This window comes from Candidatus Abawacabacteria bacterium, from assembly GCA_016207805.1.
In the GTDB taxonomy this organism is placed as follows: Bacteria; Patescibacteriota; Gracilibacteria; order RBG-16-42-10; family RBG-16-42-10; genus JACQZO01.
Genome location: JACQZO010000022.1, coordinates 1 through 57671, shown reverse-complemented (window position 1 = coordinate 57671; position 57671 = coordinate 1). Strand labels below are relative to the sequence as shown.

The window sequence follows — 57671 nt, the reverse complement described above, 5'->3', positions numbered from 1 at the left end:
ATGCTCGACAAAAGTCATGAAGAGGTAATGACCGATGTGTCTCTTTTGTATGAGATGAAAAAGTTATCAAATGGGCAAATTCTTATTCCTATTACTAAGGGTTCCAACCTAAAACCTATTCTCTACGATCCAGACACCAAAAGTACACACTCATTTTCTGGCTTAAATTGGGACACATCGACGAGCACGAATCAACATGAAGTAATTACCTTTGCTGATAAAAGTTTTGGGGTATTCATTAGTGCCAAAGGAAGTGTTGCTCCCAAGTCTCAGCCTCTAATTGTATGGTTACACGGAGGCCCATTCCGCCAGGCGGCGAAAGAGTTTCATTCATATCCTAGCTATGCTACTTATGATTGGATGTTGGCAGAGGCCGTCGCCAATGGCGCACTGGTGCTAAAAGTAGATTATCCAGGCAGCTATGGTTATGGCAATGATTATGCTTATTCTCTTCTTGGCAAAGATGGCACTGTTGATTCCCTAAGTGTCATGAATGCTGTTCGAGAACTACAAAAATCTAAACAGTTGACCGGTCCTGTTTACGCAGTAGGAAATAGTTATGGTGGCTATCTCGCTGCCAAATTGATTACCGATTATCCTGATGAAATCAAGCAAGCTATCGCTATCAATGGTGTCTACGAATGGCGAACATTATTAAATTATTTACACACTTCAATCTTCAACATTCATTTCGATGGCTTATATGATCCAGAGGAAACAACTCCCTACGATGCCTCATCAATTAGCCAAAGACTCGATCGTCTCACAGAAAAAAACAAAATTACTGTGGTCGTAGGAACACAAGATAAAACAATTAATCCCGATCAAGCCTACACATTTGTCGAGTTACTTAAGCTAAAAAAGAAGAATGTTGAGCAGCTGCTTTTGCTAGGTGAAGATCACATTTTGCGCAAAAAAGAGTCAAATGAAATACTTTGCCAGCAAATCTTTAAAGAGCTGAAATTGAAAATATCTTCAGAGACATGTTCTCTATAAAGCCTACCTATTAGAGGTAATTCAATTCGTTCAACTCATCTGCAAACTACCCTAAAAATAGATTTGCCGGCTCCAGACGCATTGGGTTCTTGATTGGTTAATTCTTCTCACCATAGTTAGTCAATAGTAAAGTGGTGAGTGCTTTGGCAAGCTTTCATAATTTTTCCTGTATAGTAGTCCCTGCCTGCAGACTATCCATATTTTATTAATTTTCTCCCATGCAAGCGTTGCTCAAACAATACTTTGGCTATGATCAATTTCGCCCCCTACAAGAGGAAATTATTAATCATGTCCTGCAGAAACATGATTGTTTTGTTTTGATGCCAACTGGAGGCGGAAAGTCTCTCTGCTATCAGCTACCTGCATTACAGTTCCCTGGCATTACCTTGGTAATTTCACCTTTGATCGCGCTTATGAAAGATCAGGTGGACACATTAAAGGCTTGTGGCGTCAGTGCCGAATTTATTAATTCCACGCTATCTCCGCAGGAAGTGAGTAGAATTTGTGCCTTAGCTAGAAGTAAAGAATTGAAGATCTTATATGTAGCTCCCGAAAGATTTGCCCTGAGAGACTTTCAAACTTTTTTACAAACCTTACCGATTAGCTTAATTGCTGTTGATGAAGCTCATTGTATCTCAGAATGGGGACACAATTTTCGCCCAGATTATCGAAACCTTAGTATCCTAAAGCAACTTTTCCCAACTGCCCCTCTGATTGCCCTAACAGCCACCGCTACACACAAGGTTCGTGAGGATATTCTCAGTCAATTGCAATTACAAAATGCTCGAGTGTTTATTTCTAGCTTTAATCGTGAAAACTTGCGCGTAAGCATTGTCGAAAAGAAACACGCTCTGCCAAAACTGCTTAATTTACTCCCCCAATATCGCGATGAATCAGTGATTATTTATTGTTTTTCTCGCAAAGAAACTGAGGCATTGGCTGAAGCTCTGGTCTTGAATAAATTCAAAGCACGTGCTTATCATGCTGGCTTGGAGAACAATGAAAGAAGTCGCGTGCAAGAAATGTTTATCAAAGATGAAATAAATATTATTGTCGCTACCATTGCCTTTGGTATGGGCATAGACAAACCAAATGTACGTCTGGTGGTGCATTTCACTTATCCCAAAACATTAGAGGGCTATTACCAAGAAATTGGCCGTGCTGGACGAGATGGTTTACCAAGTGAATGCATTATGTTCTATACCTATGCTGACACGCGTAAACATCAGTTCTTTATTAATCAAATAGAGGACACTCAGCTCAGGACACAAGCGTTACAAAAACTTAATGCGGTAATTAATTATGCTACTCATAGAGCTTGTCGTAAAAGATATTTACTGAAGTATTTTGGTGAAGATTTGGCACTGAATAATTGTGGTAGCTGTGATATCTGTATTCCCAGCAAAGAGGCAGTCACATCAGCAAAACCACTGCAAACTCCTGTTAAAAGTGGCGAGTTAAATTATAATCGGATCTTATTTGAGCAACTAAAAAAGTTACGCAGAGAATTTGCCAATGAAGCGAAAGTGCCTGCCTTCGTCATCTTTGGCGATACATCTCTCCAAGAAATGGCATATTACTTTCCTCGTGATGCTAATACTTTTTCTCAGATTACCGGAGTAGGAGCAAAGAAATTAGCACTTTTTGGCAAAGCGTTTCTCACACTTATTAATCAATTTATTGAAGAGCACACTATTTCCGCTATTCCTGCCTTACAGCAAAAGTCCAGCACTAGAATAACTAAAACCGCAAAGTCTTCTTTAGCCTTCTGTAATAAAACTCGCGAATTACTGCTGAGAAAATTGCCGATTGAGCAAATAGCAAAGAATCTTAATCTAGCCCCCACAACCATTATTGGTCATATTGAAAAGATGTTTGATGCCGGAGAAAAGTTGGAGGTAGATTACCTAAAGCCCCCAGCTGTAAGATATGAAGCAATGAAAGCTGCTTTTCAAAAATGTGGCACGGAAAAATTGAAACCAGTCTTTGAGTATTTGCAGGGTAAATACTCCTATGATGAGCTGCGCCTAGTTAAAACATTGCTAAAAAACTAATACACCAGATTGAGATAACAATTTTCACAATACACTGTCTCCGGCCTATCAGGAGCATACGTAGTCTGTATAGATATCTGACAATTAGCACAATCTCTTTGCCAGAATCGCGCTGGGTTACATAGACGTAATCTTTCCAAGTGGCGAATATCGGGATGTTTGGTCGGTGCTGGCAAACCTTTCTTCTGATAAAACTCTATTTCTTGCTTAATCATGTTAAATATCTTTGCTCCAGGCTCTTTTCCACTTTCATTTAAAGGGAAGTATTCAGTAGCCAATGTTTCTTCATAATGAAATGGCGAAATTTCTGGTGGAAAAAAATCACCCCACTCGCCAGTAGCTTGCATATGCTCAATAATCTTGGGCACAAGAGCCTCATACTCTTCCTTACTGTATTGTTTATTCAAAATGCAGTATTCAGCATTGCGCATATTGCTACAGCCAAAGCAATTTTTAGAGCTGAACATATAGGTGCTGTAGAGTAGATTGGAGCTCCCCACCAAACACAAGTACCCAAAGACAGTGTTATAGACATTGGAACCCGAACCCATACATTCATAAAGAAGCGTAGCGTTTTCTCCAGAATAAGCGCAATTATAACTATCTTTTAAATACGGAAACCCATTAAAAATATTTTTGCAATCTTCACACCCCAAAGCCATAATAAAACAGTTGTGACAATTCTTGGATTGCAAAATATAATCTCCCGTACAATTTTCTGTCTGATTATTATGATTAGCTTTTTTAGGGTATTTAAGACTTTCTGCACGCCATAGTTGCAGCATTGCTTCCTGGCCGGCCAAAGTATTCAGTTCATAGTTAGCAAGTAGCTTTTGATATTCTTCTTTCGTGTATTGCTTATTAAGAATGCAATAACGTTTATGTTTTAAGTTGAAACACAGAACACAATCTTGCAAATCATTGCAATCTTCTATGAAGAAACAGTCAGCACAGTTTTTGCTATTAAGGGCAAAATTAGTATTGTAACAGCTTTCACAATGAACACACTGATAACAGAGCTCACAGCGGAAGACAAAAAGACAATCGCAACAATTTTTTGATTCTTGAGCATTGTAACAATAATAACTATCTTCTAAGTGATTGCCGGCGGCACAAAGATAGCAATTTTTATTGCCAACATTGTAGTTAGTATAAAGAGAATTGACTGAGTCCACAGTAATAGTATGCGCATGTGGCACCTTTTGAATTAACTCAGAAAATTGACTAAAGAAAGATCGAGAAAAATCAAAATCTTGACCATAGTCTTTAGCATCCCAATCATCTTTCCACCACCAATCTTTATGATACACATTCACTTTGGCATCAGCGCTAAACATAGAAATTATATCCTGGCCACTACGATTGCATTTCCTTTCATAGAAATGCCGATCATTACGCCAGACAAATTTTCTCTGCAAGCTACAATCAGAACAAAAACTGGGTGTAGAAATTAAATACTTCTTACCTTGAAATACGGGCGAAACTTTTTCATAAAAACTGCTATCGTCCTCGGTTAGCTCAAAATTTTTCGCACACTGCTTACAGGTCTTAGTCATAGCAATGCATCAGTTCTGATCTCCAATATACTGAAAGCATATATCCCTGCAAGAGTAAGATGCATAATAGACGAACTCAGCGCTCAATGCTAATTTGCTTTTAGCATTTTAACGCCATGGCAGATCAACCAAGCAACTCATTAGCTAATATTTGTAGAACGCTTGATCAAGAATTTTCTATTGATCAAATCTTTGATGATTGGTCATTCTCTTTTGATGAGCAGTTTAGAGCTCAAGCAGTAAAGAAGTTTTTGGTAGAAAAAGGCAATACAGGATTATTTTTACAGTTTAGCAATGTAGTGAGTCATATTTATACTGCATTTGCTCCGAGCAAATATGTTCTTCAAGAAATCAAACAGCGCGGCAGCAAAAATGCTTTATTGGTCTTGAAACATCCTTTTGATTGGAATGGCTCAGCTAATGGCCAAGGTTTCATTAGGTTTGGTGCAGATGATTACAAACTGATGAAAGAGATGGAATTATCGCTCTACTCTCTCCACACTCCCTGGGATAAAAATAGAAATGATACCTTTGTCTCCACAGCATATGGATTTGCCAGAGCCATTGGCTTCCAGGCTCAAGAAGAATTCGGTGAAGATCCTGCTAATCCTAAATTAATACTGGGATTAATTGGCAATTTGCCAGTAAAAAACTTTGAGGAGTTGAAAAGTTTACTTAAAAGTAAGCTTAATTATGAAGTAAAGTTCATTAAGAAACATGATCGGGCTAATCGTATTGCTCTGATTACAGGAGGCGGCTTTATCCCATCATTAATTCAGCAAGCAAAAGATGCTAATTGTGATGTTTATGTCACTGGCATTATCACACCCAATGCCTCTGAATGGAGCCAGACCCGTTACCCAGCCACTAGAGCAAAGATCGATGCTATTGATATTAATATAATTGGCGCATCACACTATCTGACCGAAAAGTTTGCCCCTCAACTTTCCTTAGAGTTTTTTAAAAAGTTGGGCTATTCGGCAAACTTCATTGAGGATGAAACTGCAAAAAAGCAACTGGAGTAGCAATACAAATTATTCTATCTAAGCTTTTAATAAAGTATCCTATTGCTTTTCTAAAGTTAAAGAGCACACATCAAAGATTCAGGCTAAATATCATTCTCTAGCTGAACTCATTGAACAACTCTTCCTGCTTAAATGAAGATTAAAGCTAAGAATAAAAGCCAAACATTGACAGTGTGAATAAGTGGATTATAGTAACAATCCTTGATTAAAACTTTATGAAAACATCGTCAAACCGCATAGAGGAATTAGGGCAATATCTTGCCAGCATTGAGCCAAGAGAAATAACAGGTAGCTTGGGACCAGACGCTCGACCATTTAGACAAGATATTGCTACATTGGTTGCCGGTCTATTAGGAGATGTCAAGCATGGAAACGATGTGTTTGAAGTAGTAATGGAGGGCTTACTTGCTGAAGCAAGAGCGCTTTTGGTAATAGCTAGAAGCGTCGCTCCCGATCTATTTGCTCAACTAAATGAAGCTTGCCGAGAAACAACACAATTGAAAGTTCGGGTCATGTTGAGAGTATGTGGCCTCACAGGTAGCGAGTTACCTTCGCATGTCACACAATATTTAGTTGATACTAAACACATTACAGCCACAAGCAGCGATACAGAAAAGCTTGCTGCATTTATTGCTCAATTAACCGAAGCTCTGCTTAAATTGGCGGTGTTAGAATTAAGCGCAAGTAAAGGATTCCGTGACCAAATCAGAGCGACACTAAGCGAAGCAAAGCCACGATAGCTAGGAATAGGAATATTTCTACTCAGCATGCTAGGATATAGACAGTAATAGCAGTGTAGTTAATTGAACAGAATGCATGGCTAAACTTTTTGTCGAAAAATCTATCAGCATCACAGCTTCAGCAAAAACGGTATGGCAAGTTTTAACTGATCCGGAAATTACTCATGAATGGATTAAAGAGTTTTCTGAATCTTTTACTCGATTAGAATCTGATTGGCAATTAGGAAGCTTGGTACTATGGAAGGACAAGGATAATAAAAATCATGTAGAAGGCAAAGTCACTGTACTTGAGCTTTATAAAAGATTGCGCTTTAGCGTCATGCCTGCTGACGAAGTTTCTAATTGGGAAATAAAAGAAGATGATGGCATCACCTATATACTTACAGAAGAAAACGGTCAGACATTATTAGCCATTACTCAAGGTGATTTTGGTTTAATGCCTGAACATGAGAAGTATTATCATATGACAAATACTATCTGGGAGCGTGTCCTACCTAAAGTAAAAGTATTAGCTGAGTGGATGGAAAAATTGATCAAAAAAGGATTCAAAGATATTCGCGTCTGTCCTATTCCGGCTGCTTTAGATTTCGGAGAACATACCCACGAAGAGCACACCGTGCATGTAATATTGGACTGTGAATTAACTATAGCTGACTCAGGGACCAGCAAGACATATGGTTCCGGAGACTATGTCGAGTTTCCTGCTGGCACCACCCATGCCGTCAAAAGCGGCCCTACTGCAGGCAGTATGATTGTGGGAATCAAGGCTTAAAAATCCACTACCCCCACCACCTACTCCTTCCCATTTATAATTCATAATTCGCAATTCGTAATTTATAATTTCTATGCCCACCCAGCCTTTACCCGACAAACTTGCACCTATTCATACAGCACTTTTAGTAATAGACATTCAAAATGACTTTTGCTCTCCTGAAGGTTTATTAGCTAAACGAGGTAGAGATTTATCACGTATTGAACCGATGATTGACAGGCTAATTCCTTTTATCGAAATAGCCAAACAAAACAATATTCTCACCCTCTACACTCAACAAGTATATGATTGGGAAAAGCTCAATGAGCGCCAAAGAGAGCAATATACTTTAGATGGTAGATTTGTGAATTGTGATATCGCTACTGATGGACCGAAGTTTTTTCGCATCAATCCTCCAAGAGAACAAGTATTTATTAAATACAATCTCAATGCTTTTTCCAATCCTAACTTGCTAGAGACATTGGAAACTAATCATATCAAGACATTAATTATTACTGGTGTAGACTCCGAATTCTGTATTGAAACAGCTGTAAGAAATGCATTTGATTTAGGTTTCAAAGTAGTGGTGCCCAAAGATCTTATCGCTAACAATGCTCGCAAAGTACATCGGGAAGAAAGGCTTTTAGAGTTAGTAGAAACCTGGTATGGCGCCGTCACCACCAGCGAAGAAATAACCCTGCTTTGGCAGTAATTATGACACTATGGAAATAATTTATTTACCCCGCACTGTTTTTGGCGAAGTTTTCTATGAACCACAGAGTAGAGATGCGATAGCTTTCACACCTGAAGATGAAGTAATGGTAATGACCATGGCACCAGAATTTGATCCTATGCGCCAAAAAGATCCTAGAAGATTTGAATTAACCTGCAGAGAGACTTTTCGCGAACTCATTGATGCCATACAGACAGCCCACAGAGCAAAGAGACTGATTCGAGATGCGCTCAATCGGTCACTTGAAAGGTAATATCCAATTGTTCCCATCTGAGGAATTATAGTAGGATCCATTTAGAAAAAGCATCGATGGCACAAACGCGTATTTGCCAAATTTCGGGACAAAGCTTCATTATATCCGCTGAAGAAGAAGCTTTTTGTCGAGAACAAAGCATTCCCTTACCACTGATTTCTCCCGAAGAACGACTACGGGCTGTCACCAGTTTTGACAATGCCATTTACCTTTATAATGGCGAATGTGCTTTTTCTCACGAGAAAGTTTTGACTAGTATCCCACCCGAGAGACATGTGGTTTACACTCCGGATATATTTGCCAGTGATCAGTGGGACGCTATGAATTATGGCAGAGAATATGATTTTTCTCGACCATTCTTTAGCCAATTTGGCGAATTACTCCAAGCTGTTCCCCTGCCTAGTCGCTATGTGATCACCTCAACTATTGAAAATAGTGATTATGTAAACGGTGTTACTGGAGCCAAAAACTGTTACCTAGTTTTCAATTGCACCAATGGCGAAGACATCATGTTTAGCCGAGTGATCAATCAATGTAAAAATATGCTCGATAGCTTCAATGTCCAAAATAGTGAACTTTGTTATGGTTGTATCAATGTCAGTAACAGCTATGAACTTTTTTGGGCAGAAAATTGTACGAATTGCAGCAATTCATACTTCCTATTCAATTGTCAGAATCTCAAGAATTGTTATGGCTGTACTAATCTTAAAGATAAAGAATATTACTTTGAAAATGAACAGTGCCTACCTGAAGAATATCAAGCAAAAGTCCAGGCAAAAAATCTGGGCAGCTATCAAGCATGGTTAGCAGCATACCAAGGCTTCGCAGAAAAGAAAAAGAGCACTACCAGAAAGTATTATCAGGGGCAAAATAGTGAAGATAGTAGTGGGAATTATATCAAAAACTCTCGACGTATTAACCAGGGATTTTTTGTCCTTGATTCTGAAGATGTCTTTTTAGGAATCCGTGTAGTAAAGGGCAATAAAATCTTTAGTTCCGCTTTTGCCGTCAACAATACCCAACAAATATATACGTGCCACGCCGCCGCCAACAACGCCTTCAATATGCGCTGGTGCATTGCCTGTCCCAATCAAACGAGAGATTTGGAATATTGTATTCATTGCGGCTTTGGCACCAAAGACAGTTTTGGCTGCGTAGGGTTAAGACAAAAAGAGTATTGTATTTTGAACAAGCAATATGCCAAAGAAGAATATTTTGCTCTCCGTAAACGCATTCATGAACATATGACCAGTACTGGTGAATACGGCATGCCATTTCCAGGCCATTTGTCACCGCAATACTATAATGAATCCTATGCTATGGAGTTTTTACCTTTAACGAAAGCTGAGGCATTGCGCCGAGGCTATGCCTGGAAAGAAAAAGATACGGAAGAGCATGGCGCTATTTCCACGCTACCAGACCATATTGATGAAACTAACAATGACATATTGCAACAAGTCCTTTTATGTAGCCAAAGCGGCAAAAAGTACCGCTTAGTGAAAGCTGAGTTGGATTTTTATCGCCGCTACCATATCCCTATACCCCGAATTGCTCCCTTGGTAAGAATCGAGAATTTATCCAGATATCTTCAGATCAAATCTAGTGTCCCAAGACAATGTGCCAAATGTTCCATTAGTATCAACTCGGTTTACCAAACAGAGCCTATTCTCTGTGAATCTTGTTATCAGCAATCCTTACTATAACACCGCATCATCCATATCAGGCCACCCCATTGCCAGGGGCGATTTATCAATGCGGTCATAGAGCTCTTAAAGCGTTTTGGTCGGAACAAACTATCTACTCACCCTTGATTGCAATAGTTTTAATGTTATGAGGAAGATAAACAACAGTAACCCTGCTCCCCACTTGAGGAGGATTTTTTTGCGAGAATAGACCATTAATTTCTGTTTGAAATTGAGGTCTGTCCGGAGATTGTACGGCTACTTGCACTCTTAATACGCTGTACATATCTTTAATTTTCATGCCAGTATCATAGATAGCCAAAATATTTGCCTGAGCTTCTACACCACCTTTAGCCAAAATATCAGCAGCACTTTTAGGAGCAGCTTTCATAAGCCACCGAAACACGACAAACAAGATTAGCCAAACAAAACCGATACCACCTACTACCGCGTAAACAAAACTGCCCAAGACACTAGTAAGATAAGGAATCAAATACTTGATTACACCGAGAATTACTAATACAAACAGTACTAACGGCACCAATAATCTTAGCGGTTTGATGTTTTGATTCATAAATACTGACTTAAAGAAATCTGATTGAGTCTAGAATTTGGCTTTCCAAAATATTCAGATCAGCTCTGTTTTCAGCATAAGCAAAAGTAAAGATATATACATGGCCATTCTTTTCGGCAAACAGAGTGTACATTGGAAAAGCAACATCCTGAATCACCTCAAGAGCACTCACACTACCATTACTACCTGACAATGCTCGTTCACCGATCACGCTCATACTTTCAATACTCTCAAGCACACCGCGCACTGAAGTAGCTGAAGAGACGCTATTAAAACTTTCTTTGAATTCAGCAAAAGAAGCATAATAAGAAGCAACGAAATCAGGACCGCAGGTATAGCACTCCATTTGATGAGGCTCTAGATTGTTGGCTCTTTGAATAGACTGAGGACTGATAAATTCGATCATAATAGCTGTGGTTTCATATGGACTCCGTGATACCTGCCAACCTTGAGGATAATTGAGAGCAATAGCCAAATCAGTATTTTGATATTGCAACATAGTAGTCCCCACAGACTGAGCAAATAACTTCCATACAATGTAAGCAGTTTCAGCACGATACATTTCACGATTGATGCCATAGTTGCGGCTTTCACGAATATACAGAGGTTGAGCACTAAAAATAGTATCTTGAGCATATTGAATATAAGGCGCCCACCAATCACTTATAGCCACGTCGCTATAACGAATACTTGTTACCTGAGGCAAAATAGCGTTGGCACTATTGATCAAAATCTTCAGAGCCTCAATTTGCGTCACCTTTTGATTGGGTCGAAACTTACCATCAGGATAACCACTAATAATGCGCAAGCTTAAAGCAGTTTTAGCATAACGATGACACCAGTGAGTAGCTGTAATGTCAGGAAATGAAGCAGAAGAGTCCGTATTCAATCTAGCATTCGACGCCAACAAAGCTATTTTTACTAGTTCACAACGAGTAAGACCCAGTTCAGGATGAAATTTGCCATCTTCGGCACCAGTCATAATTCCTTGATCGCTAACAAAATTGTAGGCAGCAATATCAGGATCGGTAGCTGGAACGTCATTAAAACTAGCAGCTTCAAGCGATTGAGCAAAAGTATTACTCAAAAAGATTATTCCCAATAAAAGTGGGCCAAGGGAATTTTTCATAGCAAAGATTTTGAAATACCACGAATCATTTAACTCTTGCCGACAGGAATTGTAAATAAATGCAGAATACTTTTTGATCGGTTAGAATACAGTTACTAAAAAAACTTATGCATTTACAAGTACATGATGGTGGCAAAATGGCCAGCTTCGATGGTCTAGTGTTGGAAGTATCAGGATTAAGTGGCAGTGCCACCAGTAAACGCTTAGCGATTGAAGCCATTGATAGTGTCACAGTAGCTGAGGCTGGCAGTGAGCTTATGTTTGTCGTTAAAAGCCGCAAAGGTGGTTTTGGATTAATGATCTCAATAGATAAAAAGCTGGTATGGGAAGATCTAGCTAAAGCTGTGAATAGTGCTATTGCTTTACTAGCACAAAAGCAAGGAATCTAGCCAATATTCGCATGTTTGTTCAGAAGTTACTAAACATGCTCGCCCCCCCTGTTTGGTGATATGCTCGCAAGCGGAAACAGAATTATCGACAAGCCATGTTTGATCAATAGAAACCCCTATTTTTTTCGCTAATTTGGCAAACAATTCGCCATCATTATCACTTTTCATTTTGCCATGATCGGCAGAATTAAGAATGTGATCAAAATAAGCGTTTAATTGTAACTTCGGCACAGTGAATCGTGTAAAGCAATCCATATTATCCGTTAACAACACAGTATGAAATCGCTCACGTAACAGTGCTACTTGAGCAAGCGCTTTTGGTGACACACTCATATTTTCGCAGTCGCGTACAAACATTTCCCACAAATCATCATAAGCAACACCCGTTGTATCAGCGATAAAGCGATTCACTTGCTCTGAGGAATATTGGCCTCGCATCCAATTTCTAATCAAATCTCTATTAGCAGAAAAAAGTAAACTTTGAATTTGGGCCATGACCTCAGGAGAAACACTACGCCAAAAGCGATCAAAACAAAGAGTGCCATCAAAATCAACCAAAAGCAGCGACCGCATATTGAGAATTACTGAAAATAGTAAAGTCCCGAAAGGCAATTTAGTCCACTCACCGAATGAAGTCAGAAGCCAGGAGGCAGAGGGCAGAAGGCAGAAGTGTTAAAAGTTCATTAAGTTGTCATGGAACTTAACTTTTTGGGGCTTCCTGAAAATAAAAGTGTCACTATTATTAAGTACAGTTAACTTGAAGCATTATGAAGCACAACTTTCTAAAAAAGCGTAGCTTCGCCTTGGCGGTGGAAATTATTTACTTTTATCAGAAACTATTGCAGCAAAAAGAGTATGTAATTGCTAAACAACTGTTACGCAGTGGTACAAGTGTTGGTGCCAATATTAGCGAATCGCATTCAGCTCAAAGCAAAAGAGACTTTCTCAATAAACTAGAAATAGCATTAAAAGAAGCACGTAAGACCGAGTACTGGTTACAATTATTAGACGAAACGAACTTAACTAAGATTGATTGCAAACAAATAATAGAAAGTACTGAACAAATGATCAAATTATTAGTCACAAGCGTAAATACTGTAAAAACCAAACTCATTACCTAGCTCCTTTCCCCTCACTTCTGCCCTCTGCCATCTGACTTCTGCCTTCACTCAAAATCCTGGAAAATAGTCTGTCTTGATTTGTCGCTTCTTTGCTCCTAACGATTTAAACAGTTTTCGGTAGGCATCGACCATTCCTCCAGGACCAGAAATATATATCAGCCTTTCTTTAAAATCCGGAACCAGCTCATCTAGCATTCGTTTATTGATGTGACCTACTTTGCCAGGCCAGGCCGAACTAGGTACCTCTGATAATATACAGTGTGTCTTTATTCCTAATGCCTTTTCTGCTTGGCTAAAAATATCTTGGTACACAAAATCAGCTTCATTACTGCAAGCATACAACAAGACAACATCACGCTTCTGGTCGTTATCCAATAAGTACTTAATCATGCTGCGAAATGGAGTGATTCCAATACCACCAGCAATAAATAGCAATTTCTTATTGCGGTCAGCCGGCATAGTAAATTCACCAGCGAGCTGAGAAACGATAATGGTCTCTCCAGCTGACATATTTTGTAAATCTTTTTTGAAACTACTTCCTTCAGGATTTACTTTTATACCCAAATGAATCTCTGCTTCAGTAGGTGCGGAAGCTAAAGTAAAGTATCTTCTATTACCTCGGCCATCAGCATGTGCTGGGGAAATAGTCCACTCCATATATTGACCTGGTTGATACATAATCTTCTCTTCAGGGACAAAAACTAGATCATAAATACTAGGTGCCAATTGCGTTTTATTCTTGAAATAAAGCAGTACTCGCTGCTTAGGACTGACTAGATAAGAAAATATGTTACCTAGCACCAACGCCCATTCTGGGGTGATATAAAATGATCCGATATGAAATTGGGAAGCAAAAAGCAGACCAACAATAACTGCATAGATTATTTGTAGCCGTCTAGTTGGTGGTGTAGTCAGAGGCTCAGTAAGCATAATCGTTCCAAAGAAAATAATAGGCCACGATGCTAGTATTTGTATGGCCAAATCAGCTAAGGGCATACCAGCAACCAAGCCCACCATAGTTAAACTAACAAAACTGACTACAAAAAAAGTGGCAAACATAGCAAAGCGCCTCACTTTTCGCACAACGAGCAAACCAAGAATTGTGACAAAAGGTAACAAAACAGCACTGCCCACCCACCAGACTGCTGAGCTACTACCAATTAAACCAATTACCACCAAACCAAGGGCAGCGGGATTAAATATATGCTTATTTTTTATCACTAAAAGATATTTCGCCGCCATTGCTACTGTGCCAGCTAATGCTACTGAGAATAGATCAAAGTAATTAGTTGATGGGGCTAAAATAAAAAAGAGAATTAACAAAGTAATCGCTCCTGATTCAAAGTTTCTAGGTACTTTAAATAACCATGAGAAAAGGTAATTACTTCCCCCAACAAAAATCGTCAGCGCGAATAAAGAAAGCAACATTTCTCCCGGCGAGTAAGGTAGGCTGAGCCAATCAAGCTGGAGAAAATAGCCTAAGAAGCTCAAAAGGAAAGCAATGCCAGTGAGCAGGGTAAGACTATAAAGTACTACGCGGTACATGGTGATGCTATTGAGCAATCTGTCGACAAATATCATAAAGTATTAATTTTGAATAAAAACCTCTGCTCCAAACTGAGTTGATTTTTTTATCGTATGATCAGCATACATAATTAGATAGTCAAATTGATACGATTCTACCAGTTTTTCTGGAGGAACAAAAAACAAACAGGTAGCCAAAGCATCGGCGATAATAGTTTTATCCGCGATTACCCAAGTAGCTAAAATATGCTCTGGCGAAGCTAAAGTATGAGGATTAATAATATGATGCCAATTACCCCAAGTCCTTCTATTCCCTGCTGAGCCACATATGCTCTGGTTGAGAATTGGCACTACACCAATAGCCTGAGTTGAGTTTTGGGGATGTTCCAAACCAATGGACAAAGAAACACCATTCATATTCCGATAATAAATATCGCCACCAGCATCAATAAAAAAACTTGCTATACCTGCCTCTTCAATAACTTTCGCCACAATATCCACTAAATATCCTTTACCAGCAGCACCGAAATCTAACTGTACTGGCACTGTGATAGTTACTTCAGGAAACTGATAATCAATAACATCCTGCCAAAGACGCACTGGATACATTTGAGTAGGCTGTAAAGAATAATCTTGATCATAGCCAGCGCTAACCAAAGCTTCACCAATCAGAGGAGTAAAAGCTCCATCAGTGTGCTGATATAGGGCCTGATACAAATCAAAAAGCACTTTAGCGTCCTCACCTAATACAAATCTACCACTTCTCTGGGCCATTTTACCTATGAGAGATTCTGATTTAAAACGTGAATAAGTATCTTCAAACAAGCGCACGCGTCGCTTCACCTTCTGCAAAAGCTGCTCCTCAGTAATTGATTTGAGCGACTGATAACATTCTATTTGCCATCGTGTCCCCAAGGCCGTAAAAGTCCACATAGTAGACACTTATGATCTCGCCTGAGCTTTAATTTTAGCTACAGCATCATTGAAACCTTTGGGCGTAAGAGAAGAGCCTGAAACTCTACCCAAATTCAGTTCATCAATACTTTTACCAATCACTAATTGTTTATAGCCAGAAACAAATTCTCCTTGGAAACGCTGAGACATAGGTAACACTGCTGCAGGAATTACTTCAGCATCAGTTACCACTCCCTTTTGTACAGTAAGTTTCACAGCAATACTTTCTGGCCCCCCAGGAGAAATATAAGTGCCTTGTACTGAATATGTACCATCTTTATAAGTACTAGAAGTGTTTTGAGCTGTAGGTGTTACTATGGCGGTAGGCGTAGTCATCACTGTCGGCACTGGAGTAGTACTAATTGGGGTAGATGTCACACTGGGAACTACAGTCGCTTGAGGCAAAGTAGTATCAGTAGCACAAGCGGTCAAATTGAGAGCAAGAGAAGCAAAAGCAGCGACAGAAAAAGCTTTTTGCACAGGATGCTTTGATTTCATAGAACAAAATTAAATACGCTCTGAAATTATAGCCAGTTTCAATTTTTTAGCCAGTTCGCTCCCAATGCATCCTGACTGAAGCGCAGCGGAATGGAAGGACCGTGCAGTATATTGTTTTACATGTCATCAATGCTCAAGCAAAGACAATGGCTCATTTTGTGCCCCAGACAACATTATTTATTGAGACCAGAAACGGCAGGGTCCCTCCACAAGGTCGGGATGAAAAGGTAAAAAATCTTCTTCTTCGGGGTCTTCACCCCATTTGTAATTCGTAATTTGTAATTATCTTCTTCCCTTAAGCAACTTCAACAATTCTTTCAATTGATTATCCACTCTCGCCATGTGCGCTAAACGGGCAGTATCAAAACTACTGAGTAACTTTTTTATCTCTTGCTCTGCAGCAATATTCACTTGGAAATCTAGCTCTGAACGTAAACGATCTTTGGCCTCTTGCCTATTCTGCGCCATCATGATGACTGGACCACAATATGCTGCCTGGAAAGACAAAAACAGATTCAACAAAATGAATGGATATGGATCCCAATGTTGTATCCACCCAATTAAATTAAGCACTATCCAAATACAAAATATTGAACTCTGAAAGATAATAAATCGCCAACTACCAACAAATTGAGCTAAATTCTCAGCCAACTTTTGACCAAAGGAAACATGTTCATCCTCCAGTTGTTTCATTACTTCCGGCACAGCATTGAGATCTGCTCTTACCCGAGCATAATTATGGAGCTTTTTCTTTTTTTTCTTACTCATACAAACTTTATTTTTGTCTTTTTACTGACTTCCTATAATTTTACCGCATATAGATAAGGAATAGCAAGTACTGGCTAGACACAAATTCAGCAAAGTATGTTCGCAAAAATCGGATTAGTAAGAAACTATCAAAGATCTATGCTATCAGTGACGAATTTAAAGCTGAGTAATAAATTAATAGACTTGAGCTAAATAGCAATTTTCACAATATACTTGTAGCGCCTGATTGTCCGTATAAACAGTCTTTACCACTTGGCCACATTGGGCACATTCTCTTGTTAACAAATGTTTCTCTCCTCGCAGGTCCAATCGAGCTAAATGCCGCACAGTAGGATGTTTTCTTGGTAGCGGAAAATTATTCTGACGATAAAAAGCTAGTTCTTGTTTGGTGATTCGGAATAATTGACCTGAGCTTTCACAACGGATCGCGGTCTGGAGAATAGTATCATCGACAGCAGTGATTTCATCTGGCAACTCTTGGGCAGAAATTTCCTTAGTAGCAGCAGCTTCGGGTGCTTGATAATGGGACCAGACGAAATCCACCTTTTTGGCTTCAGCTTCAGTCAGTGGATAATAATCTGCCGCCAAACTTTCATTGTAGCCCACAGGAGCAAACTTCGGTGGGAAAAACTCGCCCCATTCTCCCTCCTTAATCATATGTTCGATAATCTTGGCCACCAACAACTCGTATTGTTCTTTAGTATATTGCTTATTCAAAATACAATACTGCTTACCCTTTAGCCCAATACAGCCAAAACAATCCTTAGTACCATTGGCACAACTGTCGCAATATAAAAGATTACTTACATTGGGCCAGGTATCGAGACAGAAAAGTATATTGTAGGCATTCACTCCTGTCGTGCACACTTCATAATTTAAAATCGTCTGATCACAACCAAAATTTACATCCATACAATTCTGAGCATCTTGGACAAAGCGAGTGTAGCTCACATGATCTAAATTTGAGCCATTGAAAACACTAGTACAATCTTTAGCATTGTGAACATTGTCACCAGTGACATTTTCCACTTGCTTAAGATGAGCAAACAAATGAGGTGCACCTCGAACAACGCTGGCAAAATCCGCTTGCATCTTTTGCAGGGCAGCATAAGAACCAAATTGCCACTTTGCTTTTTCTTGAGCAAAGTCTTCTTTTGAATATTGCTTATTAAAAATACAATAAGATTTATTACGTAAATTCACCGAAAAAAGACAATTGTCACAGTTTTGACAATCAAAAAGAAAACGTGAGTCACGACAATGCACGATGTTTTGAGAAAAGGCACAATTGTAGCAATCGGTAGCATCTACACACTGATAACATAATTCACTATTCACTGTCATAAAACAGTCCACACAATTCTTCGACTTCATCAAGCGGTAGCCATAATAACAATCTTCATCACTAGCGCCTGAAAAGATTAAATAGCAGTTTTTTGACGAAACTAATTGATTACTATAATTACAATTTTCACAAGAACTATCGACATAAAGATTCATTCTCGGTACGGCCTTTTGTAACTCAGCGAATTGTTCAAAAAAAGGTCGCGTGAAATCAAATTCTTTGCCAAATTGTAAGGCGTCCCAGCCATTTCCCCACCATTCATCGTGATCATAGACTTGATAAACTTTATCCGGTGAATAAATAGAAAGCATGACTTTCCCTGATAAAGAGCTCTTGCGTAAGTAAAGCACCCGATCATTACGAAAAGAAAACCGTCGCCTTTCTCGACAAGGAGGACAGAGATTAGGATCAGGAATAGGGTACAGCTTACCGGCAATAGTAGGTGCAATTTGCTGCAAAAATGCTCTATCGACTGCAGTAATCTCGAAATCTTTTTGACAATGCAGACAATTCTTTACCATACAATGCTGTTAAGAAATATATCGCATGGCACCTACTTTCAATGAATTAACTTTTCATAGTCTTCTTTGCTAACAATCTTCTTTTGCTGCGGATGAGCAAAGTAGGTGGCCACTTCTTGGCCATTGTCCAGAGTAATTGTCTGGGGCAAAAAGCTGGTATCCATTATCTGCATCCGGGCCCGATAACGCAGAGCAGGACTAATTCTTGGCAAGGGAATGGCATGCTTAGTATAGAACTGCAGCTCTTGAGTGATATAACGAAAACTTTTGCCGGAAACAGTACATATTTGCACTGCAGCAGGGTCAACAGTAATAGATTGACCGATATGAACATATTCAGCTGCAAAAACCGCATTATCTTTATTGTCGAATAAATCAGAAGCGATAGTATCTTCATAAGGGAACGGACTCATCTCCAGCGGGAAAAATTGATCATATTCGCCCCGTTCTTTCATTTTTTCTTTTAATTCAGTCACCCTTTTTTCATATTCCTCTTTAGGATAAGGCTTATTAAAAATATGATACTGCTTATTTCTGAGTCCAATACAACCAAAACAATTTTGACAATTAAGACAGAGATAACAATATTCCATATAAGAGCTATGCCAGACAAAAGCACAATTACGCACCTCATACACAGCTATACCAGTAGCGACACATTGGAAACACTTTTCCACCCTATCATTACACATATAAGCGCCAGCAATATCATGTCCCTTGGCACATTGAAATACATTATAAATATCTTTTAGATCAAAACTCTCAAAGGCATTCAGGGCATTCGCAGTATTTTTGAGGTAATTGCCTTCAACATTGTCACAATTATCTAAAAATGCTGGTGGTATCACACTCGTGGGGATCACTTCACTAATAAACTTCTTTTTCAATTCCACAATAGTCTGATAATCAGACCATTTTATCTCTTTTACAAAAGCTTCATATTCTTCCTTAGTCACCTGCTTATTATAAATACAATACTCCTTGTTTCTTAGCCCAGAACACATGAAAGCGTGCTTTACATTGCGACAATTGAAGAGAAAAGCTGAGTCTGAGACGTTGTGACAATTAAAAGAATAACGAGCGTTATAACAATTAAACATATAGACACAATCATACAAAAGCTCACTATCCATCACCCAATAGACATCAACACAGTCACGTGAATTATAAATCCGCGCTGAATAATACACGTCCTGACAATTCAGCGCATCGAATACTAAATAACAGTTCTTCAAGCCTTCTGAATCCTGACAATATTCTGCATTCTCCTGCATGCTAGAAAGCAAACCAACTACTGGAGCGATCTGCTGCAGTTTACGAAACTGAGCAAAGAATGATTTGTTGAGATCAATAGCTAAGCTAGGTGACTCCCAATCATCGGCATACCACTCTTCATGACTATATACCGGACAAATCGCTTTTTCATGATACACAGAAATAATACTCTTACCTGATTTAGTAGATACTCTGTTATATAATTTCTTATTAGGATACCAGGCCATAATTGCCCTGAGCTGTGCTAGAGGATCAATTTTACTGAGATCTACTCCAAACTTTTGAGAAAGCTCATTTAGCAGCATGCAATACAGTTATGATTGCCCGCAATTTAGCAAAATTTATTGCGACTGGCTATCTAAGCACTTTCTCTTTAAAATTATTGTGAACTTCACTCAGGCTATGGCTAATTTCCCGGTAGAATTATCACCGCATTTACTAGAAAAAGCTCAAGCTTTACATATCTTTAGCCAGGACATTGGCGAACAATTTATTCGAGGCAGCGGTAAAGGAGGACAGAAAATTAACAAAACATCTAGTTGTGTTTTACTAAAACATATCCCTACTAGCATTGAAGTGCGTTGTCAAAAGCACCGAGAGCAATCCAAAAATCGGCTCTCCGCCTATAAACTATTAATTTTGAAAGTTGAGCAACAAAAAAAGGGCTCAGCTTCAGCATTGGCTCAGAAAATATTCAAATTAAGAAAGCAAAAACAAAAACGCTCCAAAAGAGCCAAAGAAAAGATGTTACATCTCAAAAAAGCGCATGGTGAAGTAAAGTCTTTACGCCAAAGTATTAAGCTAATTTAGATCCATTAGGTAGCATTGGTTGAGGTTCAGCCAGTACCACAGCACAGCTTTCCAAGATAAAGCCGGTAGTCAAAACTATTGCGTTCAGATATTTTGCTTCAAAGCTCTAGCCAAACGCTCCTCATAGAGACTAATTTGGAAGGGCAATTGCGAATGTAGTGGTTGAGGAAGAGATGCCAAGGTAAACCAACCCATAGCATCAAACTTATGCGGCTCGCCAATTTGTACCATTCCCGGTTCTACTCTGACTAAAAAATCTAAAGCTACCCAATGAGTTTCCTGACCATTGTCCAAAACTCGATGAACATCTCGATAGCCTAGGAATTCATATTCCAAAACATCGGTCATATATTCTTCTTGAATTTCCAGCTTCAGTCTTTCTTCCACGGTATTAAAAAGTTCCAGAGCCCCACCGCCCACATCCCAAGTACCTTGCTCATCCCGAGCATTTTGACTGCGCTTCATAAAGAGCAAATTGCCATTGCCATCATGACAAAAGTAAACCAAACAAACCCCAATACAATCGATACCTTTTCTCAACATAGGAGAACATTAAGCTAAGGCCAATGTAATATTTTCAAGATAATAAGACAAATAGTAAAAAGCAGCCGCCCCTTTCCAATCCCTCCCTTCTTTACAAATTGACATGAGTTGTAATTAGTCATATATTACCGTTCTTTGGTGTGCAATTTAATTTGGGCGTATGCTGCGTTAAACATAATTAATAAATTAAGATTATCTTTATGGATAGAATGCATAGATCAGCAGAAACCATTTCACCATCACTACGCTCCTTATTGTTACCAGCTATAATGGCTGCTGTAGGAGCATGTAATCCTGATGTGAACCAGCCCAATTGTGTTGAATTTGATGCAAATACAGTACGAGGAACTACCAATGCTATCGAGGTTGTTGTAACAACAGATCAGCCCGGAACAGCAACTGTTGTCAAGCTTACTCCTCTGCGTAGAGTAAGTGGGGGCTTTCAAGAACTGGCTCGTCCCTCAACAACTACCATAACTAGTGATGGAAATGGACGCGCAATTCATCGAATTACTATTGCTAGCGTTACTAGTGCAGTGACTGATATCGCTGTTAATGCATGTGTCTCAGCTCAAGGAGGACGCTATCAACATGATTGTCCAGAATGGATATTGTTAAGAGTACAATAAAAACTTAATTGTTAATTATGTATACCAGAGGGATCTTAGAGAGATATGCTGACAGTCTTCCGGATGAAGATCAAAAACGCTTTCGTGCAGCCATAGCACTGATTCTGTTTGAAGGAGAAGGAGACCAGGCAACATGTGGCGGAGCAGCTGTAACTCAAATGCTTCAGCTACCTGCACTACACCACCTAGTAGACGACTTTCAGAGCAGATGGTTTCTCTTTTTACGGCAAGAAGATTTGCAGGGTTTAGGAGCTACTGTGAGATTACAAGGTGATGAACCAGAGACACAAGGACAGTAATTAAGTAAAGATTCTATCTTATCCTGTTCTCTAGTAAGCACTTATCCTGGAACACGCTTAGTTCTTTGCTATTTATAATATCCAAGATCACTTCTTCTCCCAACTGCACTTTTCCATGTTATTCAACACGATGGCTAAAGGAAGCCAGAATTGAATAGAGATTGTAATCTCTACTCCCGTCTCCACCATTTGTAATTCGTAATTCGTAATCCGTAATTTTCGAGCGCTTCTCTCATTTCATAGCTCTAGCGGCAATCCGATCTGTTTCCCTTTCTTTAATTGATCGCCTCTTATCGTGCAACTTCTTTCCCCTAGCCAAGGCTATTTCTACTTTAATCAAATTATTTTTCAAATAGACCGATAAAGGAATACAGGTAAGTTTGTCAGTAAAGATTTTGCTTTGCAGATAATCGATTTCCTTTTTCTTCAGCAAGAGTTCACGGGAACGATCAGCTATAGCATTGCTGTGATATGCTGGCTTGTAGTGACTGATATGAGCATTCAAAAGCATAGGCCTACCTGATTGGAAGAAAATATAAGCGCCATTAAGCTGTATATTCTGGGCACGAACAGACTTCACTTCTGGGCCCGAAAGTTTAATACCAGCCTGAAAAGTTTCTAAAATTTCATACTCAAATCGAGCCTTTTTATTTACTGCTAATGACATAGAAGTTAGCTTTGGAACAAAAGGAGTGTAACAAAACGAGAGCTAAGAGCGAAGAGCTGAGAGCTAAGAGAGTTGAGCCCCATCTTAGCTCTTAGCATTTAGCTCTTAGCTCTTTATATTACCTGTACTACCGTTCCCACTTCTGCCCAATCATAGACAGTCTTTGATTCTGTATAGCCTAAACGAACACAACCATGACTTACTCTTCTACCAAGATGTGATTCACCTTCATAGAGACGGCCTGATCTCAATTTCCAATATGGCAATTTGTGAATACCGTAACCACGGAAACCATATCGTTCATGACGAAGCCCCATCCAATTATCCATGTACATATTATAAGCAGACGAATATCGCACATCATTTTTATGATCTACATAGTATGTACCAGCTGGTGTATCCATACCGGGCTTACCAGTGGAAACGATAAATACATTAATATCATCACCACCTACTTTTTGATGCATCTTTTGACTAGAGCGATCAATTAAGATTTGTTTTTTTGTCGCCACCTTGAACTGTTCCGTCAAAGTAGCATCATCATCTACAATAACACTTACCAATAATGGATTTCCGGGTAAAAACATCACACCCTCGATCACGGGTGCCACCGCAAAAAGATATTTACCTGGTTGAGTTGGTGCTTTGATAGTGAAAGTAAAAGCAGCTGATGCTTGAGCATCGACCACCTTTGCCTCAAGAGAGCGAATGCGATTGGGTGTAACCCAATTCTCATTATTCAGCATGGGATAAAACATGCTTATTTCTTGATCTCTAGGACGGACAGTAGCCAAACGTAGCGGAGCGCCACCAGTACCATCAGTATACCAAGGAACTGTACCAGTATTAGTCACACCTAACTGAAAGGTATATTCAGCGTCATGACCTATATAAAGCTCAAAGTCCGTATGAGAAAATTGGAATCCATACACTGGTTCCACAGGCCCTTCTACTACTATCGAAGACTCTGCCTGACCAATTGGTATTGCAGTGATTGAGGTTAAAACAACCATCATCAGAGAAAGCCACTTTTTCATAGAACTTTTTTATGTTAGTTTTTAATTAGCACTTCATATCATTGTACAATATTTTAAAGAATTGGCAAATATGCCAGAATTACCTGAAGTAGAGACAGTGGTGCAAACCCTGCGCCCAAAATTGATTGATCAACAATTAACAGCTATCCAAGCACTAAACTCGGCCACCGTAGTATATAAAAACCCTTTTGAGCCTTTCATCATAAAAAATATTGTGCGCAGAGGTAAATACATCATCTTAATGGGTGACGATCATTTTTTAACTATTCATTTAAGAATGACTGGTAGGCTATTAGAAAAAGCCACCAATAAAAAGTTTATTCGAGCTATCTTGGCATTTACCAATAGCTCATTACACTTTGAGGATATGCGCAAATTTGGTCGGATAGTATTCGCCACAGGGATAGAGCTTGAAGCCTTGCCTGGTATCAGAAACTTAGGCCCCGAACCATGGCAGGAGCAATTAGATAAAAGTTTCTATCAACAACTGCAACGAAGTAACGCAACGATAAAAAGCTTTTTATTAAATCAAAAAAACATTGCCGGTATTGGCAATATCTATGCCGACGAAATCTGTTTCCATGCCTACATAAACCCGCTAACAGTGAGCAAAAGCATCACAGCTTCTATAGCCAAAAGATTACTGAACTCCATCCGGTACATCTTAAATAAAGCGATCACATTACGCGGCACAACCTTTGCTCACTTTATCGATGCCGATGGCAAAAAAGGCAACAATTTTGAATATCTCCAAGCATACGGTAGAAAAGGAAAAAGCTGTTTTCGTTGTAATACACCATTAACAACAATAAAAATTCACAATAGAACGACTGTCTATTGTCCAGCGTGTCAGAAAATCCCAGGGAATAAAAAAGAAGTTTGTACAGCCGCTGATTCCTTATATATTCTACACCTACATACTTTTCTAAAAAGATGTAGGAAAATTTTGCGCAGAATTTTTGGAGATCATCCGCCATAACAAAACTCCATGGGCACTATATGCCACGGTAGAAACACTGTCAAGACTAATATCCGCGCTCACCTTCATTATCAAGAAAGGTTTAGCTATGTTTAGTTTTAATACCTAGAAAAAGTCACTAAAAACGCAACTTCTCTACTACGGCCGAAATAATCGGCACTACTTTTTCCACTTCCTCCCAAGTAGTCTGTCTTCCCAAGGTAAGACGCACACTTCCCTGCCTTTGCTGTTCATCAAGACCTAATGCAATTAGCACATGACTAGAGGACATACTCGCTTGAGTACAAGTAGATGCAGCTGATACGCAGACACCAGCCTGATCTAAATAAAACACTAAAGCCTCTGACTCAATTCCGGTAAAACTAATATTGATATTATTGGCTAACCGACTAGTCCGATCCCCATTGAGCCTAGCACCAGAAATTTTGAGCAATTCATTAAGTAACCAATCTCTTAGGTCAGTTATCCTTTGTACTTCTTCATCAATAGTAGCAACGGCCATTTCGCAGGCCTTACCAAAGCCAACTATCCCAGGGACGTTTTCCGTGCCCGCTCTTAGCCCGTATTCTTGTTTTCCACCCCATACCAATGGCTGAAGCTGAATACCTTTACGGACATACAAGGCACCAACACCTTTCGGACCATATACTTTCACACTATTGAGACTTAAAAGATCAATAGACAAAGTCTTCACATTGATTGGCACATACCCCAAAGCCTGGCAAGCATCGCTATGCACATAAGCCCCCGTTTTTTTTGCCCAAGTCACAATCTCTGCTAATGGCTGAATAGTTCCTATTTCGCTATTAGCTAACATAACAGAATAAAGAGCTGCCGGGCTGGTTACCATTTTTTCCAGAGCCGACAAATCTATCAAACCACTTTTTAGTATGGGAATATACGACAATTGCCAACCTTCACTTACCAGTGCCCGACAAGATCGCAGTAGTGAATCATGTTCTATCGCTGATACCACCAAATGTTTAGTCTCTTTTTCTTTTGTCCTAGCTGTACCCAATACCGCCAAATTATTTGCCTCGGTACCACCTGAAGTAAATACAATTTCCTCAGCACTAGCGCCTATAGCTGCTGCTACTTGAGAACGTGCTCGCTCCACGGCTTCACGAACTGTTTTTCCTGCGCTATACAAACTAGAGGGGTTGGCAAAGTAGTGAGAAAAGTAGGGCAGCATCACCTCTAGAACTTGCGGATCTACTGGAGTGGCACTTGCGTAATCTAAATACACCATAGACTTCTCGATCAAACAGCCACTAGGGCAACAATGCCTGGTACCTGCTCTTTTAAAGTTTGTTCCACACCTGAATAAAGGGTCACTTGCGAGCTAGGACAAGAGGCACAAGCTCCTACCAAATGTACCGTCACCACACCATTCTTTTCATCCACCCCCAGTAATTCAATATTCCCACCATCGGAAATAAGGTAAGGACGCACAGTATCCAGTACTTTTTCTACTTGTTCAGTAATAGTAAGCTTGCTTTTTTTAGCCAATTTTTTCTGTGACTTAGCTTTTTTAGGAGCTGCAGTCTTTTTTGCCGAAGTTTTCTTTGCCTTTTTTTTCGCTACAGCCATACAATAAATTAACGCTTATATTGTAGATGTAAGCAGGACAAATGCCAAACTTATTGATATAGCTTGGCCTGATATGCTGATCCCAAGCCTTTAGTAAGCAATGCTATGACATGTTCTTTCAAGTCCTGGTGACATATCCGTAGACTATTTTGTTCTACAGCAGCTATTTCGCTTTTGTATCTACCAATCATTTTACGCCATTCAGTACCGGCTATTTTTGCCGCCTCTTCCATGGCAATTTGTAAATCTTGCGGTAAATGCGAAAACAAGATCAGGCTTAGCTCTGTCGCATAATTAACTTTATTGATACCGACAGCGACCGCTTGAGCGAAGATGTCCAAAGACAAGCCACTACCACCATGTAATACTAAAGGAGTTCTGTATTGGTGCAGTGCATCCGCTATCATCTGAATGCGGGCAAAACCAATATGTGGCGTTTCTTTGTATAAACCATGGCCATTACCAACGGCAATTGCTAAAGCGTCTGGTTGAACCGTCTCTACTGCCAACACCGCTTTTTCCACAGTTGTATATAAACTTTCTACCGTTACGTCTTCAGCTGGTAAATCTTTGGCAAAACCAATAGCGCCTTGTTCCATTTCCAAACTAGCCTGGTATGACCGCATTTTTTCCTTCATTAGCAAACAACGACGATAGTTTTCTTCGTCGTTGAAACGTGATAAATCAAGCAATGCTGAACGAAAGCCGGCTTGTAATGCCCGCTCAATAAGTGCTTCATCTTTTTGGACATGATCCAAATGAAGTCCTACTGGAACGGTATAACCATACAGCTTTTGATACTGCTCTAGTATTAGCTGGACTTGAGGAACAATCTCTTCCGGTGACCAGGCGCAGTATTCTTGTTCACTTTCAGCAATCTCTAAAATAATTGGTGACTGGACAGCAAAGGCAGCGTCCAAACAGGCCGCCATAATTATTGGATGACGAATATTACATGCCAGTACAGCAAACTTTTGGTTGTAAGCAGGGGTCAGGATTTCTTTAAGATTTAAAAACATAGAAGAAAATTACAAGCATCAAGTCTTGTGATGAACTATAGTCAAACCCATACAGATTACAAATCAAATTTCCAACATCCACTCTCTATTCTCGATTTTAGATTTTAGCTTCTAGCTTCTAGATTTTAGCTTTTCTTCTGTTAAGATATCGCTAACGCTAAATCTTATTTATGATTCACATGCGCTGGCATCATATCCGTAAGCAGTGGCATTGGATCCTGGCGACTGTTGTTCTCACCATTGTCTTGGTAACCTTCACTTTCCAAGGCCAGTTCTTTTTTTCTGTGGCTCAAAAGTTTCAAGATAGTTTTCTGCTCACTGCAGACAAAACTAGCCAGACCATCTTCATTGTTAAAATTGATGACAAGAGTTTAGAAAAATTAGGTGTATTTCCTTGGCCCCGAAGTTACCATGCCAGCTTGATCAAACTATTAGATCAGGCAAAACCAAAAGTTATCGGTTATGATGTTGCATTTTTTGAAAAGTCGTCCCATCTCGATCACGATCTGGCCCTAAGTCAAAGCCTAAAAGACATTTCCACTCCTATTGTCTTACCAGAAGAATTGCACCAAATCAGCAATAATAGTGCTTTATCCCACAGCGCACCTCTGCCAGAGCTACTCGGTCCCAATGTCACTACTGGCTTTATTAATGTTTTTCCTGATCAAGATTTAATTATTCGTCATTTTTCGCCTCAGCTTTCGCTTAACAACATCCCCGTCCCCAGCTTTGCTGATGCAGTAGCACAACACAGTGATATGGCAAAAAAACCTGAGATACCGACCGCCACTGCTTATTTACCAATCACCAACATGGCACAATATCCAGCTGTGTCTTTTGTTGATGTATTGGAAGGAAAAGTCCCGGTTGAAATATTTCGTGACAAAATTGTTTTGATCGGTAGCACTGCTGCCACTTTGCATGATGAAGTGCTTTTGCCTTATCAAGCCAATACCACACCTGGAGTCTATCTTCATGCCCTTTACATAGATGCCATACTGGCCAATAAGTCATTTAATGAAATCCCCCCATTAATCACCTTAACCCTCATCTTTTGCCTAGTCTTAATTATCTTTGCTGCCAAATTATTCTTACCTGCTAGCCTAGATTGGCCAATCAATATCAGTTTATTGGTAATAATCACTTTGTTACCCTTCTTGTTAGTACAGCAGTATTGGTTAGCACCACTCTTTTACCTTTATTTTACTTGGCTCATAGCTACCATAGCCAGTTCTATTTTGAAAACATTGCTGATCGAAAAAGAACGTGAGCAATTGAAGAAACACTTTGAATTATATGTAAATAAATCTGTCGTGCATGAATTGATCAAAAATCCTAGTCGCGCTGTCTTGGGCGGTGATAAGCGTGAAATGACCGTACTTTTTTCTGATATTCGTAGCTTTACTTCTATTTCAGAACAGATGTCCCCCCAAGAGGTAGTACAATTTTTGAATGAATACCTGGACATGATGACTGAAATAGTATTAGCCCAAGATGGTGTCCTGGATAAATATATTGGCGACGCTATTATGGCCTTTTGGGGAGCACCTCTACCTCAAGCAGATCATGCGGTTCGAGGAGTACGCACTGCTTGGCAAATGCAGAAAATGATGAAAGAAAGAGGTGAGAGTATTTTGAGAAATTGGCCCAAGCTGGGCAAGTTGAAGATCGGCATTGGCCTTAATAGTGGTCCGATGGCTGTAGGCAATATGGGCTCGCGCTTGCGTTTTGACTACACGGTAATTGGTGACAATGTAAACACTGCTTCACGAATTGAGGGACTAACAAAGTACTGGCGAGCTGATATTTTGTTTCCTGAATCTACCAAATTATTAGTAGAACACGAGTTTTTGTGTCGGGAACTTGATCTTGTGAAAGTAAAAGGCCGCAATGAACCATTGAGATTATTTGATGTCCTAGAAGAGAGCACTAAAGCTGATGCATCACTAAAAGCAGCATTGCGTCTTTTCGAAGAAGGATTACACTGCTACCGTGATGGTCAATTTGACAATGCCATGCTAAAATTTCGTTCTTGGCAAGCAGAAAGACCTGAAGATGCTGTAGTAGAAGTCTTCATTGAGCGCTGTCAGGATTTTCTGGCTCATCCTCAAAAAGCAAAAGGTTTCTCAGGAGTAATTGTCATGGAAAGTAAGTAACCTCTTCATATTTATGTCACGGTTTCGTATTTGGTTCCTCATACTTATTGTGCTGTTAATTGCTGTTGGCACAGGAATATATATTTCTAGGCCCCCCAGCAATCGATCTATACCGCCTGCGCCCACTGCTACTCCTATTCAAAACCAACCCACTCCTGTCAGCAGCGATGTAAAGGCATTATTGTTGGTAGAAAAAGGCAAAGCGGAACTACTTAGCGCCAGTAATAAAGCGCTAGTCTCTGATGAACATGAGGTAATAGTGGGTGATCAAATTACTACTCAAGAAAATTCCGTCGGTATGCTCATCTTTCCTGACAATGATGTACTTCGCTTGGCCGCCAATACCAAAATTACTATCGTAGCAATGGCTTCTTCAGCCACTGAAAGCAAAGTTTTTATTGAGCAATCAACTGGCAGCAGTTGGTCACGAGTAACTCCTTTTTTGGATCGTAAACGGCAATATCAAATAGAAACCCCTACCTTGGTTGCTACCGTCAGGGGAACTACTTTCAATGTGTCAGTGGAAACAGCTCAACAGTCTTGGGTAGGCGTCAATGAATCACAAGTAGATGTGATGAGAAAAAATGATCAAACTTGGGTACAAGTAAATTCTGGCCACTTTGCCTCAGTAAAGACTGACACTATGCAACCCATGCGCAGCGAAAAAATGGACGAACAAAAAACTTCCAGTGCTTGGTTCAAAGATAATATCCTCAAAGATCAGGCTATGAGCCAAATGATCGGGAATGATGCGAATAGACCAATGCCCAAATACTTTTTACGAGATAATAAAAACCGCTTTTTCAATAAAACAGCCTTAGATGTAGTAAACAGTACCAAGCCTATTTTCCAAAATGACAGCATTGACTTTAGTCCCCTAGCGGCCCTAAAGGGCATCCTAAATGAACTGATTGAGCAAAAACATGCTACCGCTGAAGAAGCAGCTGCTATATTACAAGATGTGAAACTCAATGAATATATTCAGCAAATAAAAACCCTAGCTGAACTAAAGGCGTTTATCAAAAATCATATTGAGCAATTACGCAATCGAGAGCCTACTTCTTCCCCTACCCCTAGCCAAACACCTAGCACAGTAACAAGCTCTCCATCCCCCACAGCAACTACAACCACTGCGCCAACATCTCAAGACAAAACCCCATCCCCAACACCCAGTCCAACCAGTTCAACCTCACCAAGTCCTTCACCCACAAGACTAAACAACAATTTCCGCCCCACCTACTACTATTATTCTCCCACCACTCAACCAATCAGATAACACCCATTCGTAATTCGTAATACGTAATTTGTAATTTCCATAGGTTTTGCTACCCTGCGCCTGTAACTTGAAAGTATTTATGCAATATACCGAACTACGAAAAGGCACCAAAATTATTATCGACAATGAACCTTGGATAGTCGCTGATTATGAATTCATGCGTATGCAGCAAAGAAAGGCGACGGTAAAATGTATTCTTAAAAATCTCATTACCGGACGCACGCTTCACAAGACATTCCAACCATCTGACAATCTCGAAGAAGCAAACATGGAAAATCGTCGCACCCAATTTTTATATCGAGAAGGCGATACATTTTCTTTTATGGATCAAGAAAATTTCGAACAGTTTGAAATGAACAAAGAACAATTGGGAGATAATATCTATTATCTCTTAGAAGGGCATGATGTAGATGTGATGTATTTCAAAGGCAGACCAGTAATCCTGCAAGTACCAGCAAAAGTGACTTTACGCGTTACCGAAACTCCCCCCGGTGTTCGAGGAGACACAGCTACTGGTGGTAGTAAAAAAGCAAAGCTAGAAACTGGCCTCAATATTAGTGTGCCCCTTTATATCGAAGAAGGCGAGCTCATCAAAGTAAATACGGAAACTGGCGAATTCGTAGAACGTGTCAAAGAGAGCAAATAAAGCAAGCCATTCTTTTTGATGGTAGTGGTAAACTTTGTTATAAAGTTTATGTATTTACCCATGCTCATGAATGTCTATCGCTCTTGGCCCAAGATCGTATCAGCATTTTTAATTGGCATTGTAGCTGTAAATTTTACACCGTTTGCTCAAGCTAATTATCAAGATGTTACTAATAATGATTGGTTTTATCCTTACACTCAACAATTAGTTGGTGCTGGCATTATCGCCACTAATCCAAACTTTTTTCCTCATCGCTACATCACTAGAGCAGAGTTGGCCAAGATGGCTACTAAGGCGGCTGAATATCAGCATGTTCTCAATATAGCACCAGCAAACAATACTTTTTGCGATGTTGCTATCTCTCACTGGGCAAATATTTTCATTCAAACTCTTTTTGCTCGTGGCGCTGTCCAAGGTCACACTGCCAGCTGCCAGCAAGGAAAAGTGTTTTATCCGGAGAATTATGTCACTAGAGCCGAGGCACTAAAAATATTGCTAGGTGTCTATCGCATTTCCGTTTCAGGCAATGGTTCAGCTTTTAGTGATATACCGACAAACAGCTGGTATGCACCTTATGTTAGCACTGCAGCTAGCATGAATTTAATTAATAGCAGTGGCAATTTTCGACCACATGACAACTTGACCCGAGCAGAAATGAGCAAAATTATTGTCAGGCTTTCTGAATATATCACTGCACATCCAGACGTAACCAATCCCCCAAGTTCCTCATCAAGCCCTACCAGCACGGCAACATCCAGCCCGACACCCACGATAGTAGTACCATCGGTACCTAGCTCCACCACTACTTCAGCCCGATACAATATTGGTACACCTACAGTACAAGATCTCTGGGTAGACAGTCGTAATGGCAATAATGAAAATGATGGCTCTCGTAATCAGCCAAAAGCAACTATTGCTGGCGCCTGGCGCGAGATACCTGAAGGGAGAGCATTAAGTATTACTGGGTATCGCATCAATGTACTCTCCGATGACAACAATACTGATGCAATTTGGCTAGAAAATCGGATTGGCACTGGCCAATTCCCTATTATTATTCAATCCGCTACCAGTGAAAAACGCCTTGTCCCACCGTTAAATATTTTCAATAGCAAGTATGTGTATGTACTTGGTATCAAAACAGTCGGCAATGGTGGCGATTTATTTCACTGTGAAAAATGTGATTATCTATTATTAAGGGACTCAATCATCGAAGGCAGAAACCGTGGTCCCCAAGAAGCGGTTAAGATCAATCAATCTCAACATGTTTATTTAGAGAACAACGACATTTCTGGTGCTCATGATAATGCAATAGACCTAGTGGCTGTGCAATATGGCCACATCTCTGGCAATAAAGTACATGATGCTGAAGATTGGTGTGCTTATACCAAAGGTGGTTCGGCTTATTTCGTAGTAGAAGGAAATGAATTCTACGATTGTGGCACCGGAGGCTTTACGGCTGGCCAAGGTACTGGAATTGAGTATATGACACCGCCTTGGGTGCATTATGAGGCGTATGATATTAAAGTTTACAACAATGTTATTCATGACACTGAAGGTGCTGGTTTAGGAGTCAATGGTGGCTTCAATATTTTGCTGGCCTACAACACACTCTATCGTGTCGGCTCTCGCAGTCATGGTATCGAGGTAGTATTTGGCGGCCACACTTGTGATGGAGAAACAGCTGGTTGCAATAGAACTTTGGCGGCTGGTGGTTGGGGAAGTCTCTCTGAAGAAGTATTTATTGGCAATAAAAATGTCTATATTTACAATAATATTTTGTATAACCCTGCAGGTTATCAAAGCCAATGGCAGCACTTTGCTATTTATGAACCGCGAAATAATCCTACTAGTAGCCAAGGTCCTCGTACTGCGGTCACTGATGACAATTTACAAATCAAAGGCAATATTATTTGGAATGGACCAAGTGATTTATCCTTAGGGCTAGAAGCTTGCCAAAATAATCACCCCACTTGTAGCGAAACCCAGATCAAGAATGACAATAGTATCAACACTGTACAACCGCAATTTACCAATGCAAGCGGTTTAAATTTCACTCTATCAGCTAGCAGTAATGTTAAAACCACCAGAACGTTTTCTATCCCTAGCTTTACTTGGACCAGTATACCAGCCAATAACATTCCTCAAGGTACTCTAAGCAATGCTGTGACCAAGAGAAAAGATGGTAGCACTCGGGGTGGCAACGATCATGCTGGAGCTTACTAAAAAACACGACATTTCTCGTCAAAAAGCTCTATAGAAAAGGATAAATCAAGATTCGATTGCAGTGAAAAATCGTTTCCCTGTTTCGTCGAGAGAAAGTCATTGCGATTTTTAATCAGCATCAGTATACACAGTAAGAGAGAATACTTTTCGCATGATTTTTGCTCTTTATACTGACGGTGGTGCCCGAGGCAATCCAGGACCAGCTGCCTGGGGATTTGTGATTTATCAAAATCGAAACCTGATAGCACAAGGCAGTGGTTATCTAGGTCACACTACCAATAATGTGGCTGAATATACTGCTTGTGTTGAGGGCCTGCGCCATATCAAAAACACCTGGGGATTAGGTCACACCATTCATTGCTACGCTGATAGTCAATTACTCATTGAGCAATTAAATGGCCGCTACAAAGTGAAAGCCGCTCATCTAAAACCGTTAATAGAAACAATTCATGCCCTGACCTTTGAGCAAACAGTAACTTTTGATCATATCCGCCGAGAAAAAAATACCGAAGCCGACAAATTAGTAAATATCACATTAGACAAACAACCACCTACTCCTTAATCCTTCCCCCTCATTCGTAATTTGTAATCCGTAATTTGTAATTCCATGGGCCACACTGTCTTCTACCGTAAATATCGACCAGATAATTTTGCCCATTTAATTGGTCAAGAAGCTGTGGCTGAAACAGTATTGCAAGCCTTAAAAGAAAAAAGTGTCAGTCATGCATATTTACTTTGTGGCCCTCGAGGCACCGGGAAAACTACCATCGCTAGGTTGTTGGCCAAAGGAGTAAACTGCACCAATCTCAATGCCAATGGTGAGGCCTGTACCACATGCGCCAATTGCCTAGCCATTAAAGATGGCTCTTTTCCTGACATTATTGAAATTGATGCTGCTTCCAATCGCAGCATTGACGATATTAGAGAACTCAAAGACAAAGTTCATTTTATGCCCCTGCAAGGGATCAAAAAGGTTTACATTATTGATGAAGTGCATATGCTTACCAAAGAAGCATTTAATGCCCTGCTAAAGACTTTGGAAGAACCACCAGCTCATGTCCATTTTATTTTGGCCACTACAGAAAGACACAAAGTACCCGCCACTATTGTCTCTCGCACCCAAAATTTCACCCTCAAGCCACTAAGTGAAGATAAAATTATTGAATTGCTGAAAAGAGTGATTGCAGCAGAACATATTGAGGCTGAAGATCAGGCCTTAAAAATGATTGCTCAAGCTAGTGAAGGCGGCCTCAGAGATGCTCTTACTCTTTTAGAGCAATGTGTTTTAGCTAAAAAAGTTTCCACTCAGCACGTTATCAATCAACTAGGTTTTGTTCATACCGAAGTAATAGAAAAATTTGTCGCTTTATGGCAGACCGCTGATGCTACTACCAAACTAGCCTACCTGCGCGAACTTTATGAACAAGGTATCTTAGTCGATCAATTCGTTAAACAAGCTCTGCTTTATATTAGAGACGCTATGCATCAAGACATTAACAATCAAGCTGCAAGAGCTTGGTACATTAAAGCCTTGGAAGCTTTGTTAGATTGTGAAAAGAAGTTGAATATTTCTCCTTTACCAATATTAGCACTAGAACTGGCATATTTGAGCCTAGAGGGAATTACGAATTACGAATCCGGTGGTGAGCTAGTCGAATCCATACGAATTACGAATGAGGAGACGACCGACAAAGAAAGTGTGACAGGTGTTCAAGCTCCTCAAGCCATAAATACTCACCCAACTCAGAATTCAGAATTCAGAATTCAGAATTCTGTAAGCTTGGTTGTAGACAGTACCCTCCAATCAAAATGGCAATTCGCCACCAAAAGTTTATCCCCTACCTTACGTTTAGCCCTGCGCAATAGTGACATTGTCAAAGAAAATGGCCGCTTTGTAATTTATATCAATTCTAATTTTGAACTGGCCAAAGTGAATACCAATGCCGGTATTCAAATTGTGCGAGAATTGATCGCTACCAATATTGGTGAAAGTCTTGACGTGGAATTGAAAGTGAAGGAAGATCAACCCCAGGCAGCTGAAATCCTTACCAAAGTACAAGCCATTTTTGGTGGACAAACAACTACTGCCTAGTATTTGTAGCATCTATGAGTGAATTTTTGCCCCCTCAAAGTCATGAAGCTGAGCAATGCGTACTTGGCTCACTATTAATCGATAAAGAAGCTTTTATTCAAGTTTCTGATTTTATTGGCGTGGATGATTTCTATGAAGAGCGCCATGGTGAGATTTATCGTGCGATCTTGGACCTTTTCCAACGCTATCAACCAATCGATGTCTTGACTGTATCGAATATTTTAGAAGAAAAGAATCAATTGGAAGGCATCGGTGGTAGTGACTATCTGATTGAGCTAACCCAAGTAGTACCTACGGCTAGTCATGTCTATCACTATGCTCAAATAGTTAAGCAAAAATCCACCTTAAGAAAGTTAATCATTGCTGGCCAGCAAATCTCTGCCTTGGGCTACGACGAAAAAACCGACACCAGAGAAGTATTAGAGCAAGCAGAAAAGACTCTTTTTGGTGTATCGCAAACTTTTGTAAAAAGTAAATTTGTCCATATCAAAGATGTTCTGGATCAATCTTATGAACGTATTGCTGAGCTCCATGCTCAAAAAGAAGAGCACGGTATCGCTTTTCGAGGTATTCGCACCGGCTTTCATGATTTAGACAAAATGCTCTCAGGTCTGCAATCATCAGATCTCGTGATCTTGGCCGCTCGTCCCGCTATGGGAAAAACTTCTTTTGCTTTGAATATAGCGGAAAATGTTGCTCGTCATGGCAAAAAGAGTGTCGGTATATTCTCACTAGAAATGTCTAAAGATCAATTAGTTGAGCGCATGTTCTGTTCTATTATGGCCTTGGATTCTTGGAAATTACGTACCGGCCAATTGACTGATCAAGATTTGCAAAATATTGGTGTGGTGATGCAAGAGCTCAACAATATTAATATTTTTATCGATGACGCTCCTGACTGTAGTGTTATCGACTTACGTACTAAAGCACGTCGTTTACAACAGGAATTTGGTCTAGATTTACTAATCATTGATTACTTACAGTTGATGAATGGTAGCAGTGTAGCTATGAATAATAATCAAGTACAAAAGATCTCAGAGATTTCCCGTTCACTAAAACTTTTGGCCAGAGAATTACAAATTCCCATCATCGCCTTATCTCAACTTTCTCGTGCCGTAGAAGGAAGAACCGAAAAAATACCCCAATTATCTGATCTGCGCGACTCTGGATCCATCGAACAAGATGCTGATATCGTCCTCTTCATTTACCGTGACGATGTCTACAACCCTGAAGCATCCACAAAGCCAGGAACAGCAGACATTATTATCGCCAAACATCGTGCCGGTCCCACAGGAAAAGTAGAACTAGGCTTCAAAAAAGAACAGGTTCTCTTCGTCAACCTAGACCATCAACATCAGCCACCGGGAGGAATGCAGTAGTAGAGCTAAGAGCGCAGAGCTGAGAGCTAAGAGAGTAAATGAAAAAAGGTTTCCAGGCGGCATGCCTTGGAAACCTTTTCATTCCTGTCATCTTAGCTCTTCGCTCTCAGCTCTTAGCTCTTCTCTATCTTTCTTCTCCACATCCACCACATACTCATTAGTCCTCCTGTTCCTACCATCGGTGGTATTCCGGCTTCTAATGGTCCTGTTTTTGGTAATTGGATAGGAATATTCACTGGTGGCACATAAGGAGCTGGTGGAGGTGGTGGCAATGGTGCTGCTGTTTGCACTACTGCTTCACTTCTACAATCTCTAGCTCGTAATGGTTCTTCAAAAGCTTCAGTAAAGTTTACCAGCACACGTTCATCGACAGTACCTAATAAGGTTGTACCTTGGTATAGACCTGCAGTGTTAGTAACAAATCCGCCCAGGTTTAGAAGACATACTGCATCCACATCTACTCCCGGAGCTTCTCCTGCTGTTTGGGTGCTAGTATCTTGGATTCTAATATATCTTGCCCAAGTGATATCGGCATCGCCAATGTCGAAACAGCCACTATTGCTTTGGTTTCTACCTACACGCTCAAAGTCTCGGCTTCTAGTGGTTTGCGATACTTCCACGGTATATCTTTCATCTGCTCTATCGGTATCTTCTGATTGATCAAGCTCTCGAATACAGAAGTCATTACCATCACCATCGACAATCAACTTGGTTGCTCCGCTTCTGCGTGATGCTACATCGAGTATGATCTCACCATCTGCCCCCAATGATACATATTCGTCATCCGGTGCAGCCAAAGCATCTTCGGCATCGCTATGAGTACCAGTGCTGGTCACATCATCATTTCTCACACGTTCAGGATAAAATTGATCATCATCCTGCTCTGCATCTTCATCTAAACGATAGTTTCTTAATGGGAAATCATCTTCTACGATAGATACTGTATAGTTGATTGTTTGACTACCATCGGCTGCTACTGACATACCAGTTATTTCTACTTCATCATCACTAACTGCTGTAGTATTCACCGTGCCTGCTGTTGTCGTTACATTTCTCAAATCTTCTTCGGCATTAGGAATACTATCTTGTACGCTCAAGTTTAAAGCCTGAGTATCTCCAGTATTTCTTACTGTTACTCGATAGTTCACTGCATCACCTAGCTCAAAGACAGTTGGATCATCACTACCACCATCATCATTCACAGCTACTTTGGTAATGCCTAGTAGCGCCCCACTTGGGATCGCTGCTGGTACTACGATATCTACTGAGTCATCGGTACTAGTGACATTTGAGCCATCAGCCAATGCTGTATTACGACATTCCGTGCTGGTAGCAATATCTGATCTGATCACGGCAGTAAATGCTACCGCTGTACTAGATCCAGCTGTTAATGATCCTATAGTCCAAGTAATGGTATTAGTTCCATTATTCTTCACACCACTATTTAGTGCAGTGACATTAGCAAAGCTCGCCACACAATCTGGAATCAAATTATTGTCTAAATCAGCATCATCCAAGTCATCGGTAATTACTAAATCATTAGCAGTAGATGAGCCATTATTGGCGATCAACAAGGTGTACGTTACCGTGCTACCAGGAGTTGGTGCAGTCGAACTAACACTCTTGCTCAAAGTTATGCCAGGGACCACCACACGGGCACAAGCGCTATCTGTATCTGTAGCTACCAATGCTGCTGTCACACTTATTGCATTACACAGTTGCGTCGTTGCTGTAACATTAGGGACATTTACGCCATTGAGCCTAATTCTGAGCAAGCTACCTGCTCCTAACGTAGTTACTCCCGTAGTGATCACGCCACTACCATTCATGGTACAAGTGCTACCATATGTGATACCAGTATGGCTTGCTGTAGTAGAAATACTACCAGAGCCGGTAGTGTAGCTACATTGGAAAGTGCTAGTGTTAAGTGCTGTTGGTAAAGTATCAGTTACCGCTAGATTGGTAAGGCTAGCACCTGTACCAGCATTGGCCACATCAATGTAATACGTCACACTTTGACCTACTGGTGCAGTGGGCCAAGTGCTGCTGGTAGTACCACTATTGAAGCTACTTTCTGCCGCTCCTCCAATACTTACTGACTTAAATACATCTAGAGCAGGATCATAAACACGGACACAAGCTTGATCACTTAGCAATGTTATTCCTGAAGCAGTAGCCGTAGCAGTATTACAGATAAAGTTATTATTGATCGCGTGATTAGCATTAATGCTATAACCTGTTACCAAGATATGAACAGTTTCACCATCTGCCAGAGTAATACGATGATCGCCACTACTATTTTCATCAAATTCACCGCTACTACTATCATAACGACAACCGCTGATCGCCGTATCGCCAGCAATTGAGGTATCCGTAGCAGTAGTATTAATCCAACACGTTACGGCTCTGCTCGTTAATGCCAATGTTGCTGGGAAAGTATCCGTAATCAGCACACCAGTTGAAGAGCCACTATTATTAGTAAAGTGAATGAGATAATTCACCGCATCTCCTCGAGCACTATCTCGCGCTCCCGTACCAGTATTGTCGGCATTGGTATAGCTCGTTGAACTACCTATGGCGACTTGTTTCTCCAGTGTACTACCGGCACAAGGCACCACCCCAATATCATCAGCTTGATGATCTGCATCTACTGAACCACTTTGGCTAGCAGCAGTTTGATTATCATCGGTAATGAATCCATCTCCTACAAACACTTCATTTTCTATATCACAAGCAGCTCCCTCAAGACCAGTATTCACTGTTGCAGTCACTAGGATAGTTATTACTTCAGTAGGATTTAAGCTACCAAAATCGGTAGTATTGATAATATCATTGTCAGTACCAGAACAGTCATTACCATCATCTATCGGGTCTCCATCTGCATTTTCAGTAGCCCATTCACAAGTAGCAAGAGTCAGAGAAGTGCTCAAAGGATCACTCAATGAACCAGTACCAAAGTACAAAACACCATTTCCCGTATTCTCAGCCGTAATTACATAGCTGACAGTATCTCCTGGAGCAACTGTAGTATCGCCACTAGTGAGTTGCTTTGTTAACGAATAATTAGGCCGGCTGATAAAGGCACTTGCTGAGAATTCTGAAGTAGAGCCTAAACACGACAATACACTTTCCGTAGGCACATCACTGAAGGTATCAGTAACATACTGACAAATATTTTCGAGACCATCATCTCCATCCGTAGCCCAAATACCACCACTTCCCGTAGTACCAACACCAGGGACACCTGCTTCTTGAGCAGAGATATCGGTTGGCACACTGGCAGCAATGATATTAGCATCACAAGCAATGTTATCAGTATCAGTACCAGCATCCCAACATCTGGTAACACTTTCTATCAATTCATCAGTATTATTGGTAACTGCAGTGCTAGTTGCTACCACCAAGCCACCAATGAAAGGTTCTACACCATAATTACCTGAATTTGTAAAACTAGCAGGATTAATAGTCCACTTTCCTTCATAGTCAGCATCGGCATCTGCTTCTACATAGGCATTTCCTAAGAAACGGAAGCCTTGACCATGGCCATATGGATGATCAGTAGCATCTTCATCAATATCATCTTCACTATAATCAACATCACAGCCACTGCGAAGCGCCTCAGCAGAACGATCACTGCCAGTCAAATCAGTACAATCAACTGCGAATAATTCCACTAACGTACCTTCTGGTGCCGTACCTGTGATACTACTCATAGTTGACGCTGGACCATCAATAATTGGTGCATTAATCAAGCGATTAGCACCAGCATCTGGGTCTTCTCCTGAATCAGTGGCATCATTTTCAGTAATATTAAAATCTATATCAGTATTAGTCTGAATTGGTTCCCAAGTAGGAGTGTTATCGGCATCTTCACAACCAAATCTAGTGGTAATAGTAGCCTCATCGAGATGAGCAAAAAGATATGCCCAATAACTAGGTCGGTAATCACCGCCTTGGACAGAAGCACCGGTAATTTCATCTGCAGCCCCAGACCAGATAGCCGTAGCATAATCTTCTAGATCGATACCAATACCATAGCTACCTGAACCGGTAGCAGTTTGATCACCTAGGTTAGCATCATTAGCGAAAATAGTATTTTGAATGATGGTATTGGCCTGGCTTTGTACTCTTGCCACACCATCATCATTAGATCCTAAAATGTTAGGCAAATTATGTGCTAATTCAGCAGAGCCTAAAGTTGTGTTACACGCCAATGTTTGGATATAAATACCATTTCGTTGATTATAACCAATTGCATTATTATAAATGGCATTTGAATTAGATGGGCCAAGAAAGTTCTGGACAACATCTTCATCAATAGTAGACACAGCATTAAGTGGGAAAAGATCGAGTACACTATCCGGTCGTTCAGCAAGCAAGGTATCTTCATCACGACAGAAGTATTCTTGGTCACCCATAGCATCAAAATAGCGGATACCAATACCATCACAAGCATTTGATGCTCGTTCAAAGGCACTGGGTGCCATATCAGTTTCGGCAACACTAATGTCTAACAATTCATTACCATCTACAGGCAAAGGAAAGGTATCATTAATACCATTAGCATCAATTAACTCGCTATTTGGTGTGACGCCAATGAAATTATCATAAATAATAATACCCAAAGTTTCTAATAGAGTAATACCATCTCCGACATGATCAAAATCGGAATCTTCTTCTATATCGGTAAAACCATTATTGACGATTATATTACGCTTAATTTCACCGCCTAAAGTAAGACGAGCAGCAATACCAGAATAATGATTACCAGGGAAATCCGCATCCTCCGGCTCTAGCGTAGTAGCGGCCCCATCGAAAGTACCAATGAGGTTATTGTAAATATTAGCAGCAACATAGTATTGCTCAATTACCTCTGAATCATCCTTGTTATAACCATATACACCCTCCAAACGAATGCCATCATTACCACTACCCACAATAATGTTGCCGTAAATATTCACATTAGTAATAATATCAATTGCTGTGGTGATACAAATACCATGCAATGTATTAGCTTCAATAGTAGCACGGTCTCTAGTTCCTATTAAGTTATCATGGATAGAAAGACCGCTAGCACCAGATGCCTGGATAGCATTTCCTTCTGCATTGACAAACGCCAACTGTGCAAGCTCTACATTGTCCACCATTATATCTACTAATGGAGCATGGGGCGCATTGAGAGTTGACCCATCGGTGGGAGAAATAACTGAACAATCAGCTTGTGTTGCTGAAACAAATGCTGCGTCAGGAGTCAGTACTACAGATGGCAAATTGTCATCTCCCATATTACCAATAATATGAAGATCCTCGACAGCAATAGTAATACTATCCATCAAAGATATTTCTTCAATATCAGTATCAAATAAAATATAAATTGGATCAACATTAGTACCACCGCGTTCATCCTCTGCTAACTGCACCGCATCGCGCAACGAACAATCCCCATCATTCGTTGGTGTCGTGCTGGTTTCTAAATTACAGTCTATTGCCACGCCAGCAGGTATATCACTAGTAGCATCATCAACTACAATATAATTATCTGCTACTCCAAACAAAGCTGGATCAGGCGCATCAGCAAAAATATTGCGCAAATCTTTCGGAATTGGCAACAATGCCATCACGATCAATACAGCTGCGAAAGCCGCTAACACCTTGTGATTGTTCCAACGATGAGTAACTCGGTTAGGAACAAGTTTGGAGAGATATTGAAGCACGCGGGGAGACATGTCTTTTTGTGTTAATTTTTTAGTTTTCAAGTAATTGTAACAGAAATGGCCAGTAGATAGCAAGCGTTGTAATCGACAGTATCATCAACTACTGTAGTACTAAACAGTTGCGTGCTTTTGGCACTCAATCAATAAAGCCTGACAGATAGGCGTGGTTAACACCTCTCGCTTTAACTGTCGTACCGGACCCAGATCCGGTACCCAGCAGGGACAATAGTGCTATGGAGTAACTTGTAGTTTAAGGGAAAATCTGTCCCTGCTGGATACCAAATCCAGTTTGGTATGACAATGAGGATAGGGTTGCTGACCTGGCTAATTTGTCATCTTTCATCGCCTTGATTCGTCTTAACCTAGCTTCACTCTTTTGAGCCCTAATTCAAATTCTAGATTTTAGCTTCTAGATTCCCTCTGCGTTGAATCCCCAACCATTCAGTGCTAGGCTACTTTTTGCGAGTAATATTCATTCGCCGATTATGGAAGGAGCACTAAAGATGCTGAATGACAAGAAAGTGCCAGTCACTGTTCAGCGCAGAATAATTTTAGAAGAGCTGGCCAATAGAAATGACCATCCCACTGCTGAGGAAATTTTCCACACCTTACGACGAAAGATGCGTAAACTTAGCTTAGCCACGGTATATCGAACTTTGGAGACACTGGCCCAGCACCATCTAATCATGGAGCATCACCAGGGCAAAAATGCTAGCCGCTATGAGGTCATGAAAGGAACTCATTATCATGTCATCTGCTTACGGTGTAATAAAATGGAAGATGTCTTTGGTATCACCATCGAAGGATTAGAGCAAGAAATTGCCAAGATCACTTCATATCGTATTGAAAAACACCGTCTGGATGTTTATGGTTTATGTCCTTCTTGCCGAGTGAGTCAAATTCCTATTCATCAAGAAGCCTAGCTTTATTTATAGCTACCTATGACTAGCCCTTTATTACAAGCACAGCATATTCACTTTATTGGCATCAAAGGTTGGGGCATGACTGCACTGGCCCAAATTTTAAAAAGCTTAGGCAAACATATTACTGGCTCGGATGTTAATGAAAAGTTCTTAACCGATGCTATTTTGGCAGCATTGGCCATTCCAGTAGTAGAAAGTTTTCACCCTGATAATATCCCACCAGAAACTGAAGTAATTATTGCCTCTGCTGCTTGGGGAGAAGACAATCCGGAAATCAAAGCGGCCCGAGCTCGTGGTATTGCCTTTTATCATTATCCACAGGCATTGGGAGAAATATCGCAACTTAAAAAAAGTATTGGTGTAGCAGGAACGCATGGGAAAACCACAACAACCGCACTATTAGCCTTAGCTCTAGCTGATTTAGGAAAAGATCCTTTAGCTATCGTTGGCTCACAAGTTCCCCAGTTTAATAATATGAATGCCCGTTCAGGAAAAGGCGAATACTTTGTGGCTGAGACATGCGAATATCGAAGACATTTCCTAAATTTTCATCCCTTTGGCTTGATTATCACCAATATCGAAGAAGATCATCTCGATTACTTTCACGATCTATCTGATATTATTTCTGCATTTAAGGAGTATGTCACCCGACTGCCGGATAATGGCATATTAGTAGCATGCATCGATAGTCCTGCAGTCAAAACCTTGCTGTCAGAATTAAGCAGTAATCCTAGAAAAGTTCTTACCTATGGAGAAAGCCCTGAAGCAGATATTAGAATGGTTAATTACACAGTGGGAAATGAATTGCAAAGCTTTCAAGTACAGATTGGTGATCAATTGCATGCATTTGAAATGCTGATACCTGGGAAACACAACTGTCTCAATGCTACTAGTGTGATCGCAATGTGCTATGGCTTATTTTATGCTGAAAAACAAGATCAATTATTTAGTACGCTTCAACAAACAATTAAAAATTTTGCTTCTACCACTCGCCGCCTGCAACGCTTAGGTAACTATGGGAAAGCCCTAGTATATGATGACTTTGGCCATCATCCGACAGAAATAAAAGCCACTTTAAATGCTTTGAAAGCGTTCTATCCCGAAAGAAAGTTGATAGTGAGCTTTATGCCACATACGTATAGTCGTACCCAGGCTTTATTAGAAGACTTTGCCCAAGCATTTTCTGATGCTGACGAAGTAATCATTCATGATATCTACGCATCTGCACGAGAAAAACCGATTCCAGGAGTCACTGGAGACAACCTCGCCAAACGTATTGGCAACTATCATCCCCAAGTAAAATTCTTGACACCAGGTGAGACAGAGCAATACATTGTTTCTCAGAAAGATCAAGATGCTTTATTTTTAACTATTGGAGCTGGTGATAATTGGAAAATCAGCCACTCCCTCATGAATTATGACTAGAGCCTTTCACATCATAGATAGCATTTTCAAACAAATAAAATCTACTTCTTTTGAGGTACAATATTGGGACTATCAGAGAATTCGTTATGGGAATGACACACCGGCTTTCACTATCATTTTCCATAACTCCCGTGTCTTAGACGATATTATTAAACATGTTAGCTTGGGCTTTGGCGAAGGTTATATGCATGGTGATATTGATGTCGAAGGAGATTGGGAGCAGCTTACTCGTTTACGCTTTGCTCCAGAGATAGCACGTATTCGTCCTAGTTTAAAAACGCTAGCTCAGATAGTGCTCCTGAGAATCAGCTACAAAAACAACATTGCTCAAGCCAAAAAGAATATCAGCTTTCATTATGATCTCAGTAATGAGTTTTATGAAGCGTGGTTAGATAAGAAAATGGTTTACTCTTGTGCGTATTTCAAAGACGCTAATAATAGTATTGAACAAGCCCAAGATGACAAGTTGGAATATATTTGTCGCAAATTACTGCTCAAACCAGGACAAACTTTACTCGACATTGGCTGTGGCTGGGGTGCTTTGGTTATGTATGCAGTACAAAAGTATGGTGTCAAAGCTCATGGCATCACCTTGAGTAGAAATCAACTGGAGAAAGCAAAAGCTCGGATTGCCGAAGCAGGTCTAGAGAAAGACATTACCTTGGAGCTGATTGATTATCGAGAATTAGCCAAAAGAGGTGACACTTTTGACCGGATAGTTAGTATTGGCATGATGGAACATGTGGGCAAGGATAATATTGCAGCCTACATGCGCGCTACTGACAAGTTATTAAAGCCACTTGGCGTCGGATTATTGCACACTATTGGCAAATTAAAGAGCAGTGCTATCGATGATTGGATGAATAAGTACATTTTCCCTGGAGCCTACTTACCTGAGCCAGGAGAGCTAATTAATGGCTTACGTGATGTAAAGCTAGAAGTGTACCATTTAGAAAACTTGCAACAGCATTATGCGCTCACTTTGAGAGCTTGGTGGCAAAGATTTGAAGCAAAACAGGCAGAATTGAAAGACATGGTAAGCCCTGAAGTGCTTCGCGCTTATCGTCTCTACTTGACTGGCTGTATTTCAACCTTTACTCATGGTGGTATTAGCTTGTACCAAGTAAGCTTCTGTAAAGGACAATTAGGCCAAATCCCAATTCCACTCACCAACGCTCATTTGCATGCATAGAGGTTTTTGGGATCAGCTACCTGAACCAATCTTGGGCCTTTCTCCCATGGATGGTGTCACGGATGCTGCATTTCGCTTTATAGTCGCGCAATGCGGCAAACCAGATTTGCTGATTACTGAATTTGTCTCGGTTGAAGGCATGAATGTTGGGAATCCAGAAAAGGTGTTTTTGCCTTTTCTTTATGATGAAATAGAAAGACCTATAGTTGCCCAAGTGTTTGGTACTAATATAGATGCCTTCTATCAAGCAGCCATTATGGTCCATCATATGGGCTTCGATGGCATTGATATCAATATGGGTTGCCCGGCAAAAAACGTTTCTGCTAAGGGTGCTGGAGCTGGATTAATTCGCACTCCAGACTTAGCTAGAGAAATTATTCGTGCCGTGAAACAAGGAGCACATGATGCTCATCAAGGCAAAACAATTGAGGATTTGAAGATTCCTCAACGTACTAAAGACTTTTTGGCTAAAACCTATAGCAAACATAGAGCCACTCAACTTTTGCCGGTATCAGTAAAAACTCGCATTGGCTATGATGAAATAGTAGTAGAAAAATGGGTGGAGAATTTGCTATTAGAGACACCTGCTAATATTTCTCTCCATGGACGAACCTTGATGCAAATGTATAGCGGCACAGCTGATTGGCAAGCCATTGCTCGCGCTGCCAAAATTATTAAGGCCACTACCACCAGTGTTTTAGGTAATGGCGACATCAAAGACCTATCTATGGCCAAGGATCACATCACCAACTTTGGTGTCGATGGGGTATTAATTGGTCGAGCAACTTTTGGCAATCCTTGGTTTTTTAGTCAGAAAGAAGTACACATTAGCCAACGCTTACAGACTGCTATTCAACATGCTTACAAATACGAAGAAATTTACGGCACGACATTTTTCCATCCGATGAGAAAACATTTGGCATGGTATACGCATGGATTTGAGGGGGCGAAGGAGTTAAGAGTGCAGTTGATTAAGAGTAATAGTGCCCACGAAGTGGAGGAGATACTAAGAAGGCATTTACAGGAAGGTGGGAATTGAGGGGCGAGATCATAAAGACGAAGACGAACACCAAGACCAAGACAGGAGCTTATTGTAAGCATTCCACTCGTCTTCGTGTTTGTCTTAGTCTTTGTCTTTATGATCTTGTCCCTCCTATAATCTCGTTTCCTCCTGTAATTCCCAGTCCCTCATTTTTTATTTTTTATTTGTTATTTTTAATTCTATGCTACACTCTGGGCGCTATAAAATCTTATGAAGAAGTTTTTATTAGGGGTAGTAGTAGCATGTATGCTTTTTATCCCGACCACTTTTGCCATGACGGTTATTGGTCCGGAAGTTGTTAGTGGGGCCATTATTGATAGTAGTGACACGGTGGAATTAAATAAAAACATTCTCTTTGATGCAAGCCGTTCCCAAATACGAGTCTCAAATACTAGTGAATTCCTCTGGGATTTCGGCGACAAATCGGGGGGAAGTGGGAAAGAAATTATTCATACCTACAATAAACCAGGCATTTATACTGTACAGCTTACAGTTAACAATGGTGACCAAGATTTGGTTGCCAAAAAAAATATCTTTGTTTATGAACGCTCGCAGACAATATTGGTTGATAGCGCACACAATACACCGGAGATAGCGCAACTAGCTGATCAATTGCGGCTAAAAAATATATTAACCAATATTATCCAGCTCGACACATCCCTGAGTAATAGTGAAAGAAACGCCATTCAACGCAGCATTTTTATATTTGTCTTAGCGAATACTGGCGATTTAATTCGTTCTCAATTACGAGAAACATTGCGAGACAAAATTATCATCCTCATTGCCGATGGCAATCTCAGTACTTTAGAAAGATTAAGTAAAAATAGCTTTAGTAGCATCGGTGCCAATAAAATTATTCTAGCAAGTAAAGCAGCTCTGCTGCCCGAGACACCAACGGGCATATCTCTCTTGGAAGCTAAAAATAGCGCTGAATTAACCGGCATTCTTACCAATGATAAGATCACCTTTAGAGAAGTAGAAACTCAAGAAAACATTGGTATCAAAAATTTCATGCTTGGCATCATTAATTACCTACGCCAAAAAGGAGTACCCGATAGTAGCTTATTTCTATTACTTTGCATTCCCTTTATCGTCACCATCATTAGCTTTTTCCGCCAATTCATCGGTATTGCTACTTTGGGTATCTATACCCCGACAATATTTACTATTGCTTTCTTAGTAATTGGCGGCGCAGTGGGCAGTATCACTTTTGTAATTATCGCTTTGGCAAGCATCCTTTTGCGAAGGATTATGCGTAATATGCGTATCATGTATGTACCGAAAATGGCTATTATGTTAATTGGTATCACAGTGATCATGATCGCTCTCTTTGTCATTGCCACTTTTTTCGATTATCACGGTTTTATCACTATCGATATTTTGCCTCTAATTTTGTTAATGATTATGGCTGAACGCTTTGTTAGCTTAGAGCTAGAGCGTGGCTTGCGTAGCGCTAGTTTATTGTTCTTAGAAACCATTGTCGTTAGTCTCGCCGCCTACTTTATTCTCGATTCTCAGAAAAATACTATTTTAGCTTATCCAGAAGTAACCTGGTTAATGATTCCCATCAATTATTTGATTGGAAAATGGACCGGTTTGCGTGTTTCTGAAGTATTACGCTTTAGAGATTTGATTGATAGCGTGGAACAAGACACTGAAGAATAAAATGTCATTATGAAGTGGTCTACTGGTATTCTCGGCATCAATGCCCGAAACATTCTGTACATCAAGCCTTTCAATAAAAAAAAGGCGATTCGTTTAGCAGACAATAAATTAGAATCAAAACAATTCTTTTATCAGCACAAAATTCCCACAGCCACAGTATATAAAGTTATTCATAACAAAAAAGAATTAGAAACATTCCAATTCGATGAAATTGCTGCCAAAAGTTTTGTAATTAAACCTAATCGTGGTTTTGGCGGAGAAGGAATTAAAATTGTTACTGACAAGAAGAGTATCAGCCCCCAAAAAGCACGCGAACTAAAAAATCATATTGCTAATATTTTGGATGGTAACTTTTCCCTAACCAATGCTCCCGACATTGCTATTTTAGAGCAACGTATCATTTGTCATCCTGACTTGTCCACTTTCAGCTATCAAGGCCTGCCTGATATTCGAGTTATTGTCCATAATCTCATTCCTGTAATGGCTATGATTCGTTTTCCTACCAAAGAATCTGATGGCAAGGCAAATTATCATGCTGGTGGTGCTATTGCCGGTATAGATTTGGCTAGTGGGAAAATTACTCGGGTGGTAATTAGAGACAAATCGGTCAAATTACTCCCCTACTGCGATATCAGCCCTATTGGTTTCACCATACCGGCTTGGGATCAGATTCTGTTAATAGCTTCCCAAGCACAGCTTTATTCTAATATTGGCTATCTAGCTATTGATATAGTACTAAACAAAAAGGGCACTCCAATGGTATTAGAAATGAATGCTCGGGGGGGACTGAGTATCCAGGTAGCCAATAAAGCCAAGCTACGTGAACGCTTAGATAGAATACAGGGGCTAAAAGTGAAGACCCCTGAACGCGGTGTGCGCCTAGGAAAAGAAATATTTGGTAAACAACAGACCACAGAAATGATCGAGACTGAGATCGAGCATTTATCAGGAAAGGAAATATTAGGGAGCTTCGAGCCAGTGGCATTATTAGCCAAGAACGGCAAACAAGAGCGAACTATTGCTGTATTAGACACTAACAAAATCTACACCTCTATTGATCGTGCTTTAGCTATCCGCTTAGGGATAATCGATAAGGACTATGAGGCTAAGGAAAAGGTAGAGTTTTTTAGCCTAAAATTGCAATTGGGTAAAAGGAAAGTACGCACTTTTGTCACTATCAGAGATTATTCGGATCAGACGTATAAAGTAGCTATTGGTAGAAGAAATTTGCGCAAAGTATTTATTGATCCTTTCAAAGGTTTACCAGGACATTTCTTACAAGCACCAGCTCAAGTCTCTACCTCTTTTGAGCAAGAGAAAGAGGCCGATCAACTCCTAGGTGAGCTCTATAATAATTTAAGTTTCTTATATCATTTGCAGCCCATTAATTTAGCTGAAGAAAGAAAAAAATGGCTCGCTGATAGCACCTACTGTCCTCAATTTCATTATCAAAAGGTAAGTGAATTATATGAAAGTGCCTTGAAAGAGCTAGAGGCTATTCCTCAATTTGATTCAGATATTGGTATGCTGATCAAAAGCCGTGCAGAAGAAATTGCCCGACAAATACAGTTACTAAAAGCCATTGGGTCCAAAGAGTTTTTGGCTATTGCTCGAACCGTATTTCGTCCCTTAAGTAGTGAAGAGCTAGAAAGAGCACAAACTTATGTCCAAAATGTAGCCAAATTAAGTCGCGATGAAAAAGAAGTAGTACTGGATGCTGAGCATATTCAAGATGTTTTTCAGCAGATTTTGACCACTTACGGCATTACTGATTGGAAATGCAAAATAAGCGAGCATCAATTTGCTTCGATTCGTATTCGCAAAAACAATCAAATCGCTATCCCCAGAAACAAAGCCATTCCTCAGAATCGTTTGATCAGACTCATTGCCCATGAATTGTTAACTCATATCCTCAGCCGCCACAATGCCGAAAAGCAGCATTGGCATTTATATAGCTATGGCTTTCCCGGCTATATTTACACTCAAGAAGGCATAGCACTTTTCAATGAAGCACAATCGGTAAACATCCCTCATGAGCAATTGATCAGGAAATCAGCCCAAAATGCTCTACTACTTTATGAGGCAGATATGAGGACAGGGCAAGAGTTTAGCCAGCTCTTACTACGAGATAGAAAACCCAATGATGCTTGGCGAAGCTTCGTTCGTATCAAACGTGGCTTAGCGAATACAGCCGAAAAGGGTGGCTTAGGGAGAGAAAATGTGTACTTCTTGGGCTCATTACCTCTGATAGGAGCAAATGTTATTCCCCCCATCTTGTATGCTGGTAGAGTAGCAATTGAACACGTCAACGTTGCCAATAAGTATAATAGCCTGGAGACATTTGCCACTCCCCAATTTCCCATCATTATTTAATTTCTCTACAGCAAATGAATAATGCCATTGTTTTGTTTGCTCCACCGCCTTTGTTGGGTCAAGCTGGTACAGAATTGCTCGATCATTTTCCAGCTGATAAATGTTTGCTACTTTTTCACCGATATATTGAGGAAAGTGTCGCCTACTTTTCTCATCATGACAGCGACTTTTGGCTAACATGCACTGAACTTCATCAAGAGATGTTACTTTTGCAAAGTTTTCCCACAGTAGCTGGTATCCAGGTCGCCAATGGAGACATGACCAAGAGACTTACAGATTTAACTAATTATTTTCTCAATTACAAAGAATACCAATCTGTCACTTTTTTCCTTCAATCTTTTACCTTTTTGTTTACTGCAACCCAAGCCAAGTTGGCGCAAGCATTTAGGAGAACGTCTCGTAGTGTAGCCCTGCTTACTGACAATGATAGTGATCAACTGGCAGCCATTAGTGTCAGTTTTCCTTTTAGCGAGCTCTATCAGGATATTGTCTGGGAAAAAGAAAGCTTAGCACAACAAATTAAATCACATTGTAAAGACAGCGATATTCCTTGCCGTATTATCGATAGTAATGCACTGCTGATAAGCAATCCCCAAATAATTAATGGCGAATTACAAGAACAAATACAAAGCAATTATCCCCGACTAGGTAAACAATTGCAGGGGAAACCAAATTTATAACCAGAATAATTTACTTTTTAAGCCAAGCTATTTATATTGCCTGCACAGGAAATAGAGAAATTATCATGAGCACATAGCTCAGTTGGTAAAGTATGATATTAATCCCGCACACATCACAATGGGTTTGTAGCTCAGTTGGCTAGAGTGCCACATTGACATTGTGGAGGTCCCCGGTTCGAATCCGGGCAAACCCACCATTGCCATCTAATGCGGGATGAGTGACTCCGGTTTAAATCCGGACATGCTCACCATTCATAATATAAGACAGCTTCAACAAAATAGACTCACTTTCACCTATCCATTCTGCCAAAAGAGATGGATATTCTTGTGCTCATGGATGCACATAATCGGCAAGTCTTCCTTTTTAGCTTTTCCTTCAATAAAAGCATTAGTAATAGCAGACTTTTCTCTCCCATTTACTAAAATTAAGATAGTTTCACTGGCTAATAACGCTTTGGGCGTTAATGTCAGTCGGTCTCGGCCAGCAAAAACTTCTGTGCTGGTACTCGCCACCAACTGATCACTAGCTAAGGCCGGACTATGAGGAAAAAGTGAAGCTGTATGGCCATCTGGTCCTATACCTAAAATGGTTAAGTGAAAAAGTGGTTGTGGTAGCTTAGCTAGCATTTCCTCATATACTTGCATGCTGTTTTGCAGAGTTAGAGCAGTATCAAATAGATGATACCCACGAAATAACGTGGCATCTTTTAGGATGGTTTCTCGCAACATATTCGCATTAAGATCACTGCTCTCTGGAGGAACATAACGCTCATCTACTTGAAAAAGTTCCAGTCGATCAAAAGGAATGCTTTCCTTTGCTAAACTGTCATATACAGGCTTGGGTGTGCTCCCACCACTTAAGGCTAATCGGACAATAGTTTCATTAGCTAAACAATCTTGAATAGTTTGACAAATAAATTGTCGACTGGCCACTAGCCAATCGAAGTCCGAAGTGAAAGTACTAACCTGCATGGGCATACCAATTAAAGCCAAATGTCTCAGGCAATTCATTGGCCTCAGAGATTTCTGCAGCACCATCAGGATAAGTAATCAATGCTGAAGGTTTGGCATTCTTATAGGCAATTACCTCATCAATCAAATCCCAACAGGCAAGTACTTCCTGAAAACTAAGGAAAAACATTTTTCTGCCCTGAATCACATCCATCAGCAGTCGTGCATGTTCTGGTAAACAGTCATCACCAAAACAAGCCAAAGAATCACTGGTGGTTAGGGTACGATAAGCAGTATGCGTGCCTCCTACTTTATTGAGCAATTGAATCTCAATCTGCTCATGAGGTTGAATATTCAAAATTAAGCGGTTAGGCGGCAAATCAGCTTTCTGAAACGGCAGCTTTTTGAATTCGATCACTACTTCTGTACGCTTCTTGGCCATCTTTTTCCCAGTTCTGATAAAAATTGGCACATTGTACCAATGTACTTGATCGATAAAGAGGGTCATGGCAGCAAAGGTCTCAGTGGTTGAATTCTTTACTTGTTCAGCTTCTTGTCGATAAGAGGCGTATTGGCCAATGCACAAAGGATTTCTTATTTTATCAGCAAAGTGTAGTGAAGCGAGCACATTATTTTTTTCTCTTTGAAAACTAAGGGCACTTTCTTTTACTGGTATCGACATGGTTACCAAAGCTAATACCTGTAATAAATGTGATTGAATCATATCGCGAATAATACCCACTTCATCAAAGTAGCCCAAACGTTTTCCCACACCAATGTTTTCAAAGGCAGTAATTTGAATATTAGCAATCTCACTACCAGTCAGCATGTGATTAAGCATTCTATTGGCATACCTTAGGGACAAAATGCTTTGAATTGCTTCTTTTCCTAAATAATGATCAAGTAAATAAATTTCTGCCTCATTAAAATGTAGACTAATTTGATGAAACAAATGCCTAGCTGAAGTTGAATCGACACCTAATGGTTTTTCAATAATAATTTTTATTTCCTCATTTTTCTCTCTGATCACCGCCACATTTGCAGCTACAGTGTCAAAAACCGTGGGTGGAATAGCTAAATAAATTACTTTTTGCCACTGCTTATGATGATCATGTTTGATAATGACAGTCTTCAATCTCTCATATGCTACCGAATCACCATATTGCCCAGAAATATAGGTGACATGACTTACGATTTCCTCAAGCACAGCCTCATTAGTACCCTCTTTAAAGTGCTTCCTGACACTCTGAGCAAATAATTCACGAAATGCACTTTCTTCAAAATGAGAGCGGGCAAAGCCGATAATTATATACTCTTTGGGCAATCGCTTTTGTTCCGCCAAGCTATATATTGATGGGAAAATTTTTAACTGAGCCAAATCTCCTGATGCCCCGAAAATAATAAAGGCAAATGGCTTTTCAATTTTTCTCAAGTTCATACCTGTATTCATAATAGTAACTTTTATTCCCAGACTGTATGGAATATGCCTTCTTTATCTAATCTTTCATAGGTATGAGCACCAAAAAAGTCTCTTAGCCCCTGAATCAAATTAGCAGAACACTGTTCCTCAGTCATAGCCAGTAAATATTGGTAACTAGCTTGATATCCCATCAGAGGAACATGACAAACCATAGCCATGTTTAAATATTCGGGCCACAAAGACATGTATGGCAGTAATATTTCTTTTACTGCAGGTATCTCTAATAAGTGTTGCTCGGCAGAAATATTCTTGAGCCAATTACTAATATTAGTAAGCAATGTTGCTCGAATAATACAGCCACCTTGCCAAATCCGGATTACTTCAGACAAATCAATGTGCCAACTCTGTTCTTTTGCAGTGGTTGCAATCAAAGTTAAACCTTGAATATAACAAAGCACAATGCCACTAAAGAGCATATCCTCCAGCTGCTCATATGGTGGCAATTGAATGGAGTTATTTTTTCCAAACGGATATTGCTGAGCTAAACGCACGCGAATCGAGCGAAAAGAAGATATTTGGCGCGCTTCCACCGCAGTTACAATGCTTGGTACCGGAATCCCACGACTGAAGGCATCTTGCACTGTCCACTGGCCAGTACCCTTTTGCCCAGCTTGATCTTTGATTTTATCAATCAAAAAGCCATCTCCAAAATCATCTTTCTTGGCTAGTACTTGAGCTGTAATGTCAATCAGGTAGGAGTTCAGCTTCCCTTTTTGCCATTGAGCAAATAGCTGTGCGATTTGGTCAGGACTTAGTTGATACGCTTTGCGAAGCAATTGGTATGTCTCGGCAATCAATTCCATAATGGCATACTCTATCCCATTGTGAATCATTTTCACATAATGCCCACTTCCTGCTCCTCCAAACCAACCCAAGCAAGGACCATTAGTGAAATCTCTAGCAGTCGCTTTCTCGAGTAACTCTTTAAGTACCATGTCACTTGCCATTCCCTGTTGGCCCAATTCATTACCAATCCCAGCCATCATACTAGGTCCATGGAGAGCACCTTCTTCTCCTCCAGAAATTCCCATGCCAATATAATGAATACCTGCTTTTGCCAGCTGAGCTGTTCTTCTCTGCGTGTCGCTAAATAGTGAATTGCCACCATCGATAACAATATCTCCTGGTGCTAGCAGAGAAGTTAATGCTTCTAATACTGCATCGACCGGAGCACCAGCGGTCACCATCAAAAGTATTTTTCTTGGTTTCTCTAAACTAACCAAAAAATCTGCTAAATTAGCATGCCCTTGTAAGAATTCATTACCATGCTCTTGAAGAAGAGCATCTGTTTTTTCCGATGAACGATTATAAACACTGGTGACAATCCCCTTACTAGCAAAATTACGCGCTATATTTGCTCCCATTACCCCCAAACCAATAATACCAATTTGAGCCATTCGCATAATTACTTTTTAGTCCATTTAGTAGGCTTGATCATCTTATCCACTATGCCATATTTGATCGCCTCATCGGCAGTCATCCAATTGTCTCTATCAGTATCTTTATGAACTTGCTCTTCTGGTTTACCAGTGTGTAAAGAAAGAATCTGATCTAATTTTTTCTTAGTGCGAAGAATATGACGAGCAGCAATTTCAATATCACTAGCCTGCCCTTCAGCGCCACCCAATACTTGGTGAATCATCACCTCACTATTAGGCAAAATAAAACGTTTACCCTTCTCTCCAGCAGCCAGTAATACAGAGCCCATAGAAGCAGCCAAACCGATACAAACAGTACTCACAGGCGCCTTGATATGCTGCATGGTGTCATAGATCGCTAAGCCAGCAGAAACAGATCCACCAGGAGAATTGATATAAAACATAATATCCTTGGTAGAATCCTCTTTCTCCAAAAAGAGTAATTGGGCAATAATACTGTTAGCCACATCATCATTTACTCCAGAACCTAAGAAAACGATACGCTCTTTCAATAGACGAGAATAAATATCATAGCTACGTTCACCATGATGCGATTTTTCAATTACATAAGGGATAACAAATGACATACAAAATAATTAAGCAAAAAGAGTATAACAGACCATGCAAGCGATACAATAAATTGCCAATAAATATTGATCAGCGTATTATTTAGTCTTCAAAAAGTTCATCATGATCACCGTAGAAAGCCGAGAAGCATCATTGAGGTCCAGTTCTGTTCCACCACAACCGTTGATCAGGGACATCAGAACATCTCTCGCTACAGCTATTTTTATTAGGACGCCTCAACGGGAAGGAACGGTTGGTCATAGAATTGACGCTTTGAGTGAAGACGGCCTCAGGAGATGTGATGAAATAGCTAGATCGCTAGCGGATAGAGGTGAGGAGCTTGTTCGGGGGTATCGCAGCAACACCGAACGGAGTCGCGTCGCACTTGCTAGGGTAATGGCGGGTATACCACATGAGGAAGTAATTTTAGAGATACTAGAGCCGGTGTCAGCAAAAAGGTCACGACCTGATTTCAATAACACTGTTGATATTCGGATAAGAGAAATAGTAACTCGACTGCGAACTTTGCTCAGTGAAGTCCGCAATAAAAAAGATTCTCGTCGTTTATTAGACGTGTATATTCTTCATGGCTTTGTAATAGACGAACTATTTCGTAGACTAATAGAACCTAGCCAATTAAAAGTTCGCGAAAGTGCTGCTGACATTGTAGGAACTATTGTTCACCCTGGCAGTCTAGGTAAATTAGAAATATTCAGAGATGCTGAGGGTATACTGAGATTAGAATTTCATTACAAAAATCGCGCCCTAATAGCCACATTAGATACGCCAAGGGTAAGCATGCATTAATACTTATCCTAATCCTTCGATCGCATTTAAGGGATTAACAAAAAGACATCCTTACTTTTTAGGATAAGACTAACTATATTGTCAAAGGTGTTCGTTTGACATAGAGACGGTCATGTTTGATGAGGGAAAAAATACGTTCACAGAGCTTACGGATAATAATAACGATGACATGCCTGTAGGATTTGCCTTCAGCCCGTTTCT

At 40.2% G+C, this 57671-nt stretch carries 50 protein-coding genes and 1 tRNA gene (1 of these 51 running past the window's edge); 30 read left to right on the top strand and 21 right to left on the bottom strand.

Annotation, left to right across the window (positions count from 1 at the left end; all coding sequences use genetic code 11):
• On the top strand, positions 1 to 996 hold the 3' portion of the coding sequence (locus HY817_04975) for a prolyl oligopeptidase family serine peptidase (GenBank protein ID MBI4836584.1). 930 nt of this gene lie to the left of the window's left edge; the window shows 996 of its 1926 coding nt (coding positions 931-1926); the start codon falls outside the window, past its left edge; the stop codon is at positions 994 to 996.
• A 218-nt stretch (positions 997 to 1214) separates the two neighbouring features.
• Positions 1215 to 3050, top strand: coding sequence for a RecQ family ATP-dependent DNA helicase (locus HY817_04970; GenBank protein MBI4836583.1), 1836 nt, complete (start codon positions 1215 to 1217; stop codon positions 3048 to 3050).
• Here the strand turns inward: HY817_04970 and HY817_04965 are convergent.
• Positions 3047 to 4606 (bottom strand): hypothetical protein, encoded by a 1560-nt coding sequence (locus HY817_04965; GenBank protein ID MBI4836582.1) that lies wholly within the window; start codon positions 4604 to 4606, stop codon positions 3047 to 3049. The two genes, HY817_04970 and HY817_04965, sit on opposite strands and share 4 nt — an antisense overlap.
• Positions 4607 to 4722: 116 nt before the next feature.
• Between HY817_04965 and HY817_04960 the strand changes: the two genes are divergently transcribed.
• The 6 genes from HY817_04960 to HY817_04935 all read left to right on the top strand — a co-directional run bounded on the left by HY817_04960 (position 4723) and on the right by HY817_04935 (position 9811).
• Positions 4723 to 5631: a Nif3-like dinuclear metal center hexameric protein gene (locus tag HY817_04960; GenBank protein ID MBI4836581.1), complete on the top strand. Its 909-nt coding sequence runs from the start codon at positions 4723 to 4725 to the stop codon at positions 5629 to 5631.
• Positions 5632 to 5846: 215 nt separating this feature from the next.
• The gene (locus HY817_04955) at positions 5847 to 6371 is read left to right on the top strand and encodes a hypothetical protein (protein MBI4836580.1); all 525 of its coding nucleotides are present in this window, start codon (positions 5847 to 5849) and stop codon (positions 6369 to 6371) included.
• 76 nt (positions 6372 to 6447) lie between these two features.
• A complete protein-coding gene (locus HY817_04950) occupies positions 6448 to 7143 on the top strand; it encodes an SRPBCC domain-containing protein (GenBank protein MBI4836579.1) in 696 nt (231 codons plus the stop codon).
• A 73-nt stretch (positions 7144 to 7216) separates the two neighbouring features.
• Positions 7217 to 7834 carry a cysteine hydrolase family protein gene (locus tag HY817_04945; protein MBI4836578.1) on the top strand — a complete coding sequence of 206 codons (618 nt, stop codon included), beginning with the start codon at positions 7217 to 7219 and terminating at the stop codon, positions 7832 to 7834.
• 10 nt (positions 7835 to 7844) lie between these two features.
• Positions 7845 to 8108 (top strand): hypothetical protein, encoded by a 264-nt coding sequence (locus HY817_04940; GenBank protein MBI4836577.1) that lies wholly within the window; start codon positions 7845 to 7847, stop codon positions 8106 to 8108.
• 56 nt (positions 8109 to 8164) lie between these two features.
• Complete coding sequence (locus tag HY817_04935; protein ID MBI4836576.1) at positions 8165 to 9811, top strand: hypothetical protein; 1647 nt, start codon at positions 8165 to 8167, stop codon at positions 9809 to 9811.
• Positions 9812 to 9905: 94 nt separating this feature from the next.
• On the opposite strand, the gene HY817_04930 is transcribed toward HY817_04935, so the two are convergent.
• Together HY817_04930 and HY817_04925 are read right to left on the bottom strand one after the other, a co-directional pair.
• Positions 9906 to 10364 (bottom strand): hypothetical protein, encoded by a 459-nt coding sequence (locus tag HY817_04930; GenBank protein ID MBI4836575.1) that lies wholly within the window; start codon positions 10362 to 10364, stop codon positions 9906 to 9908.
• Positions 10365 to 10374: 10 nt separating this feature from the next.
• Positions 10375 to 11493, bottom strand: coding sequence for an S-layer homology domain-containing protein (locus HY817_04925; GenBank protein ID MBI4836574.1), 1119 nt, complete (start codon positions 11491 to 11493; stop codon positions 10375 to 10377).
• A gap of 107 nt (positions 11494 to 11600) precedes the next feature.
• On the opposite strand from HY817_04925, the gene HY817_04920 reads away from it, so the two are divergent.
• Positions 11601 to 11882 carry a hypothetical protein gene (locus HY817_04920; GenBank protein ID MBI4836573.1) on the top strand — a complete coding sequence of 94 codons (282 nt, stop codon included), beginning with the start codon at positions 11601 to 11603 and terminating at the stop codon, positions 11880 to 11882.
• On the opposite strand, the gene HY817_04915 is transcribed toward HY817_04920, so the two are convergent.
• Positions 11859 to 12455 carry an HAD family hydrolase gene (locus tag HY817_04915; GenBank protein MBI4836572.1) on the bottom strand — a complete coding sequence of 199 codons (597 nt, stop codon included), beginning with the start codon at positions 12453 to 12455 and terminating at the stop codon, positions 11859 to 11861. The two genes, HY817_04920 and HY817_04915, sit on opposite strands and share 24 nt — an antisense overlap.
• 194 nt (positions 12456 to 12649) lie before the next feature.
• On the opposite strand from HY817_04915, the gene HY817_04910 reads away from it, so the two are divergent.
• Positions 12650 to 13003, top strand: a complete 354-nt coding sequence (locus tag HY817_04910) for a four helix bundle protein (protein ID MBI4836571.1) — start codon at positions 12650 to 12652, stop codon at positions 13001 to 13003.
• Positions 13004 to 13051: 48 nt separating this feature from the next.
• Here HY817_04910 and HY817_04905 read toward each other — a convergent pair whose 3' ends face one another.
• The 6 genes from HY817_04905 to HY817_04880 all read right to left on the bottom strand — a co-directional run bounded on the left by HY817_04905 (position 13052) and on the right by HY817_04880 (position 20193).
• Positions 13052 to 14584 (bottom strand): oxidoreductase, encoded by a 1533-nt coding sequence (locus HY817_04905; GenBank protein ID MBI4836570.1) that lies wholly within the window; start codon positions 14582 to 14584, stop codon positions 13052 to 13054.
• A gap of 6 nt (positions 14585 to 14590) precedes the next feature.
• Positions 14591 to 15460: an FAD:protein FMN transferase gene (locus tag HY817_04900; GenBank protein ID MBI4836569.1), complete on the bottom strand. Its 870-nt coding sequence runs from the start codon at positions 15458 to 15460 to the stop codon at positions 14591 to 14593.
• Positions 15461 to 15469: 9 nt separating this feature from the next.
• Positions 15470 to 15979 carry an FMN-binding protein gene (locus tag HY817_04895; GenBank protein MBI4836568.1) on the bottom strand — a complete coding sequence of 170 codons (510 nt, stop codon included), beginning with the start codon at positions 15977 to 15979 and terminating at the stop codon, positions 15470 to 15472.
• Between the two features lie 282 nt (positions 15980 to 16261).
• On the bottom strand, positions 16262 to 16747 hold the full coding sequence (locus HY817_04890) for a DUF1003 domain-containing protein (GenBank protein MBI4836567.1): 486 nt from the start codon (positions 16745 to 16747) through the stop codon (positions 16262 to 16264).
• A gap of 174 nt (positions 16748 to 16921) precedes the next feature.
• Positions 16922 to 18613, bottom strand: coding sequence for a hypothetical protein (locus HY817_04885; GenBank protein MBI4836566.1), 1692 nt, complete (start codon positions 18611 to 18613; stop codon positions 16922 to 16924).
• A 38-nt stretch (positions 18614 to 18651) separates the two neighbouring features.
• A complete protein-coding gene (locus tag HY817_04880) occupies positions 18652 to 20193 on the bottom strand; it encodes a hypothetical protein (GenBank protein ID MBI4836565.1) in 1542 nt (513 codons plus the stop codon).
• A 97-nt stretch (positions 20194 to 20290) separates the two neighbouring features.
• Here HY817_04880 and HY817_04875 point away from each other — a divergent pair, with 97 nt between their 5' ends.
• Entirely contained in the window at positions 20291 to 20698 is a 408-nt protein-coding gene (locus HY817_04875) for a peptide chain release factor-like protein (protein MBI4836564.1), read from the top strand.
• Positions 20699 to 20782: 84 nt separating this feature from the next.
• On the opposite strand, the gene HY817_04870 is transcribed toward HY817_04875, so the two are convergent.
• A complete protein-coding gene (locus tag HY817_04870; GenBank protein ID MBI4836563.1) occupies positions 20783 to 21241 on the bottom strand; it encodes an NUDIX domain-containing protein in 459 nt (152 codons plus the stop codon).
• 200 nt (positions 21242 to 21441) lie between these two features.
• On the opposite strand from HY817_04870, the gene HY817_04865 reads away from it, so the two are divergent.
• Both HY817_04865 and HY817_04860 read left to right on the top strand, forming a co-directional pair.
• Positions 21442 to 21870 (top strand): hypothetical protein, encoded by a 429-nt coding sequence (locus HY817_04865; GenBank protein MBI4836562.1) that lies wholly within the window; start codon positions 21442 to 21444, stop codon positions 21868 to 21870.
• A 17-nt stretch (positions 21871 to 21887) separates the two neighbouring features.
• On the top strand, positions 21888 to 22169 hold the full coding sequence (locus tag HY817_04860) for a hypothetical protein (protein MBI4836561.1): 282 nt from the start codon (positions 21888 to 21890) through the stop codon (positions 22167 to 22169).
• A 232-nt stretch (positions 22170 to 22401) separates the two neighbouring features.
• Here HY817_04860 and smpB read toward each other — a convergent pair whose 3' ends face one another.
• Both smpB and HY817_04850 read right to left on the bottom strand, forming a co-directional pair.
• Positions 22402 to 22836: an SsrA-binding protein SmpB gene (gene smpB / locus HY817_04855; protein MBI4836560.1), complete on the bottom strand. Its 435-nt coding sequence runs from the start codon at positions 22834 to 22836 to the stop codon at positions 22402 to 22404.
• Between the two features lie 113 nt (positions 22837 to 22949).
• Positions 22950 to 23873: a L,D-transpeptidase gene (locus tag HY817_04850; protein ID MBI4836559.1), complete on the bottom strand. Its 924-nt coding sequence runs from the start codon at positions 23871 to 23873 to the stop codon at positions 22950 to 22952.
• A 70-nt stretch (positions 23874 to 23943) separates the two neighbouring features.
• On the opposite strand from HY817_04850, the gene mutM reads away from it, so the two are divergent.
• Entirely contained in the window at positions 23944 to 24852 is a 909-nt protein-coding gene (gene mutM, locus HY817_04845; protein MBI4836558.1) for a bifunctional DNA-formamidopyrimidine glycosylase/DNA-(apurinic or apyrimidinic site) lyase, read from the top strand.
• Between the two features lie 118 nt (positions 24853 to 24970).
• On the opposite strand, the gene HY817_04840 is transcribed toward mutM, so the two are convergent.
• Genes HY817_04840 through HY817_04830 form a run of 3 tightly spaced genes read right to left on the bottom strand, consistent with a single transcriptional unit; the run spans position 24971 to position 27461 of the window.
• On the bottom strand, positions 24971 to 26101 hold the full coding sequence (locus HY817_04840) for a cysteine desulfurase (protein ID MBI4836557.1): 1131 nt from the start codon (positions 26099 to 26101) through the stop codon (positions 24971 to 24973).
• Positions 26102 to 26112: 11 nt separating this feature from the next.
• Positions 26113 to 26442 carry a NifU family protein gene (locus HY817_04835; protein ID MBI4836556.1) on the bottom strand — a complete coding sequence of 110 codons (330 nt, stop codon included), beginning with the start codon at positions 26440 to 26442 and terminating at the stop codon, positions 26113 to 26115.
• A gap of 50 nt (positions 26443 to 26492) precedes the next feature.
• Entirely contained in the window at positions 26493 to 27461 is a 969-nt protein-coding gene (locus tag HY817_04830) for a class II fructose-bisphosphate aldolase (protein ID MBI4836555.1), read from the bottom strand.
• 170 nt (positions 27462 to 27631) lie between these two features.
• On the opposite strand from HY817_04830, the gene HY817_04825 reads away from it, so the two are divergent.
• The 7 genes from HY817_04825 to dnaB all read left to right on the top strand — a co-directional run bounded on the left by HY817_04825 (position 27632) and on the right by dnaB (position 37233).
• A complete protein-coding gene (locus HY817_04825; protein MBI4836554.1) occupies positions 27632 to 29617 on the top strand; it encodes an adenylate/guanylate cyclase domain-containing protein in 1986 nt (661 codons plus the stop codon).
• Positions 29618 to 29630: 13 nt separating this feature from the next.
• Entirely contained in the window at positions 29631 to 30893 is a 1263-nt protein-coding gene (locus tag HY817_04820; protein ID MBI4836553.1) for a FecR domain-containing protein, read from the top strand.
• A gap of 79 nt (positions 30894 to 30972) precedes the next feature.
• Positions 30973 to 31539, top strand: a complete 567-nt coding sequence (gene efp, locus HY817_04815) for an elongation factor P (protein MBI4836552.1) — start codon at positions 30973 to 30975, stop codon at positions 31537 to 31539.
• A 48-nt stretch (positions 31540 to 31587) separates the two neighbouring features.
• On the top strand, positions 31588 to 33762 hold the full coding sequence (locus HY817_04810) for an S-layer homology domain-containing protein (protein ID MBI4836551.1): 2175 nt from the start codon (positions 31588 to 31590) through the stop codon (positions 33760 to 33762).
• 151 nt (positions 33763 to 33913) lie between these two features.
• Entirely contained in the window at positions 33914 to 34324 is a 411-nt protein-coding gene (locus HY817_04805) for a ribonuclease HI family protein (protein ID MBI4836550.1), read from the top strand.
• 45 nt (positions 34325 to 34369) lie between these two features.
• Positions 34370 to 35854: a DNA polymerase III subunit gamma/tau gene (dnaX, locus tag HY817_04800; protein MBI4836549.1), complete on the top strand. Its 1485-nt coding sequence runs from the start codon at positions 34370 to 34372 to the stop codon at positions 35852 to 35854.
• Between the two features lie 14 nt (positions 35855 to 35868).
• Positions 35869 to 37233 (top strand): replicative DNA helicase, encoded by a 1365-nt coding sequence (gene dnaB / locus HY817_04795; protein MBI4836548.1) that lies wholly within the window; start codon positions 35869 to 35871, stop codon positions 37231 to 37233.
• Positions 37234 to 37346: 113 nt separating this feature from the next.
• Here the strand turns inward: dnaB and HY817_04790 are convergent, their stop codons facing one another.
• Complete coding sequence (locus HY817_04790) at positions 37347 to 42959, bottom strand: DUF11 domain-containing protein (protein ID MBI4836547.1); 5613 nt, start codon at positions 42957 to 42959, stop codon at positions 37347 to 37349.
• Between the two features lie 473 nt (positions 42960 to 43432).
• Between HY817_04790 and HY817_04785 the strand changes: the two genes are divergently transcribed.
• The 8 genes from HY817_04785 to HY817_04750 all read left to right on the top strand — a co-directional run bounded on the left by HY817_04785 (position 43433) and on the right by HY817_04750 (position 52444).
• Positions 43433 to 43870 carry a transcriptional repressor gene (locus HY817_04785; protein MBI4836546.1) on the top strand — a complete coding sequence of 146 codons (438 nt, stop codon included), beginning with the start codon at positions 43433 to 43435 and terminating at the stop codon, positions 43868 to 43870.
• An 18-nt stretch (positions 43871 to 43888) separates the two neighbouring features.
• The gene (gene murC, locus HY817_04780; GenBank protein ID MBI4836545.1) at positions 43889 to 45295 is read left to right on the top strand and encodes a UDP-N-acetylmuramate--L-alanine ligase; all 1407 of its coding nucleotides are present in this window, start codon (positions 43889 to 43891) and stop codon (positions 45293 to 45295) included.
• Positions 45288 to 46487, top strand: coding sequence for a class I SAM-dependent methyltransferase (locus tag HY817_04775; protein MBI4836544.1), 1200 nt, complete (start codon positions 45288 to 45290; stop codon positions 46485 to 46487). Before murC ends, HY817_04775 begins: the two co-directional genes overlap by 8 nt.
• Complete coding sequence (locus HY817_04770; protein ID MBI4836543.1) at positions 46480 to 47526, top strand: tRNA-dihydrouridine synthase; 1047 nt, start codon at positions 46480 to 46482, stop codon at positions 47524 to 47526. The genes HY817_04775 and HY817_04770 overlap by 8 nt, the downstream gene beginning before the upstream one ends.
• A gap of 213 nt (positions 47527 to 47739) precedes the next feature.
• The gene (locus HY817_04765; protein ID MBI4836542.1) at positions 47740 to 49194 is read left to right on the top strand and encodes a PKD domain-containing protein; all 1455 of its coding nucleotides are present in this window, start codon (positions 47740 to 47742) and stop codon (positions 49192 to 49194) included.
• Positions 49195 to 49203: 9 nt separating this feature from the next.
• Positions 49204 to 51567 carry a DUF1704 domain-containing protein gene (locus HY817_04760; protein MBI4836541.1) on the top strand — a complete coding sequence of 788 codons (2364 nt, stop codon included), beginning with the start codon at positions 49204 to 49206 and terminating at the stop codon, positions 51565 to 51567.
• Between the two features lie 14 nt (positions 51568 to 51581).
• Positions 51582 to 52247, top strand: a complete 666-nt coding sequence (locus HY817_04755; GenBank protein MBI4836540.1) for a hypothetical protein — start codon at positions 51582 to 51584, stop codon at positions 52245 to 52247.
• A 120-nt stretch (positions 52248 to 52367) separates the two neighbouring features.
• A tRNA-Val gene (locus tag HY817_04750) sits at positions 52368 to 52444 on the top strand.
• A 97-nt stretch (positions 52445 to 52541) separates the two neighbouring features.
• Here the strand turns inward: HY817_04750 and pgl are convergent.
• The 4 genes from pgl to clpP are packed head-to-tail and all read right to left on the bottom strand — an operon-like array spanning position 52542 to position 56683.
• Positions 52542 to 53225 (bottom strand): 6-phosphogluconolactonase, encoded by a 684-nt coding sequence (pgl, locus tag HY817_04745; GenBank protein MBI4836539.1) that lies wholly within the window; start codon positions 53223 to 53225, stop codon positions 52542 to 52544.
• Positions 53209 to 54648, bottom strand: coding sequence for a glucose-6-phosphate dehydrogenase (gene zwf / locus HY817_04740; protein MBI4836538.1), 1440 nt, complete (start codon positions 54646 to 54648; stop codon positions 53209 to 53211). The genes pgl and zwf overlap by 17 nt, the downstream gene beginning before the upstream one ends.
• A gap of 11 nt (positions 54649 to 54659) precedes the next feature.
• Entirely contained in the window at positions 54660 to 56081 is a 1422-nt protein-coding gene (gene gndA / locus HY817_04735) for an NADP-dependent phosphogluconate dehydrogenase (protein ID MBI4836537.1), read from the bottom strand.
• Positions 56082 to 56083: 2 nt separating this feature from the next.
• Positions 56084 to 56683, bottom strand: a complete 600-nt coding sequence (gene clpP, locus HY817_04730; GenBank protein MBI4836536.1) for an ATP-dependent Clp endopeptidase proteolytic subunit ClpP — start codon at positions 56681 to 56683, stop codon at positions 56084 to 56086.
• A gap of 103 nt (positions 56684 to 56786) precedes the next feature.
• Between clpP and HY817_04725 the strand changes: the two genes are divergently transcribed.
• Positions 56787 to 57470 carry a hypothetical protein gene (locus tag HY817_04725; GenBank protein MBI4836535.1) on the top strand — a complete coding sequence of 228 codons (684 nt, stop codon included), beginning with the start codon at positions 56787 to 56789 and terminating at the stop codon, positions 57468 to 57470.
• Positions 57471 to 57671: the final 201 nt, after the last annotated feature.

Excerpts from the sequence above, each read along its gene's own strand:
- HY817_04970 (MBI4836583.1), top strand. The coding sequence starts at position 1,215 with ATGCAAGCGTTGCTCAAACAATACTTTGGCTATGATCAATTTCGCCCC.
- HY817_04965 (MBI4836582.1), bottom strand. The coding sequence starts at position 4,606 with ATGACTAAGACCTGTAAGCAGTGTGCGAAAAATTTTGAGCTAACCGAG.
- HY817_04960 (MBI4836581.1), top strand. The coding sequence starts at position 4,723 with ATGGCAGATCAACCAAGCAACTCATTAGCTAATATTTGTAGAACGCTT.
- HY817_04955 (MBI4836580.1), top strand. The coding sequence starts at position 5,847 with ATGAAAACATCGTCAAACCGCATAGAGGAATTAGGGCAATATCTTGCC.
- HY817_04950 (MBI4836579.1), top strand. The coding sequence starts at position 6,448 with ATGGCTAAACTTTTTGTCGAAAAATCTATCAGCATCACAGCTTCAGCA.
- HY817_04945 (MBI4836578.1), top strand. The coding sequence starts at position 7,217 with ATGCCCACCCAGCCTTTACCCGACAAACTTGCACCTATTCATACAGCA.
- HY817_04940 (MBI4836577.1), top strand. The coding sequence starts at position 7,845 with ATGGAAATAATTTATTTACCCCGCACTGTTTTTGGCGAAGTTTTCTAT.
- HY817_04935 (MBI4836576.1), top strand. The coding sequence starts at position 8,165 with ATGGCACAAACGCGTATTTGCCAAATTTCGGGACAAAGCTTCATTATA.
- HY817_04930 (MBI4836575.1), bottom strand. The coding sequence starts at position 10,364 with ATGAATCAAAACATCAAACCGCTAAGATTATTGGTGCCGTTAGTACTG.
- HY817_04925 (MBI4836574.1), bottom strand. The coding sequence starts at position 11,493 with ATGAAAAATTCCCTTGGCCCACTTTTATTGGGAATAATCTTTTTGAGT.
- HY817_04920 (MBI4836573.1), top strand. The coding sequence starts at position 11,601 with ATGCATTTACAAGTACATGATGGTGGCAAAATGGCCAGCTTCGATGGT.
- HY817_04915 (MBI4836572.1), bottom strand. The coding sequence starts at position 12,455 with ATGCGGTCGCTGCTTTTGGTTGATTTTGATGGCACTCTTTGTTTTGAT.
- HY817_04910 (MBI4836571.1), top strand. The coding sequence starts at position 12,650 with ATGAAGCACAACTTTCTAAAAAAGCGTAGCTTCGCCTTGGCGGTGGAA.
- HY817_04905 (MBI4836570.1), bottom strand. The coding sequence starts at position 14,584 with ATGATATTTGTCGACAGATTGCTCAATAGCATCACCATGTACCGCGTA.
- HY817_04900 (MBI4836569.1), bottom strand. The coding sequence starts at position 15,460 with ATGTGGACTTTTACGGCCTTGGGGACACGATGGCAAATAGAATGTTAT.
- HY817_04895 (MBI4836568.1), bottom strand. The coding sequence starts at position 15,979 with ATGAAATCAAAGCATCCTGTGCAAAAAGCTTTTTCTGTCGCTGCTTTT.
- HY817_04890 (MBI4836567.1), bottom strand. The coding sequence starts at position 16,747 with ATGAGTAAGAAAAAAAAGAAAAAGCTCCATAATTATGCTCGGGTAAGA.
- HY817_04885 (MBI4836566.1), bottom strand. The coding sequence starts at position 18,613 with ATGGTAAAGAATTGTCTGCATTGTCAAAAAGATTTCGAGATTACTGCA.
- HY817_04880 (MBI4836565.1), bottom strand. The coding sequence starts at position 20,193 with ATGCTGCTAAATGAGCTTTCTCAAAAGTTTGGAGTAGATCTCAGTAAA.
- HY817_04875 (MBI4836564.1), top strand. The coding sequence starts at position 20,291 with ATGGCTAATTTCCCGGTAGAATTATCACCGCATTTACTAGAAAAAGCT.
- HY817_04870 (MBI4836563.1), bottom strand. The coding sequence starts at position 21,241 with ATGTTGAGAAAAGGTATCGATTGTATTGGGGTTTGTTTGGTTTACTTT.
- HY817_04865 (MBI4836562.1), top strand. The coding sequence starts at position 21,442 with ATGGATAGAATGCATAGATCAGCAGAAACCATTTCACCATCACTACGC.
- HY817_04860 (MBI4836561.1), top strand. The coding sequence starts at position 21,888 with ATGTATACCAGAGGGATCTTAGAGAGATATGCTGACAGTCTTCCGGAT.
- smpB (MBI4836560.1), bottom strand. The coding sequence starts at position 22,836 with ATGTCATTAGCAGTAAATAAAAAGGCTCGATTTGAGTATGAAATTTTA.
- HY817_04850 (MBI4836559.1), bottom strand. The coding sequence starts at position 23,873 with ATGAAAAAGTGGCTTTCTCTGATGATGGTTGTTTTAACCTCAATCACT.
- mutM (MBI4836558.1), top strand. The coding sequence starts at position 23,944 with ATGCCAGAATTACCTGAAGTAGAGACAGTGGTGCAAACCCTGCGCCCA.
- HY817_04840 (MBI4836557.1), bottom strand. The coding sequence starts at position 26,101 with ATGGTGTATTTAGATTACGCAAGTGCCACTCCAGTAGATCCGCAAGTT.
- HY817_04835 (MBI4836556.1), bottom strand. The coding sequence starts at position 26,442 with ATGGCTGTAGCGAAAAAAAAGGCAAAGAAAACTTCGGCAAAAAAGACT.
- HY817_04830 (MBI4836555.1), bottom strand. The coding sequence starts at position 27,461 with ATGTTTTTAAATCTTAAAGAAATCCTGACCCCTGCTTACAACCAAAAG.
- HY817_04825 (MBI4836554.1), top strand. The coding sequence starts at position 27,632 with ATGATTCACATGCGCTGGCATCATATCCGTAAGCAGTGGCATTGGATC.
- HY817_04820 (MBI4836553.1), top strand. The coding sequence starts at position 29,631 with ATGTCACGGTTTCGTATTTGGTTCCTCATACTTATTGTGCTGTTAATT.
- efp (MBI4836552.1), top strand. The coding sequence starts at position 30,973 with ATGCAATATACCGAACTACGAAAAGGCACCAAAATTATTATCGACAAT.
- HY817_04810 (MBI4836551.1), top strand. The coding sequence starts at position 31,588 with ATGTATTTACCCATGCTCATGAATGTCTATCGCTCTTGGCCCAAGATC.
- HY817_04805 (MBI4836550.1), top strand. The coding sequence starts at position 33,914 with ATGATTTTTGCTCTTTATACTGACGGTGGTGCCCGAGGCAATCCAGGA.
- dnaX (MBI4836549.1), top strand. The coding sequence starts at position 34,370 with ATGGGCCACACTGTCTTCTACCGTAAATATCGACCAGATAATTTTGCC.
- dnaB (MBI4836548.1), top strand. The coding sequence starts at position 35,869 with ATGAGTGAATTTTTGCCCCCTCAAAGTCATGAAGCTGAGCAATGCGTA.
- HY817_04790 (MBI4836547.1), bottom strand. The coding sequence starts at position 42,959 with ATGTCTCCCCGCGTGCTTCAATATCTCTCCAAACTTGTTCCTAACCGA.
- HY817_04785 (MBI4836546.1), top strand. The coding sequence starts at position 43,433 with ATGGAAGGAGCACTAAAGATGCTGAATGACAAGAAAGTGCCAGTCACT.
- murC (MBI4836545.1), top strand. The coding sequence starts at position 43,889 with ATGACTAGCCCTTTATTACAAGCACAGCATATTCACTTTATTGGCATC.
- HY817_04775 (MBI4836544.1), top strand. The coding sequence starts at position 45,288 with ATGACTAGAGCCTTTCACATCATAGATAGCATTTTCAAACAAATAAAA.
- HY817_04770 (MBI4836543.1), top strand. The coding sequence starts at position 46,480 with ATGCATAGAGGTTTTTGGGATCAGCTACCTGAACCAATCTTGGGCCTT.
- HY817_04765 (MBI4836542.1), top strand. The coding sequence starts at position 47,740 with ATGAAGAAGTTTTTATTAGGGGTAGTAGTAGCATGTATGCTTTTTATC.
- HY817_04760 (MBI4836541.1), top strand. The coding sequence starts at position 49,204 with ATGAAGTGGTCTACTGGTATTCTCGGCATCAATGCCCGAAACATTCTG.
- HY817_04755 (MBI4836540.1), top strand. The coding sequence starts at position 51,582 with ATGAATAATGCCATTGTTTTGTTTGCTCCACCGCCTTTGTTGGGTCAA.
- pgl (MBI4836539.1), bottom strand. The coding sequence starts at position 53,225 with ATGCCCATGCAGGTTAGTACTTTCACTTCGGACTTCGATTGGCTAGTG.
- zwf (MBI4836538.1), bottom strand. The coding sequence starts at position 54,648 with ATGAATACAGGTATGAACTTGAGAAAAATTGAAAAGCCATTTGCCTTT.
- gndA (MBI4836537.1), bottom strand. The coding sequence starts at position 56,081 with ATGCGAATGGCTCAAATTGGTATTATTGGTTTGGGGGTAATGGGAGCA.
- clpP (MBI4836536.1), bottom strand. The coding sequence starts at position 56,683 with ATGTCATTTGTTATCCCTTATGTAATTGAAAAATCGCATCATGGTGAA.
- HY817_04725 (MBI4836535.1), top strand. The coding sequence starts at position 56,787 with ATGATCACCGTAGAAAGCCGAGAAGCATCATTGAGGTCCAGTTCTGTT.